Raw genomic sequence first — 57,671 nt, forward strand, 5'->3', positions numbered from 1 at the left:
TCAGTTTCTAAAATAGTGTCTACTTTCGCAGCACCAATACCCACTGACGCTAAAATCTTTTTAAACATATATTTCTCCTTAAGCTGAGCGACTGTATTTTTTGCTCATGCTTAAACTCCTTCGTTAAAGCATCTTAACCATATTTAAAAGCCAATGTCAGTGAAAAAATGTTATTTACATGCTATTTACGATTAAATACGTGTTTAATGTGCATTTTTTATACGTAACTGAGCAAGTAATTGATTAAACGCGCTCATTTTTAGCACTATTTTTATTTTCAATGGTATAAATTTTTCGTTACACTGCAATGCCAAATGAAGTGATATTAAGAATTATGGAACTAATCTATTTTGCCGCCGCATTTGTATGTGGCTTTGCCGTTTATCAGTTAAAACTTCCTCCACTAATTGGCTTTTTACTGGCTGGTTTTGCTTTAAATTTATCAGGCTACAAAAGTACTGAACTACTGGACACAATTGCGGCACTTGGCGTAACACTTCTTCTTTTTAGTATTGGCTTAAAACTTAAAGTACACAGCTTAGTAAAACCCCAGGTATGGGCGCCTGCGACCTTACATATAATTTTTAGTAGCGCATTATTTAGTGGCTTTATGCTATTGCTTGGTGTGTTTGCAGTACCTATGTTTGTTGACTTAAGCTGGCAAAGTGCTTTATTAGTTGGCTTTGCTCTTAGCTTTTCAAGCACTGTTTTTGCAGTAAAAGTGCTTGAAGAGCGCGGAGAAATGGCAAGCTTACACGGTAAAATAGCCATTGGTATTTTAGTAATGCAAGATATTTTCGCGGTTATATTTTTAGCAATAAGCACAGGGAAAGTACCAAATTTATGGGCTATTGCTTTAATAATTGCCTTGCCTTTACTTAGACCCGTAATGTACGGCGTATTAAACCGCTCAAAGCATGGTGAGCTACTACCTTTATTTGGGTTCTTTTTCGCACTCGTTGCTGGCTATCATGCTTTTGAATTTGCAGGCCTAAAAGGCGATTTAGGTGCACTAATAATTGGGATGATGTTTGCCCCGCATAAAAAAGCAGGCGAGTTATCAAAGTCCTTACTCAACTTAAAAGATATATTATTGGTTGGTTTTTTCTTAAGTATTGGCTTAAATGCAGAGCTTACGGGTAATTCTTTAATTGTTGCAATAATACTTATTTTGGTACTACCAATTAAAGCAGGCCTTTATTATGTGTTTACTAATTTATTTAAACTGCGTGCACGCACCTCTTTACTAACTACATTTAGCTTATCTAACTACAGCGAATTTGGCTTAATTGTATGTGCTGTGGCAGCAACTACCGGCATGATCACCTCTGAATGGCTGGCAGTGATGGCAATTGCAGTGTCTATTACGTTTGTTATCGCTTCGCCTTTGAATAAACGCTCAAACGAGTTGTACGTAAAAATAGAGCATTGGCTATTGAAGTTTGAAAGTAAAACACGTTTGGCCGAAGAGCTACCGGTTAACCTAAATAACACTAAAATAGTTATTTTTGGCATGGGCCGTATAGGTACCGGTGCGTATGAAACAATAAATGCTACGCACCCAAATGTTGTTGCAGGTATTGATATAAAGCCAGAAGTGGTAGATAAACACGTTAAAAGAGGAAGAAATGTACTCATTGCCGATGCAACAGACCCTGATTTTTGGCAACGAGTGAATCACTCACACGTTGAAATGGTTATGCTTGCAATGCCCAAGCATATGCAAAATATTTTTGCATTAGAGCAACTTCAGGCTTCTGGCTACAAAGGCCAAGTTACCGCCATTGCAAACTATCCCGACCAGCAAAAAGAACTCGAAGAAATGGGTGTGCATTCTACTTATAACTTTTACCTAGAGGCTGGTAGTGGTTTTGCTGAACACGTTAAACAAGAGCTATTTAACGAATAAATCGTATTTGATAACGCTAACTAATAACAAAGAACGTAGTTCTTTGTTATTAGTTTTAAAATAAAAACCCATTCTATTTACATTCCTTTACAAGCCTACTCACCACTGCAATAAAAAACAGGTAGACTAGCCGTGTTGGTTAAATAAGAACCCATGTTAAAAATAATAACGTAATTAGACTCCAGCTAATTAACGTTTTACAAGGGTTATATTTACCAACATAAATTCTTAAGTTAGAGGGCCTACTCCCTCGCTCAATAGGCTGTTTCTTGCCCGTCACAGCCTATTTTATCTCTCTAAAATCCCTTACACTTAACTACGCATAAATATTTAAGTTATCTATATGGATCCAAAACAACTCAAAATAGCAATCAACACAATAATGCCTTTTGGAAAATATGCAGGTCGTCCTTTATTGTTACTACCCGAGCCCTATTTGGTTTGGTTTAAGCAACAAGGATTCCCCGACACAAAACTCGACAGCCAATTAGCGATGATGTATGAAGTAAAATTAAATGGGCTTGAGCAAATGCTTATGCCATTGCTTGAAAAAAAATAAATTAATTGAGAACTTTTTTGAAGGTAGCCGGTCTATTTAATTGCTACTTGTTGATTTTGGTTTTTAACCACAAAAATGCGCCTCTCGGCGCTTTTTTTATGTCTTGAATTTAAGCGGTAAACACACAATAAATTTAGCACCACCTAAGGCTGAGCTTTCTACTTTACACTCACCTTGGTGCCAATGAATAATTTTAGCAACTATAGCAAGCCCTAAGCCAAAACCACCAGTATCCTTTGCTCTGCTTTTATCTAATCGGGTAAAAGGTTTGAATACGCTTTCTCGCTCAGTGGGAGTAATCCCTTCTCCATCGTCTTCAACGATAAGTAAAATATGATTTTTTTCAGTTAAAAGAGAAATCTTAACCTGTGAATACGTATACTTTAAGGCATTTCCTATTAAGTTTTGTAAAGCTCTCGACATGAAGTGGCTATCGCAGTCGTAATAAAATTTATCAGGAAAGTCCGTAGAAAGATTTATCTGCGTTTCAAAGTTTAGCTTTTCAACAACCGTTTTTATCAAACCCACTAAATCACAATTTACTGGCTTAATGCTTGGTTGCTGTGAGTCTAAGCGTGCGTACTCAAGCATCTCAGAAACTAAAGATTCAAGCTCGCTAATATCGGTTTGCATATTTGCCAGATACTTCTCACCCTTTTCATTAAGTAGCTGCTCTTGCAGCATAACAATGGCAAACTTTAAACGCGCCAATGGCGTTCTAAATTCATGCGATACAGAAGAAGTAAGCTCTTGTTGCGCACTAAGTAAAAACTCAATACGCTGCTGCATTACTTTTAATGTATCGGTAATTGGCAAAAAAAATGATTTTGATGTGTCATTTAAGTCAAAGTCTTGTAAGCCTTCAACAGCTTCACAGGCTTTACTTAGTTTTGTAAAATCGCGCCACAATAAAAAGCTCCAAAGCCCTACCGGTATTCCAACAATAACGAGTAATAATAAATAAGGCCAAACAGATGATGCTTCTGGTGTTAAAACACCTACAGGCCCAACCTGCAGTAATGCATTATTGCCAAGCTCTACATACCATACAATGCGCTGCTGCTTATCGTACAAGTATAAGTAATGATTTTGTTTAAGTTGTGTTTGTTGCTTTTGAGGAAGTATTAAGTCACGTCTGGCAATAACTTTACTTTCAAAGTTATGCTTGAGCTGTTGAAGACCGTTGGGGGTTTGTGAGAGCAACCAGAGCGATTGCCCAAACTCGTCATCTAATAGAACTTGCTGCTGCGACTCTTCATAGGGCCACAGCTGCTCAATAACACCACTTACAACAAATAATGAAACAATGATATATAAGTATAAGCTGGTAAACAGTTTTCCCATGAAAGCCGATTAACCTTAAATAGTGCTAGAGATCCCACGCATCAGAAACAAATAAATAGCCTTGTCCCCATACAGTTTTTATACGATAAGGTTTATCGCTATTATCGCCTAATTTTTTTCGAATTCGTGATACGCGCACATCAACCGTTCTATCAAGACCATCGTATTGACGCCCTATCATATGCTGATGAACATGTTCTCGGCTCAATACTTCGCCTGCATTTGAGGCAAGTAGCCATAATAGCTCAAACTCATGTGATGTTAATACTATTTCAGAATCACTTAGCTTTACAATTCGGCTTGTTTTATCAATCATTAAATCGCCAAACTGAAGTTCTTCACTTGGTTTTACAATCGGTTGCCCACGGCGAAGTAATGCATTAACACGAGCCAAAAGTACACGCGGCTCTGCTGGTTTTATTACATAATCGTCTGCGCCGAGCTCTAGACCAAGTACTTGGTCAAAGTCTTCACCTTTAGCAGTCAGCATTAAAATGGGTAGAGTAAACTTATCTCTTACTTGGCGACAAACGCTAAAGCCATCTTTACCTGGCAGCATTACGTCTAATATCATTAAATCGGGAGTGTTATTTTCTAAGTAGTCAAACACTTCGTCACCACGATCTAATACATCGACTTCTAGGCCATTATGTTCAAGGTAATCTTTTGTTAGCTGCTGTAAACCGAGATCATCTTCAACAAGTAAAATTTTTGGCATTTGTTGCTCCTAAATTAAAAAAAGCTCCACGGAGAGCGAAGCCTACGCCTATTTTTTTTAGCATGGGCGCTTTGTACTTCAATTTGTGTTGTTGCTATTAACACACCCGTATGAGGATTGATTAAGGAGTATATGGTCTCCACCTGAACACGCGCTTTATAATTATATTGCCCAGAACGTTGCTGCTGCCAGCACTGCAGCTGCTCATCTTGTTGATACAGACACACATCACTAGAGGCATGTAATTGCCAGTTGAACTGTAAATCAAGATCGCAAAATTCTTGTTGCTCAGAAACAACACAGACTTTGGGAGAAACGCTAAGGTTAACGGTTTGTGCCATACTAAAACCACTAAATAAAGTAGTAATAAACACAACTAATATTGAATACTTCATATTAAAAAGTACGGTCAAATCCTATAAAAGCAGTCATTGAATAAGTGCGTTCAAAAAGCGGACTGCCATCCATAGCCGAATAGTCATAATATGCTATATGAAAACGAAGAGAGTCAGCCTTACTCAGTGGCCAACGGGCGTCGATTTTAGCATAAGGTTGCCAACTACTACCAACGTCTATTTTACCAAATTGAGTTTCACCGTCTTTAAGTCCATAAAAGTAGTTATTTAGTTCCGAAGATTTGTAATTTATTCCAAGGGTAGGTTTTATTTTAAGCTGCCCAAACAGTGTATGGTACTGCCATTGCAGTGCACCACGGACACCGGAGTACACATCGGTTACATCATGTAGCGCTTGAACAGAAAATACATGTTCTTCATTTACATAATGATATGCCAGTCCAGCATCAAGAGCTAGCTGGCGTTTATGTAGGGTATTTATATTTACGGAGCGCGCTTCACTTTCATCTTCTATAACCTGCTGAGTATTAAACGCACTACTTTGTAATGTAAAAATATTTTTTGGGTGCCAGTCAATAAAAAAGCGAGACTCTGTATTTAATTCAGTCACTAAGTTAAGATGATGTTTTGGAGTTTGTAAAAATGAGTAACCAAGCCGACCGTTATCAAAAAACCATTGCTTTGCATAAAAAGCGACTTGAGGAATTACCACCAGCGGGATGTTATCTCCGCCGTGTAATGGGTTTGTTATTACACCAACTCCCGCACTTAAACTTAAATGCCACTGGTTAATTGATATGCTTTGCTCTGTAAATTCATCAGCGTGATTACTATCTTGTGTAGCACGCACTGAAAAACAGCTAAACAGCAAGCTAAAGCATAAAGCTGTGATTAATGAAAAGGAGTTCCGCATTAGCGTAAATCAAAGTATAAAAATAAGTGAGTCACCCATACTAGCAAGGTCTTTTTAAAGTAGCTCTAGCTGGTTACAATTATTCACAATTTGTATACAACAATGTTAACTTTTATGTTTAAAAAAGGGAGGATTAAATATCGGGTGCTATCTCAATACGGTTTCGCCCGTGAGTTTTAGCTATATATAACGCTCTATCTGCCCGCTCTACTAACACAGCGCTATTTGTAAACGGGCGTAAAATAGCTAATCCAAAACTAGCCGAAATAGCACGTTTAGTTGTTACATCATGCTTTTTACGGATAGCTAGTTTTGCAATATCAATACGAATACGGTCTGCAAACGCTATAATATCGTTAATTGTGTCAAAGTAAGCTGTAATACAAAACTCTTCCCCGCCATACCTATACACTTTGGCAGTATCTATTGTGTTTTCTGTTACTTTTTTAGCTACCAACTTCAATACTTCGTCGCCCTTTTGATGGCCAAAGTCATCGTTAAAGCGTTTAAAGTGATCAATATCAAACATAATAAGTACAGCAAGCGAGCTTTCTTGTTCTTGCTCTGAATATTGACGACAAAAATCTATAATGTCGGTATCAAACTTACCTCTATTATAAAAGCCCGTAAGCGTATCTGTATCTGCAGCTTCTTTTGAAATATTTAACGCTTCTTTTAAATCCTTAATTTCATTGTATGCAACAGCTAACTTAGTTTGAAACTCTCGCGCATAATCTTGCATGGCGATCGATTCATCAGTTAAACGCTCAACACAGCCTAAAATTTCATTATATGAGCTTACATCTGCAAGCATGTTTAATTCATTTTGAGAGTCTACGAGGCTTGTAGTGAAACTTTTAGAATGATCAAGCGTTATGCTTATATCTTGCTGAACTTGTTCCATAGTTGTATGGAATTTTTCTGTCATTTCTTGAAAAAAAGCCAAATCGTCTTGCGTTAGATGCTTATCAAAAATCTCCTTGGCTTTATCTTGAGAACAGGTTTGTTGCTGCTCAATAATTTGATCTAACTCAGCATTAAGAGAAGGGTTATTCCCTTGAATATAACAGTACCAAATTGCGTAGTTAATGGGGGTGACCGGCATACGGTACTTTACCATTAATGGGATTGCCTTTTTGAGGCACTGGGCAGAATGAGCAAGTGATACTGCTTGGTTCATAGATAAACTCTCATGCGGCATTGTTTTTTTATTAGTTTTCAATGTTAAGTAATAGTAAACCGTTAAGCAACCACTATTCATACTATTTACTGAACTAGTTTTTTTCAGGGCATATTAAATAGCTTTTGCGTCCAAAGTTTGGGCTATATTCCATAATGCACTGATAGCAGGGTCGTTTAGTTCTTTTTTTAATACCGCTAAACCTATATCAAACCCCTCAGGCACTTGCATTTTAGGTGTCAAAATCTGTACTTTATCTTGCAGCGGGCTGTTATCTAGCACTATTTTAGGAACCATAGCAACACCTAAGCCTAGGCTTACCATTGACACCATAGCTTCGTGTCCTGCAACTTGTGCATATATTTTTCCGTGAATATTATTTTTACGCCACCACAGCTCTAACCTTTGTCTTGCAAAGCCTTGCTCTGGCACTATAAATTCAAGATCTGACCAATCCGTTATTTCATTATTTTGTATCAATTTTTCACTAAGCGGGCATTGAATTTTTGGGCCTATTAATACAAGTGGAGAGTAACCAATATCTACAAATGCAATTTGCGCAGGTAACTTGCTTGGCTTAGCTGCAATAGCCATTAACTCATGTCCATCAAGCACCCTATTAATAGCTAACGCTGGGTCGCCCGTGTTTAAAGTTATTTCTATATATTGATGTTGCGCTCGCAGCTGCTCCAATATTTGGTGTAAAAAACTATAAGAGGCAGTCACCGAACAAAATATACTTACCTTGCCATAAATGTGTTGGGTAGGATCTTTTACGTTAGCTTTAAAACGTTGCCAGTTTGCAAGCGTTGCTGTTGCGTAATCAATAAACGACTCCCCTTCACGTGTTAACTTTACGCTTCTGTTATCTCGTAAAAATAATGCAACCCCCACTTCTTCTTCTAACTGCTTTATATTGCGACTTAGTGTGGGTGCACTTATATGACAAAGTTCGCTTGCACGAGCAAAGTGCAAAGTTTTAGCTAGGGCTAAAAAATAGTTTAGGTGTTTATGGTCCATATCTCGCTCTACGTTTCATATTATGAAATACTTTAATTCAAATATATCATTTTACGCAAGTAACGTTTTTGCATAAGGTGTTTGTAAGCGCTGCAAATGCCGCGCATCTAACAAACAAATTTATAGGACACTAACAATGGCGAATTATTTCAATACCTTACCTTTACGCGAGCAATTAGCGCAATTAGCGCAATGTGAATTTATGGACGCTGGCGAATTTACCGATGGCGTTGACGCACTTAAAGGTAAAAAATTAGTTATTGTAGGTTGTGGCGCACAAGGTTTAAACCAAGGCCTTAACTTACGTGACTCTGGTTTAGACGTTTCTTACACATTACGTGCATCTGCTATTTCTGAGCGCCGTCAATCGTTTTTAAATGCATCTGAGAATGGCTTTACAGTTGGCACATACGAAGAATTAATCCCTACTGCTGATGTAGTATTAAACCTAACGCCAGATAAACAACATACAGCAGTAGTAAGTGCAATTATGCCGCTTATGAAAAAAGACTCTACTCTTGCATACTCTCACGGCTTTAATATTGTTGAAGAAGGCATGCAAGTACGCGAAGACATCACGGTAATCATGGTTGCGCCAAAATGTCCTGGCTCTGAAGTACGTGAGGAATACAAACGCGGCTTTGGTGTTCCAACACTTATTGCTGTTCACCCAGAAAACGACCCTCAAGGCCATGGCTTAGCACAAGCTAAAGCATACGCAGCAGGTACTGGTGGTCACCGTGCAGGCGTTTTAAAATCGTCATTTATTGCTGAAGTAAAATCAGACTTAATGGGTGAGCAAACTATCCTTTGTGGCATGCTACAAACGGGCTCTATTTTATGTTTTGATAAAATGATTGAAAAAGGAATTGATGCAGGTTACGCATCTAAACTAATTCAATACGGCTGGGAAGTAATCACCGAAGCTCTTAAATACGGTGGTGTTACTAACATGCTTGACCGCTTATCAAACCCAGCAAAAGTAAAAGCGTTTGAGTTAAGTGAAGAGCTTAAAGTTATTATGCGCCCGCTTTATAACAAGCACCAAGATGACATCATCGACGGTACATTCTCACGAGTAATGATGGAAGACTGGAATAACGACGACGCTAACTTACTAAAATGGCGCAGCGAAACAGCTGAAACTAACTTTGAAAAAACACCTGCTGGCGATGTAGAAATCTCAGAGCAAGAGTTTTTTGACAACGGTATTTTAATGGTAGCTATGGTTAAAGCAGGTGTTGAACTTGCTTTTGAAACAATGACCGCAGCGGGCATTATTGAAGAGTCGGCTTACTACGAGTCATTGCACGAAACGCCGTTAATTGCTAATACAATTGCCCGCAAAAAGCTTTTCGAAATGAACCGTACTATTTCTGATACAGCTGAATATGGTTGTTACTTATATAACCATGCATGTTTGCCACTATTAGCTGATTTTATGAAAAACATTGATACTGATGTTATTGGTAAAGGTCTTGGCGAGCAAAGCAACCAAGTTGATAACCAAACGTTGATTCAAATTAATGCAGCTCTACGTGAGCACCCTGTAGAAAAAGTTGGCGCTAAGCTACGTGGTTACATGTCAGCAATGAAAAAGATTGTATAACCCTAGACATTAAGTTTCGCTTGTTAGAAACCAAGTCCATATGTTTTGCGTATGGGCTTTTTTAATGCCTATTAATAAAAACTTAATAAATTCAATGTAAGTTCATTAATTGTGCTTTAGCCAATAGTTAGCTCAAAATAAATAATGTGCTAACATAGCTCTCTACTCAGTTGTAAAAATAATTAATATCATGATGATAAAAAACCTTTCAATCACTCAAAAAATAACGGCTCTTGGAAGCGGTATTGCTATATGCGTAGCTGCACTTATTGGCTTAACTTCGTTATACAGCTCTGAAGATATTATTGAGCAACGTATGATCGAATCAGAATTGCCAAGCAAACTGCAAACAATAAGTAACCATATCGGTGGTGAAATAAACGAGCTATTAGGTGCTGCACAGCAGCTATCATCAAATGAGTTTATATTACAGTGGGCTGAGTCTAATAACCAAGACGACACGCTGTTATTAAAAGAGTTAAACCGAGTCGCCTCACAATTTGATTTAGCCACTGCATCTTGGGCAAATAGAAATACAGCACAATATTGGAACCAACACGGTTTTTTACGTGTGCTACAAAATGATGCCGCAGATGGCTGGTTTTTTGGTTTTACACAATCTAAAAAGCCCTACTCCATAAGTATTTATCAAGAGTCTGCTAATGACGTAAAAATGTTTGTAAATCACCAGCAAGCAAATGGCACTGGTTTAGCGGGTTTAGCTAAAAGCATCACAGATATGCAGAAGCTTTTACAACAGTTTAAAATTGAAAAAACAGGCTTTGTATTTATTGCAGATAAAAACGGCCTAATTCAGCTTCATAAAGATGCCAATAAAGTAGCTAAAGCGAATATTGATGATTTATATACTGCAAATATTCACAACCAATTATTTAACCAAAACGGCTTTGCGCTAGAAGAAATAAGCTTAGATAGTGAACCAACACTAATCGCCGCTACACCTATTAAAAACACTGATTTATACGTTGTTGCACAAGTACCAAAAAGTGAAGTATTTGCAAGTGTTAGTACACTACAGTGGCAAATATTTACCTTCACTTTGATAATTGCAATCATTGCTAGCTTAGTTAGTTATTTACTTGCTCGCTCGCTTTCATCTCCACTTTCTAAAATGGCTGAGCTATTTTCAAGGTTGGGATCGGGTGATGCTAATTTAGCGTACCGACTACCTGAATCGAGCCAACCAGAGCTTAATAATTTAAGTAATGGCTTTAATCAGTTTATCAATAAAATAGAAACAGCGATTACTCAAGTGGCAAGCGAAAGCCATGATATTCGTCAAAGCTCTGATCATGTTTTTGAACAAGCAAAACGAAACTCACAAGCAATAGATAGTCAAAAAGAGCAAACAATTTCTGTGGCAGCTGCAATTAATGAAATGGGCGCGACCGTGCAAGAAATAGCTCAAAGCGCGGCAAACACAGCAAAACTAACTGATAACAGTCGCGAAAATACCGTTCAAAGCCATAAACAAGTATTGCAAAGCCAGGCAACAATTTCAGCCCTAGCTAGCGATATTGACGGCATAACAGAGCAGGTTACTCTGCTCTCTAAAAAAACAGTTGATATTGCAAGCATTGTTGACTCAATTAGAGGCATTTCAGAGCAAACTAACTTACTTGCCCTAAATGCTGCCATTGAGTCTGCTCGTGCAGGTGAACACGGACGCGGTTTTGCTGTAGTAGCAGATGAAGTACGTGCATTGGCTAATCGTACATCTCAATCAACAACTGAGATTCAATCTATGATTGAAGAGCTCACTAAAATCTCTGACGATGTAGTTAATGATATTAGCCAATCAAAAAATAAAGCCCAGCAAAGTGTGGGGGCAATGCAAAGTTCGGTTGAGCTTCTTGATGCAATTAGCGAAACGGCTAATCAAATAAATGATATGGCTACGCTCATAGCAACGGCTACTGAGCAACAAAGCAATGTAGTTGCTGATGTAGGGCGGAACATTGAACAAATCAGTGAAATTAGCGATAAAACAATGAGCGAGCAAATTAATACTGAACAAGCTATTCGCGACTTAGCAAACAGTGCACAAACACTTGATGCATTAGTTGCTACTTTTGAAAAACACCGTTAAGAAAATAAAAGCGATTGAATGACACCTTTGAGCATCACTATAAACATTTAGTGTTGTTTAAAGGTGTTTTATAACCCCCATTAACTCACCATTTATCATACCCACCACATACTCGTTTTAAGTTATCCGTACACCTGGTTGTTAATGTAGCTGATTAGAAGTTACCTTTAAAAGCCTATTGGAGTGCAAGGTGCACATTTAAAATGTTGATATGTCGCTTTAAACTCGATGCACTATTAGTTGATGTATTAATTAACTAGGGCGTGTTGATCTTTGCGGATTGAAATTTGTTCAATCTAGGGGCGATTAAATCGCGGCGCGAGGTTTGTAACCTAGTGGGCTAAGTAAAAACCGAGTAAAGCTTCCGCGTCCTGCTCACGCCCCTTACCTACATCCATGTAGGCAACAAATAGTTTATCGCCCCTAGGCAGAACCCGAAGGGCAACGCATGTTTGGCATTTATGCTGCGTTATCGCCTATTTATGGGGAGTAACCACACTTCATAGGCTCTGCCTTGCCTAAAAACCAAACATACTGCTGCAAATTTAACCATTAAAGATCAACACGCCCTAATCCTAGCTTAATCTTTGCAAGTGTAAGCAAATACATACGCTTCTTTTTTTGCTCTAGTCAGTTTTTTTAATTTATATTCCAGCTTACTCGCTTCACTTTTATTACCTACTTGTTGTTGATGAATCAATAAAAGGGGCCCTTTACCTTTTAGGTTTTTAGCGCCCTTACCTGCTTGATGAGTAGCAAAACGCTTTTCAACGTTCGTAGTGATCCCTGTATACCAATGCCCTAATCGTGTTTCTATTATGTATAAAAACCACATAGGTTCACTTTTTAATGCATTTGTATCAATGTACTGTAAACTTTTTTCATTATCAGTGGTCAAAACATTACCTTAATACCCTTAACAAAAAACAATTGCTTAAAAGGGTTTTACCTTCAGTGACTAATCGGTATCATGCAGATTATAAAAAATAAGGATCACAACTAACAATGCAGTCGTTAAAAACTTTTTCTCTTTGGCTTATCGTCGCTTTAACATTTAGCTCATTAGCGGGCTGTTCTAGCTGGGTATACAGAATTAACATCCCACAGGGTAACTTTTTAGAACAATCGGATGTAGATAAGCTTCGTGTAAACATGACTCGAGAGCAAGTTATTTATGTATTAGGTCGCCCTATTGCTGAAGATGCCTTTGATAAAAGCACATGGCGCTATGTTTATAGCTTCAATAAAGGTCGTAAAAACGAGCAACAAAAAGAGTTGGTGATTAAATTTGAAAACGAGAAATTAGTTGCTGTACTAGGTGATTACGACCAACCTGAAGAGTTTAATACTCCGCTTGAGCAATAAGTACCTATAGAGCAATAAATAACTTAACAATATAAAAAGGTGAGCATTGCTCACCTTTTTTTGTTTTACAGAGGGCGCCCGCCTGTAATTTTGTTTGCGCGGCCTTCTTCTTTAGCTTTTTCTGCACGCTTTCTTCGAGCATCTTTAGGATCTGCTATTAATGGGCGATAAATTTCTATTCTGTCACCCTCTTTTAGCTCATAGTTAGCCTTTACTGTTCGATTCCATACGCCCAATGTTAGCGCAGTTGGGTCTATTTCAGGGCACTTTTCAATAATACCTGACTGAATAACCCCTTGCTCGGCAGTAGTACCTTGTGGCACTTCTATAGATAAGCTTGTCGCCGTAGTAGGCAATGCAAATACAACTTCTATATTAATCATAATCGCGATCCGTAAACTTGCTTAGCTCGTTGAGTAAAAGCACTCACCATATTTTTAGCAACATCATTAAATATTTTGCCAAATGCAAGCTCAACTAACTTGCTCGAAAATTCAAACTCAAGCTCTAAGTTAACTTTACATGCTGTTTTATCTAATGCTTGAAAGTGCCAGCGCCCTTGTAGCATCTTAAATGGCCCATCAACTAAACGCAGTGCAACAGTTTGCTCATCAATAAATGTATTTTCGGTAGTAAACCACTTTTTTATACCCGCCTTAGATATTTCTAAGCTCGCTGTCATGTTATTATCATGCTGTGAAACAATTTTTGAGTCTGAACAGTTAGGTAAAAACTCTGGATAAGCTTCTACATCATTAACTAGATCAAACATCTCTTTGGTGCTGTACATAACCAGCGCACTTTTTTCTATTTGTGGCATACTCACTCCCAACTGTGTGGGCGAATTTTAGCAAGCTTTGCGCGTTTCCCCAAATTTTCATGGCGCTTAAATTAACCTGATTATTTTAAATGCAGAATTAAAAAATCGATGTAAAACATCTCTTAATACGTATATTATAGGGCACTATGGCTAAGAACAAATCATCAAAATCGAATAGTAATACCATCGCGCTAAACAAAAAAGCGCGTCATGAGTATTTTTTACACGACAAGTTTGAAGCAGGTGTTGAACTACAAGGCTGGGAAGTAAAAAGTATCCGAGCAGGTAAGGTAAACATCTCAGAAACTTACATTCACCTTAAAAATGGCGAAGCGTTTTTATTAGGCAGTCAAATTCAGCCTTTAAACAGCGCATCAACCCATGTTATTTGCGATCCTATGCGATACCGCAAACTTTTATTAAGCCGAAGAGAGCTTGATAGATTAGTCGGCGCAACCGAACGCGATGGCTACTCGTTGGTAGCCACAGCCATGTATTGGAAAAAATGCTGGGTGAAACTAGAGTTTCATTTAGCGAAAGGTAAAAAAATGCATGACAAACGCGAAGATGGAAAAAATAAAGATTGGTCTCGCGAAAAAGAACGTTTAATGAAGCACAAAGTATAAGTACAGCGCCTAACTAAGTTAGGCGTTTTTTTATAAAAAAGTTAACTATTATTTGTTTTATTAATATACAACAAGATTACTATTCACACAGAGCATATATGTAAATAATTTATTACACTTTTATTGTGAATTAATTAATTTAATTATTACTCTCATTTAGGCTGTATTTTTTATTTCCAAAATAAAGCATATACGCCTATTTCAACCTTCTTCAGCGCTTAACATCTGTTTTAAAATCATCCAAAAACATACTAAAAGCCATACTAAAATCACATTTGAGTCTAATTGCTAACACTTAAGTTACATGATATTAATGTCGTCGCTTGTTATATCAATCCGCTTAAATATGGGATTTATTTAACAATTTAAAAAGGATTGGTATTGAGCAACTAAATTTATAACATATCAACAAGGACTTAAGGATGAAGCAATCAACTGCATTTACACCTAGCTTAATTGCAGGTGCAACAATCGCACTTTCAGCAGGTTTTACAACAACAACTTACGCTGCTGAAGAAGCTAAAAAAGTAGAGCGCATTGAAGTAACTGGCTCACGAATTAAACGTTCAGATATCGAAGGGCCCTCTCCGGTTCAATCAATCGGAAGAGCTGATATTGAGAACATGGGTTATGACAACCTACAACAACTCCTCGAAAGAATGCCTGTAGCGGGTAGCGGTACCTTCTCTACACGTGGTAACAACCAAGATTCAACTGCAAATGGGTCTGCTGCTGTTAGTTTACGTGGTTTAGGTGCTGATGCTACGCTCGTACTAATCAATGGCCGCCGTGTATCTATTAGTGCATTTGCCGAAGGTATCACAAACTCATTTGTAGATATCAACAGCATACCTGTATCAGCAATTGAGCGTATAGATATTTTAAAAGATGGCGCATCTGCTATTTACGGCTCAGACGCAGTAGCCGGTGTTGTAAACGTTATCTTGAAAAAAGACATTGACGGTGTTGAAGTTAATTTAGGCTACGGTGGTACTGATGGCCCAAGCTATGAAGAAACAACAGCAAGCTTAGTATGGGGTACTACTAGCGAGAAAAGTAGTGCTTCTGTGATCATTGATTACTTTAAAAACACCTCACTATCATCTGATGAAATGGGCAGCTTAGGTACAGCAAATCAGTCACCTTATGGGGGTGAGGATTTTCGCTCATCTCGTGGTTTCCCGGGATATTTTTATGTAGATGGTGTTAAAACAATTGATCCGGCTTGTCCTGCAGAAAACGCAACTTCAAGCGGTAGTTGTTTATTTGATTACGGCCCATACGGTTATATTGCACCAGAGTCTGAGCGCGTAGGTGCTATTTCTCAATTTGAATATAACTTTGACAATGGCATTACAGGCTTTTTAGAAATGGCAGTACAGCACAATACGTCTGTTGCAGCCGGAGCCCCTACTCCACTTGATGAAGATGCAGGCTTAACTGTCCCAGCGAATCACCCTAACAATCCATTTGGTGAAGACATTCAAATTGGTCGTTACCGTACCGTTGATGCTGGCGCACGCCAATGGGATATTGAATCAGATACGCTTCGCTTTGTTGCAGGGCTTAGAGGTGAATTTAACGACTGGAGCTGGGAAACCGCGGTACAAAAAGGCCGTAGTAAATCTCTTCAAACAGGTGATAGAACACAAGGCTGGGTTCGTACTGATTTCTTACAACAAGAAATTGATGCAGGAAACTACAACCCATTTGGTGGCACATACAACGACCCTGCTGTAATTGATCGTATTACAACAAGCTTAGTGCGTCGTGGTGAGTCTCATATGACCTCTTTTGATGCAAACATTACAGGCGAAGCTTTTACTTTTGGCGATGACGTAGTAATGATGGCAGCAGGTATTGAATACCGTGAAGAAGACGTTAATGACATTCCTGATGATCAATTTCAACGTGGTTTAATATTCGGTACTGAGTCTGTATCTGCGTCTGCAGATCGTGAACAATACGCAGCCTATGTTGAGTTTTCTATCCCTCTTGCTGATAATTTAGAGCTACAACTTGCTGGTCGTTACGATGACTACAGTGACTTTGGTACAACAACGAATCCTAAAGTAGCTCTTCGCTGGGCACCTACTGATGAAATCACAGTACGTGGCTCTTGGGCACAAGGTTTTAGAGCGCCTTCTTTGGCACAAGTTGGTTTGGGTCCATCTCAAGAAAGCCAATTCTTTGTAGATACATACCGCTGTGAAGCAACCGGCCTGGATTGTGATGCACTTGATTACAATATTGAATTTGCTGGTAACCCTGATCTTGAAGCTGAAGAATCAGAATCATGGAATGTAGGCTTCATTTGGGCGCCTACAGCTGAATTCGGTTTAAGTATTGATGTGTGGAGCATCACTCAAGATAACAAAATTGATGAGCAAGAGTTTGGTCCAATTTATAACTCTGAGTGTAATAACCAAGATAGCACTGTATGTGTGCGTTTAGCACCTACAGGTGGCGACAGCTTAGGAACAATTCAAAAAATTTACAGCACATTTGAAAACGTTTCTTCGCAAGAAGTATCTGGGATTGATGTTTCAGCTAACTACAATCACTCACTTGATGACCTAGGTTTGCTTAAATTTAACCTAGAATGGGCTTACCAAGATAAATTTGAAAAAGATGGTCGTGATTACACCGGTGAGTATGGCTATCCAGAGCACCGCTGGATTTTCTCTACAAACTGGGAAATTGGCGAGTTTAATACAAACGTAAACATCAGTTATGTAGGTGAGTTTGAAGATACTCCTGATATTGATTTTGACGGTAATTTAGACTTTGATAGCAATACATCACGCATGGTTGATTCGCAAACATTGGTAGACTTACAAACGTCTTACCGTGTTACTGACTCAACTAAAGTATCGTTAGGTGTAAATAACTTATTTGATGAAGAGCCACCATTTGCAATTGGTGATGGTGACGCTGATTTATACGGTTATGCTTCAGGTGTACACAACCCTAGAGGCCGTTACTTCTATACTAAAGTTAGCTTCTCGTTTTAATTAGCTAAAACCCATTTAAAATGGGCTATGCTTAAAACAAAAAAACCGCCATTTGGCGGTTTTTTATTAAAAGCAAAGGGCTAAATTATAGCTCGCCTTCGTTTTCAGATAGGAATTTAGCAACACCTTCAGGGCTTGCGTCCATACCTTTTTTACCTTCAGTCCAACCAGCTGGGCAAACTTCGCCGTTTTCGCTGTGAAATGCTAAAGCGTCAACCATACGGATCATTTCGTCGATGTTACGGCCTAGTGGTAAATCGTTCACTACTTGGTGACGTACGTTACCTTCTTCATCGATTAAGAAAGAACCACGAAATGCAACACCCGCTTCTGGGTGCTCAACGTCGTATGCTTTACAGATTTCGTGTTTAACGTCTGCAACTAGTGCGTATTGAACTTTACCAATACCGCCGTCAGCTACAGGCGTGTTACGCCATGCGTTATGTGAGAATTGTGAATCGATAGAAACACCAATTACTTCTACGCCACGCTTTTTAAATTCTTCAAAACGCTTATCAAATGCGATAAGTTCAGAAGGACATACAAACGTGAAATCTAGTGGGTAAAAGAAGATTACTGCTTTTTTACCTTTAATAGTTTCGTGAAGGTTGTAGCTATCTACAATTTCACCGTTACCTAGAACAGCTGCAGCGGTAAAGTCTGGTGCCTGGCGGCCTACTAATACACCCATTTTATTCTCCAAATATTTTGAGTTTGTTTTAGATTGCTAACGCAATACTGATAGTTATATGGGCACTAAAAATTAAAAACCAATAGCGCAAACATATAATTATTTAGCATTCTAGAGTTATTCGATATAAAAGAACAATCGTATTTAGCGATATGAGCAATCGAAAATACCGAACATAAGTAAATACTGCATTAGAGATACAAAAAAACCTGCAAATGCAGGTTTTTAATATCAATTTAATCCATTATATCGGAAGGCATATCATCACGAATTTTTTGCCAAATTTCGCCAGTTTGATGGCCAAACTTACGCATCATCGAAATAGCTCCGTCATGCTCTCTGTTTTGAGCAAGAACAGTTAAATCCTTGTAGAACTGACGAGCTAACTCGCGAGTACCCGCATCTGAAAAGTAATGACAACCAATCTTAAAGTAAAAACCTCTAAAGCCGTTCAATATAAGTACATAAATACGATTGTTACCTGCAACGGCAAGTTCGTGATGTACTTTATAATCGTAATCAGCGAATGCTTGAGCTGTATCTTCTAACTCATCACTTTCTGATAAAATTTCAATTACACGTTCTGGGTTTAACTTAATAGCGGCACGTGTATAGATAGCACTTATATTCGTTCGCGCAGATAAAAGCTGATCTGTAAGCTCTGGCATTTTGTCTTCATCTAGGCGCGCTAGTGTTTCAAGTATATTTAAGCCCGATGTTTCCCAAAAGTTATTTACTTTAGTTGGTTTGCCATGCTGAATGGTTAACCAGCCATCGCGCGCTAAACGCTGCAAAACTTCACGTAAAGTTGTTCTTGTTACGCCAATTAACTCTGAAAGCTCTCGCTCTGCTGGTAGAATTGAACCTGGAGGGAAATCGCCATTCCAAATAGACTCAACTATATATTCTTCAGCAAAACCTGCTGGGCTTTTCGCTTTAAAAATTCTCATTCAATTCCCACTCGAATTAATCAACACTTATCGTTTTTCACGAATAACTGACTGATTGTACCAGACGAAACACAACTAACAAGTAAAGTAAGTTATATTAGCCAAGCAAATGAGTAGAAATTTCAAATTAGCAAATGTTCAAATTTAACTTTGCATAAAATAGTCATATTTGTATTTTTAGCTTACTAACGTTCATTGTAGGTACATAGTTACTATTAATTAATTTGTTATGCTTAATTTTATATATACATTAGCTTGCCAGTGACTATGTATAGTAAAAATAAAAAGATACACCTTAATAACAGCGCGTTTTACTTGAATATTTAGGCACCTTTGAGAACTGCTCACATAAAATGTAAAGGTAGAGCGATATAATCAAAATATTTATTCGCACTAGTTATTGAGTATCAATTAGCTAAGGTAGGAGTTGTTGTAAGCAACCATTTAGCTCATCTTAAAAAAAGCGACTTCGGTAGCTTTTTTTTCCTTTTTGTTGCTGCTTACTTTATCCTAGTACATAATCTAACGTCTTATTTAAATGCGGAATTTTTATGAACTGGCTCGCACACCTCCCCACTCAACGTACACCATGGTTGTTATTTACTGGCATTGTATTTTTACTAGAAGTCACCGCACTATTTTTTCAATACCAGATGGGCTTAGCGCCGTGCATTATGTGCATCTATCAGCGTACCGCTGTGTTAGGTTTATTAGGCGCAGGTATTATTGGCTCGGCTAAACCTCAAAACAAACTTGTAAGAGCCTTTGCATATTTAGTGTGGGGTGTATCGAGTATTTGGGGTTACCTAATCGCCCGTGAACATATCGATATGCAAACCACTACAGATCCTTTTGCATTTAGCTGTGAGTTTGAACCAAACTTCCCATCGTTTATGCCGCTGCACGAGTGGATCCCAAGTTTTTTTCAAGCAACAGGTGATTGTGGCAATATAGATTGGCAATTTGCGAGCTTAAGTATGCCAGCTTGGATGGAAATCATATTTGCATTATTTACTGTAACGTTATTTATTTTAGTAACTTGCCGTTTATTAATTAAAAAGACGATTTAATATGTTCACCTTTTTTTCTAGCCAAATAGATGAATTAAAACAGCTAAAAATTCGCCAGCGTCAGCAGGTAATTGCTTTGTCTTTAAGCATGCTTTCACCTACTGATAGAGTGTTACTGCGTATTATAAAGCTAGTACTGCTTAGCCCATTGTTTTTAATATTTACTGTGTTCAAAGGGTGGATTTTAATTCCGTTTTTAATTATTGGCGGGCTTTGCTACCCATTACTCACTACACCTATCGAAATTAACTTTGCAAAAAAACATCTAGCTGAAGCATTAAAACAATATAACCAGAGCAGTTAGCGCTCTGGTCATACCTGCTTATCTAAAGCGATATTTTACCTTCTAGTTTTTCTAATAACTTTTTACCAATACCTTTAACATTTGATAAATCACTTAAATTTTCAAAATCACCGTTTTCTTGGCGATAATCAACTATGGCTTGAGCTTTTTTTTCGCCAATCCCCGGTAACTGAGCAAGCACCTTTGTATCAGCGTTATTTATACTCACGGTCTCAAACTGTGGCATTTGCTTTGTTACTTCCGGTAATTGCGCGTTTACAGCAGTAATCGGCAGTAAAAATAGTAACCCCACAACTAGTAAGCTTTTTATAGTTTTCATTTGTTCGTCCTTATTACTCTTTTATGAGTTTTTAAATATTGCTCAGGAAAGTCAATAAACAAGGAACAAAAAGTTCGTCACTTAAAGAGTACCTAAACGCATTATCACCATGATCCGAAATCCTGAAAATGCAGCTGGCACAACAAGTGATTGCTTAACTAAAGTAAAGTTACAGTTTTTTGTCAAATTTAAGACAGCGAAAATCAATACTCTTAGCTTGCAAAATCCTTCGCAAACCATTACTGTACATAAAAACAGTAATATAATGGTTTTTTATAAACCACAGTACCACGCAAGCTTGCAGGAGAAATCATGGCTGTTGTTGTTAAATATGTTGTAGAACGAAACGGAGTTGAGCGCATGACGTTTACTACCAAAAAAGAAGCTGATGCCTATGACAAAATGCTGGATATAGCTGAGTCACTTGAATTGATGTTAGAAAAGGTAGATGTGCCGTTAAGCGAGCAACAAGTCGAATCATTAGCACTTGAAATTGCAAAAAGTAAAGATGACTTTATGGCAGTACTTAAAGGTGGCAAAGAGCCTGCAGCAGCTAAGGCACCTACAAAAAATAAGAAAGCTGATAATATAGCGCCAATTAAAGACGACGAGCAGCAAGCAAGCTAGCCGTATTAAAAAAACACATAAAAAGGGAGTAACTAATGTTACTCCCTTTTTACTTTGAGCCCTGTATTTATATGGGCTAAAGGTTTGGTATTACTTTTCAGCACGACCCATAAATTTGTGTTCTACTGTATTAATACGGATGCGATCGCCTGTAGAAATATGCTCTGGTACAGAAATAGTTAAGCCAGTAGAAAGCTTTGCTGGTTTAGAGCGAGCACTTGCTGAAGCACCTTTAATTGAAGGGTCTGTTTCTTCAACAACAAGTTCAACACTTGAAGGTAAATCAAGGCCTACCGGAGCGCCATCAATAACAATTACGTGTACGCCTTGCGTTTCTTCATTAACGAATTGAATTTCTTCTGCTATTGCATCTTTATTTAAGTTATACGGCGTGTAGTCTTCATTATCCATAAACACATATTCATCGCCATCTACATACGAAAGCATCACTTCACGACGAGTAAGGTCGGCAAGCGTTAACATATCACTGTCTTTAAATGTTTCGTCCACTTTAGCACCGGTTACTACATCGTATAAACGCATACGGTATAAGCTACCACCTGCACGACCCTGCGGCACAGAGCGCACAATATCTTTTACAACTAAAACACGATTATTAAAATCAATAGCCGTACCTTTTTTAACTTCACTCGCCTTTGGCATGTGTGTATTCCTATTATTTTTGTGATTGGCAGAAACATACCACGAACTAGATTTTGTTCAACAATTAAGTTGATCTTATAATATACATTTACTGTATTAGGTTGTATTAGCTTGCAAAATTCTAATTTATACTAAAATACATATAATCAAATGAACAAAAAACTGCTATGGTAGCTTTACCGAGTATGACTTCAAGGAATGGATCATGGACCAGACTAAAGTACATGAGTATTTAATTAAAAAACCACTTGTGCAGGTTACTAAACCATTTGCGCAAGAGGTTGACGTTTATAAAGTGAATCATAAAATGTTTGCTACTCTTGCTGTTGGCAATGATGGTGAAACAAACGATGATGGAGAAGTTATTTGGTGGCTTAATTTAAAGTGTGATCCTGACGAGGCGCTTTCGTTGCGTGACATTTTCCCAGCGGTGATCCCTGGTTATCATATGAACAAACGTTTATGGAACACTGTTATTCTAGACGGCACAATTCCACAAGGTGAAATTGAGCGAATGATTGATAACTCATTCAGTTTAGTAGTAGAAAACATGCCAGAAAAAGACCGACAAGCTATTTTACTTCATTTGTAGGCATTTTTGGGCTAGGCGTTACTAGCCCATTAAAATACCCTAAAGCTTCAGTGTATAAATTAAATCATCATACAGCTTACCACTAATGCTATGGGAGCTTGCAAGCGTTTCTGTATGCGTTAAACCACACTTACTCAGTACCTTTTCAGAATTAATATTCCCACGTGTTACCACAGCTTTATACTGGCTTATTTTGCACTCATTCCATGCCCAATCTATCACAGCCCTTAAAGATTCTGTGGCATAACCATAGCCAAAATACTCTGGCATAAATAAGTACCCAAGCTCTGCTGTATCTCCATCATAAGTAAAACCTGTTACCCCAAGCAAAACATCTGAAACCTTATCTGTTACAACTAAACACAATGGGTCTCGAGAGCTTGTATCCCAATTACCTAGGCGCTGTTCAAATCGATTGCGTACAAAGGCCTCACTAGGCATGTCGTAACAATAACGCAGCACTTGTGGTTCTCTGTGTAATTGCAAAAATAGCGTCCAGTCGCGACTTTGTAATTGGCGCATTGTTAATCTGGGTGTAAATAACTGCATTAATTCCCTTATTTACCTACGTACTAAGTAATTACGCTAACACATAGCATACTAATTCACTTAATTAATCGATTTTGGGAATGGGAAAACGTATTCATAGTAAAGCAAAATAATTAAGTATTATTGCGGATTGGTATTATGTATCTATTAATAGCAGGCATAAAAAAACCGCATATAAATGCGGTTTTTATTAAAGCAGCTGTTAAGAGTCTTGTTTTGGTGACTCTACTACGCTTTCTTCATTTTGCTTATCAGAAGATTCAGCGTGTATTACTTGCTCTTCAATTGTGGCTGAGCTTGGCTCATCAGTGGCTGTTTGCACATTGTAAAATGTAGCGCCTGAGTTTGCCATTGCAACCAACGTATCGCACGGAGCAAAGTTCGCATTGCTGTTAGCTAAAGTAGACATGTCAGAGCTTACTTTACTTGCGCCAAGTTTATCCATGTAGCTAAACGGCCCACCTAAAAACGGTGGGAAGCCAATGCCAAATATAGCGCCAATGTCGCCATCACGTGGGCTTGCAATAATGCCATCATCTAAACAACGTACGGCTTCGTTAAGCATTTGAGATACACAACGCTTAGCAATTTCGCTTTTATTTAAACGCGGTGCAGGTGTTACACCTAATAGCTCATAGACAGACTCGTCAACTTTCTTGCTCTTTTTATCGTACTCATAAAAACCACGACCCGTTTTACGGCCTAGGCGTTTTGAATCAATCATACGAGAAAATGCATCTGGTGCTTTAAATCGTTCGCCTAGTTCTTTTTCAAGAATTGGGGCAATTTTAGATCCTATATCAATCCCTACTTCGTCAAGTAAAGCAAGCGGCCCCACTGGGAAGCCAAACTCTACAAGCGCTGCATCTATTTTTTCAATTGGCTCACCGGCAAGCATTAAATTAGCCGCTTCATTTACATAAGGCGCTAAAATACGATTTACGTAAAAACCAGCCATGTCTTTTACCACAATTGGCGTTTTACCTTGCTTACGAGCAAAGTTAACTACACGCGCAATGGTCTCTTGTGAAGTCCCTTCATGAGGAATAATTTCCACTAGTGGCATTTTTTCAACTGGCGAGAAGTAATGCAGGCCAATCACGTTTTCTGGACGCTGCGCCTGTGCTGCAATTTGTGAAATAGGCAGTGATGACGTGTTACTAGCAAAAATAGTATTGCTTTGACATTGCTGCTCTATATCAGCAACCATCCCCTGCTTTAAGGCTAGGTCTTCAAATACAGCTTCTACTACTAAATCAATGTGTTTAAAGCCGCTGTAGTCAGTTGTACCGGTAATACGGTTCATGGTTAACTGCATATCAGCTTTAGACATAATACGGCGCTTAAGGCGCTTATCTAAAATTTTGTAGGTGTAGTTCATGGCATTACTAATGCCCTGCTCTGCTACATCTTTAATACGCACAGGTACTTTGGCTTTTACTGCGCTTACATGTGCAATACCAGCACCCATTAAGCCACCACCTAAAACGGCTGTTTTACTAATAGCCGGCGCATAATCGTTGCGCCACTCTTTTTTCATTTCAGTGGTTGCAAAGAAAATACTACGAAGCGCTTTAGACTCATTACTCATTACAAGTGTTGCAAAGCTTTCAGCCTCTGTTTTATATGCTTTTAATTTATCAAGCTCTACACTTGCACGCACAGCCTTAATAATTGCAAGCGGTGCTGGGTAATGTCCGCCGGTTTTTTTAAGTACGTTTTCTTTCGCCTTTTTAAAGATAAAGTTACGGCCAAACGGGTTTGACTCTAATAACTTGCTTACTTTATCTAGCCTAGGTTCTTTATCCTGTGGCTTTTTCTTAGCTGCAAATTCTTTAGCGACTTTTAACAATACACTTTGTGGCACAACGTCGTCTAATACGCCCGCTTTTTTAGCTTGCTTAGGACGAATCTGCTTACCTGTTAGCATCCACTCTAGTGCTTTTTGAATGCCTACAATTTTAGTTAAACGCTGCGTACCGCCGCCACCTGGCAATAAACCAAGTTGTACTTCAGGAAGGCCTACTTTAGTAATATCGCTATCTGTGCCTACGCGGTAATCACACGCTAAAGCAAACTCTAAACCACCACCAAGCGCCGCACCATGTATTGCACTTACTGTTGTATAAGGTAGTTTTGTCATATCAAAAAAGGCTTGATGACAAAGCTCACTAATTGCTAAAGCATCTTCACGCTTTTGCACGCTATCAAGCATTTTTACATCAGCGCCCGCGATAAAGTTATCACTTTTACCACTTATAAATACCATACCCTTTACTGACTCTTGCTTAGCCGCTTCAAGTAAAGCTTTTAAGTCATCAGCGAATGAGTCGCGCAGGGTGTTCATTTTCTCACCCGGCACATTAATGGTTACTACGGCAATTTTGTTTTCATCTACCGTTAAATTAAATACTGAATCTGACATTACGCGCTCTCCAATACAAAGGCTGCACCTAAACCACCAGCAGCACACGCTGTTGTTAATGCTAAACCGCCACCACGACGTTTAAGCTCGTGTAAGCTTTGCGTAATTAAGCGAGCACCTGTTGCAGCAAATGGGTGACCATATGCTAAAGAGCCGCCGTTAACGTTAAACTTATCCATGTTAATTTCGCCAATTGCTTTGCTACGACCAAGTTGCTCTTGCGCAAACTTATCTGATGCAAACATTTTCATATTGGCAAGTGTTTGCGATGCAAACGCTTCGTGCATTTCGATTAAATCTAAATCAGCAAGTGTAATACCCGCTCTATCTAGTGCGATAGGCGTTGAGTGCGCTGGACCCATTAGCATGTCTTTTTCTACACCAATAGCCGAAAACGCAAAGCTACGTACATAACCTAAAATTTCGTAGCCTAGTGCTTTTGCTTTGCTTTCGCTCATCATCAGTACCGCTGCTGCACCATCAGTTAAAGGTGTTGCGTTTGCTGCGGTCACTGAGCCATGTTGACGGTCAAATACCGGTTTAAGTTTAGCGTAGCCTTCAACCGTTGAATTTTTACGAATGTTATTATCTTCTTCAATAAAGCTTTTGTATGGCGGTAAGTGCGCCGTCATTACTTCATCTTTTAACTTGCCATCAGCCCATGCTTGGGTTGCAAGTGAGTGCGAGCGATGCGCAAGTGCATCTTGATCTTCACGGCTAATGTTATGTGTTTTAGCCATTTGCTCAGCAGTTTGCCCCATTGAAAGGCCTGTTGAGTACTCAGCAACCGCAGGGGGCACTGGTAATAAATCTTTTAAACGTAGTTTTGAGAATATTTGTAAACGCTGGCCTAATGTACGGGCTTTGTTTAAATCAACTAAGCTGCCTGCCAGTTTTTTACTTACACCAATAGGCAATACTGAAGATGAGTCGGCGCCACCGGCAATACCCACATTTACAGATCCTGCCATAATAGATTCAGCTACATTAGCAATGGCCTGAAAGCTGGTAGCACATGCACGCGATACAGAATACGCGTCTACGCCTACAGGCATACCCGTACCTAAAACAATTTCACGTGCAATATTTGGCGCTTCTGGCATTTGTACTACTTGACCAAATACAAGTTGATCGATTTCTGACTTGTCGAAATTTAATCGTTCAAGCATTTCGTTAACCACCAATTTACCCATATCTAGGGCTGGTACATGGTGAAACGCTGTTGCTTGTTTTGCAAAAGGAGTACGTAAGCCGCTAACTATGGCAATACGGTCGCCCTTTGGTGTTTTTAGTATGTTTTGCTCAGACATTTATGCTCTCCCGCTGACAGGTCTGACCTGTTTGTTTTCCTCGATTCTAAACAACCCGTGTGCTAAAGCCAATAGATAAACACAAATTTATACAAAAGCACTATAAGTACATATATACATAGTACTTAATATTGGCTACCACAATAGGCTTTTTTACGCGTTTTTACAAAGTTTTGTGGTACGCTAAAAACCGTTAAAAAATAACGAACTATTTTGAAAAATTAAGTCTAACTCTTGAGTTACTCAATTATAAACCTTATAACTAGGTCAGAATTTATTACCTAAAACAATTTAGGTACAACCCAAGCTGACGAGGACAGTCTACTTATTATGGCAGCTAACGCATTTTCACAATTAAAAACGTACTTAGATACACAGATTATTGGCCAGCCAGAGCTCACTCAAGCACTACTTATTGCAATTTTAGCCGACGGCCATTTATTAGTAGAAGGCCCTCCAGGGCTTGCAAAAACGCGTGCTGTAAATGCGCTCGCTAAAGGGATTGAAGGCTCGTTTCAACGTGTACAATTTACGCCTGACTTATTACCTGCAGACGTAACAGGCACCGATATATACCGCCAACAAACCAGCGAGTTTGTATTTGAAAAAGGCCCTTTGTTTCATAATCTTATTTTAGCAGATGAAATAAACCGTGCCCCAGCGAAAGTACAATCAGCACTACTAGAAGCCATGGCAGAGCGCCAAGTTACAGTAGGTAAAAACACCTATCCGCTTAGCGATTTGTTTATGGTTATGGCAACCCAAAACCCGCTAGAGCAAGAAGGTACTTACCCGCTGCCAGAAGCACAGCTTGACCGCTTTTTATTACATTTAAGTATTGGTTATCCGGGCGCCGAGCACGAGCTAGACATTTTACGCCTAACTCGAGGTGAAGCATTAAAAGAGCAGCAAGCTGTTTTACAAAAAATTAGCCAAAGCGATTTATTTGCTGCCCGCCAAGCAATTTTAGGTTTGTATTTAGCCGAGCCTCTTGAGCAGTATTTAGTACAGCTTATTATTGCAACACGAGAAGGCGCGCAACTAGATGAGCAACTGGGTCGTTGGATAGAATTTGGCGCAAGCCCACGTGCAACTATTGCACTGGATAAATGTGCCCGAGCTCACGCTTGGTTAAACGGCCGCGATTTTGTAGCTCCCGATGACATTCAAGCCGTTGTGCATAATGTACTGCGCCACCGTATTATTTTAAGCTACGAAGCACAGGCCGATGGCATTACTAAAGATCAGGTAATAAGCCGAATTGTTGAACTTGTAGCCGTACCATAAGTTATGCAAAAACAATTAGACCCTCAGGCATGGCTGAAAGAAAGCCATAGCCACGGTGTAAATTTAGCACTAAAAGAGCTGATGTATTACAAAGCAAAAGCACAGTTACTCGAGCTTGCACCAAAAGTTAAAATTAAAAATAGTTTAACTGGGCAATACCTTGCGCCACATAAAGGCCGAGGAATGGAGTTTGCCGAAGTGCGCCATTACCAGCAAGGCGATGATATTCGCTCTATTGACTGGCGAGTAACAGCGCGCACCGGCGAAACCCATACAAAGCTTTTTCAAGAAGAAAAAGAGCGCCCAGTTTTTGTATTTACTGATTTTTCAAACTCAATGCTATTTGGCTCAAAGCTGCTGCTTAAGTCGGTACAGGCTGCGCACATTAGCGCGCTAGTTGCTTGGTCGGCGTGTCAGCGCGGTGATAGAATTGGCGGCATTGTGTTTAACCAGCACTCGCATTTAGAACTTAAGCCAAGCGCACGCGAAAAAGCCGTTCTTAAACTTTGCCATAACCTATGCGACAACCACCACCAAGCACTTAACAATATAGACAAACAAGCCACTAACAACTTTAGCGATAATTTAAAACGCCTTAACCACTTAGCTAAACCAGGCAGCTTAGTGTATTTAGTCTCTGATTTTAATGCCCTAGATGATGCAAGCTTTAAGCAATTAGAAATTTTAAGCCGCCACTGCGAACTAATAGGCTGTCATATAAGTGACCCGTTTGAGCATCAGCTCCCTGCGTTTAAACAAACGGTTACGGTAAGTGCAAATAACCAAGACTTTGCCCTTCCGCTAATGGATAACAGTTTTAGAGAACGCTTTGCAAAAAATGCCAAACACGCATTTAGCACTCGCCTTAATCGCTTAACTAAATCAGGCCTTAATTTAATATCATTCAATGCAGCCAGCCCGCTTGAACTGCAATTAGTGAGAAAGTAACCATGCAACCCAATCCACTCGACGGCCTGCACGACATAATAGCACCAAGCCAAGTAAGTTGGTGGCCACTCGCCCCTGCTTGGTGGGTTATTATTACCCTGCTATTTATAGCAACCTGTGCAGCTGCTTTTTGGTTTTACAAAAATCACAAATTTAAAAAACCAAAACGTTACGCAATAGACTTAAGTAAAACAGAGCAAAACCCGCTCAAGCTTCATATTATTTTAAAACGCCTTGTTATTGAGTATTACGATAAACGCCTAGCTGCACAATCAACAACTAATTGGTGCAATACGCTTAATGCGTTAACCGGCTTAAGCTTTAGCGAACAAGAAATACTCAGCCTTTATAATACCGAGCAAGCAAACGAAGCACTAAGTGACAAGTTTCGCCAAGGTATTAAACAATTTAAACTAAAGGAGTCAGTACATGTTTGAATTTAGCTGGCCCTGGTTATTTTTATTACTGCCACTGCCTTTATTACTTTTATTATTAAAACCGGCTGCAACTAGCGCACAAACGCGCCTTCGCATTCCTAGCTTTGCTAAACACAACTTAACCACGCATAGCCTTGAGCAAGGTGCACGTAAGTTAAATGTTTTCGAATGGATTTTATGGTTATTACTTGTAACAGCGGCTGCAAACCCAACGTGGTTAGACGAGCCTATTTCATTACCTAATGAAGGGCGCGATATAATGCTCGCGGTTGATTTATCAGGATCTATGACCGAACAAGACATGGCCTACAACGGCCAGTATGTTGACCGCCTCACTATGGTAAAAGCTGTATTGAGCGACTTTATAGAACAGCGCCAAGGCGACAGGCTTGGCTTGATATTATTTGGCGACACCGCATTTTTACAAACACCACTTACGCGCGACGTGAAAACAGTAAGTAAAATGCTCAGCGAATCTCAAATTGGCTTGGTAGGGCGCGCCACGGCTATTGGCGATGCACTAGGTTTATCGGTAAAACGTTTTGCTAATAAAGATAAAAGTAATCGAATTGTGGTGCTTTTAACCGATGGGCAAAACACAGCCGGTAATTTAAAACCAGAAGATGCCCTACTCCTTGCCCGCGAAGAAGGTATTAAAGTATATACCATAGGTGTAGGCTCAGATAACCCACGCGGCTTTAGCCTATTTAATATGGGGGGTTCAAGTGGTGGCAGCTTAGATGAAAGCTTACTAAAACAAGTAGCGGAGCAAACAGGCGGCTTATACTTTAGAGCAAAAGATGTAGCCGGCCTTCAGCAAATATACGCTGAGCTTGATAAATTAGAGCCAATAAGTGCTGATGAACAAACATTTCGCCCACAAAGCTCACTATTTTACTACCCACTACTGATTGCTATTTTACTCATTAGCTTAAAAGTAATGATAAGTACTTTGCGTGCACTTAAGGAGCCTAACTAATGGATTTCGAATTTATTCGCCCAGCTGTTTTGTGGCTTTTAATACCTGCTGTAGCGCTATTTTTTGTCGCGTTTATTAAACATAAAAAAACGACAGCAGATAACTTAATCGCTCCTCATTTGGCGTCGTTTATTATGAGCGAATCAAACACTAAAACTAGCCAACCGCTTTGGCTTATTGCTGTATTTTACTGTTTAGGTATTTTATTTAGTGCAGGCCCTAGCTTTGAAGAAAAACAAGTGCCCGTATTTCAAAGTAAAAGCGCTCGCGTAATCGTTATGGATATGTCGTATTCAATGTACAGTACCGACATTTTACCAAACCGTTTAACGCAATCGCGCTTTAAAGCACTCGATATGATTGAGCTATTTAAAGAAGGCGATACAGCCTTAGTTGCCTACGCAGGTAGCGCATTTACTATTTCTCCTTTAACTAACGACGCCACTACACTTGCCAATTTAATACCAAGTTTGAGCCCCGACATAATGCCTGACAAAGGCTCTAATGTTTTAGCCGGGCTTGATATGGCAAAAGAGCTTTTAACTCAAGCAGGTTATATTGATGGCGACATAATTTTAGTTACCGATGGCATAGATCAAACTGAGCAAAGCGATGTAAGTGACTTTACTAACAACAGCCAATACCGCTTAAATATTTACGGTGTAGGTACTGCCCAAGGTGCGCCAATAAAATTACCTGAAGGCGGCTTTTTAAAAGACCGCTATGGGCAAATTGTAGTGCCTACTCTTAACTCATCGCAATTAAAAGGCCTTGCCAGCAACAGCGGTGGCAAATATGCAAGTTACCAGCCTAGCAGTAGCGACATTGCAGCGTTTGCACCAAATGCAAATAGCGAGCTGTTAAAAGATGAAAAGCAAAGCCATGCACTTTGGCGAATAGATGCAGGTATTTATGGCTTACTTATTTTATTGCCTTTAGGTTTATATTTATTTAGAAACGCAGCTTTTGTAGGTGCTTTTTTAGTATTGAGTTTTTTACCACAGCAACAGGCCTACGCCGTAGAGCTACCCGCGTTTTTAAAAAATACCGATCAGCAAGCGCTAGATGCATATCAAAATAAAGATTTTGAAAGCGCAGCCAATGCCGATTCAAGTAAATTAAAAGGTGCGGCTTTATACCAGCAAGGCAACTTTGAAGAGGCGCTTAATGCGTTTAGCAAAGATAAGTCGGCCTCTGGTTTATACAATTATGGTAATGCACTTGCAAAAGCGGGCCAGCTTGAGCAGGCTATTGACGCTTATAAACAAGCACAAAACCTACAAAGCGATTTTAGTGAAGCCGCCGACAACCAAGCACTTGTTGAACAGCTTTTAAATCAGCAAAAGCAACAAGACCAGCAAGATCAAAACGGTGACTCTCAAAACGAGCAAAACAAAGATGAGCAAAACCAACAGCAAAATGATCAATCAAAGCAAGATCAGCAGCAAAGCGATGGTGAAAAAAGCGAATCTCAAGAAGGTGAAAACCAGGGCGAACAATCACAAGATCAGCAAGGTAAACCCGACGAGTCTGATAAAGATAAAAATGAGCAATCAGACTCAGAGCAAAATGAACCTGACATGCAAGCAGAGCAACAAACTGAGCAAGCACAAAAAGAGTCTGAACAAGAACCGCAAAACGCACAGCCACAAGGTGCTACTGAACAAGCGTTAACGGATGAGCAAAAGCAAAATGCACAGCAACAAGCTGCTCAAGCACAGGCACGTGAGCTTACCAACGAAGAGAAAGAAAAAGCGCAGCAGCTTAATCAGTTATTAAGAAAAGTACCGGACGACCCGGCAATTTTATTACGGAATAAAATGCAATTAGAAGCCCAAAAAAGACAATATCAACGTCGCCCTACAGGAGTAGAAAAATCATGGTAATGCGATTATTTTGCTGTTTATTGCTATTAAGTGCGATGCCAACATGGGCCGCCACCAAGTTAGAAGCTAGCGTAGATAAAAACCCTGTACTTGCAGGTGAATTTTTTATGCTCAACATAACAGTAGACGATACAGTTAAAGGCCAGCAACCTGACACATCAGCACTACTTAAAGATTTTGTTGTTGGACCTACAAGCTTAAGTTCACGAACAAATATTATTAATGGCAGCATTAATAAACAAACTACGTGGTCAGTAAAGTTAATGACCCGCGCCGAGGGTGAATACACGATTCCACCTTTTAGTGTTGCCGGGCTTACATCCCAGCCTATTAATTTAAAAGTAGCCAAGCGCTCAGCGGATGCAGATAAAAATAATGATATATTTTTAAAAACAGAGCTCTCTAGTAACTCTATTTTTGTGCAAGAAGCCGGGGTTTACACTATAAAACTTTATCTCGCTAAAGAGCTACTTGATGGCAGCTTAAGCACGCCTAATATGGAGGATGCGCAATTAACGCAGTTAGGTAAACAAACTGAGAGTTACGAGCTTGTAGATGGTAAACGCTACCTCGTTCTTACCCGCGAATACTTAATTCAACCTCAAAAAAGTGGCCTTTACACTATTGCTGGGCCGGCTTTTCAGGGGCGCGTTCAGCAAAACTACCGACAACTAGAGGTGTCTGCACTTGGCGATGATCAGCAAATAGAAATAAAGCCTATACCAAGTAATTATAAAGGTGCATGGTTACCAAGCGAACTTGTTAATTTAGATGAGCAGTGGCAACCAGAAGAAAACACCGTAGAAGTAGGCACCCCCATTACACGTACAATTACCCTAACGGCGCTTGGAGTAACAAAAGAGCAATTACCCGAAATCACAATGCCAACAATAGACGGCATTCGCAGCTACCCAGATGAAAAGGAAAATAACAACGCTGTACGTGATGGGCGAGTCGTGTCGCAGCAAACCGCATCGTATGCGCTGCTACCTCAAAAGCCAGGTACTTACACACTGCCTGAAATAAAATTACCTTGGTATAACACTAAAATTAACCGTATTAGTTATGCAACGCTGCCTAAGCGCACTATAACCGTGACAAGTAACGCAAATACACCCTCGCCCGATGTAACCACTGCAATAGCTTCAAATGAACAAAGCAGCAAAATAAATCCATCGAGTAACTTAGCGCAGCAATCTACACTCGAACCGGTTATTCAAAGCGTTACACCGCTTTGGTTAATTATTGTTGCAGTGCTTGGTTATATTTTATGGATTATTACTGCAATTTTATTTTGGTTAAACCGTTCTACTAATAATGAACTAAAAATTGATAGCTTAAAAAGCAACAACAAAGCGCCGCTTTCACTAAATAGATTAAAAAATGCCGCCAAAGTTAATAACTCAAGCGCATTTTATAGCGAGCTAAATAATGTTGCTAGAGAGCTTACAGGTAAAAACGTTGCCGCTATTGATGCACTAACAAACCTTATTAATAACAGCGAATTAACGGCGCTAATAAACCAACTACAAGCTACGCTATATGCTAATAACAGCACAAAGAGCGATCTTAATGCTATTATTAAAATAATTGAGCAGTACCAAGCTCAAAGCAATACGTCGCAACAAGCTGTATTAAAAGACCTTTATTAACTAGTTTGATAAATTTAGGTCTTTTCATGCATTAAATAATAATTTTTAAATAAAAAAGTACTTATGCTTGGAAAGAAAAAATTAAATAATCAGGTCTTAGTTGATATGGCAGAGAAACAAAAGCGTTATGAAGCCTTAGTGCATGTATACAATAAGGAGCTTTATCGCTTTGCTTATTGGTTGTGCCGTGATCCACACATAGCAGATGACTTAGTACAAGAAACGTTTTTACGTGCTTGGCGCTCGCTTGATTCATTACTGGATCAAAAAGCGGCTAAGCCTTGGCTACTGACTATTTTACGCAGAGAAAACGCACGTCGTTTTGAACGTAAACAGTTTGATTACAGCGACGTAGAAAACGATACCCTTGTTGATGAAACGAGCCATTCACTTGATGATGAAATGGAACAAACAGTTATACAACGCCAAATTGCGCTGCTATCTGATGAATACAGAGAACCATTACTACTTCAAGTTGTAATGGGCTGCTCTGGTGAGGAGATTGCAGAAATACTCGATTTAAATAAAAACACGGTAATGACTCGTTTATACCGTGCCAGAAACCAACTTAAAGAGGCTTTAAGCCGTGATGATGAACAACTTAAAGGAGCATCAAAATAATGGATGATCTTGAGTTTCGTCGCCGCACTATTGCGCAGCCAAACGATTTAGAAAAAGAGCTTTTGGAGTTTGCTAAAGAAAGCTCTCAGAGACAAAGCTTTATTAACGATATGAAAGATTTTGATAAACAAATTCAAGACGCGCTAGATATACCAGTGCCAGATAACCTTGCTGAGCGAATTCTTTTAAATACTTCTTTAAAAGAAAAAGCACTGCAAGAAGAACAAGCATCTGGTAAAAATGTGGTAGATGCCCGCTCGCGTTTTAAGTTTGACCGTGTGCATTTAGCACTTGCTGCGTCTTTTTTTGTAGCAATGGGCGCGTTCTTTTTTAGTTCTGAACAGCACATTGCCCATGAAGCGGGTGAACATGCCTTAACACATGTTTACCACGAAATTAGTGCACTAGGTAAAACAGATGCGATTAGCTTACAAAGCGTAAACGATAAGCTGGCTATGCTTGGTGGACACATTGAAGAGCTTCCGGGCAAAATTACCTATGCTATGTTTTGTGATTTTAAAGGTCAGGAAGGATTACACTTAATATTTGAGTCAGACTTTGGCCCAATGACGGTATTTATTGTACCTTCTGACAACCAGTCGTTTGGTTTTGGTGATGACGACTTTAGCGATGAGCGTTTTGAAGGCCATATTAACCGAGGTACACAAGCAGATACCATTTTAGTGGCTAATGCTGGCGCACCTATTAATGTGTATAACGAACGCGTTACGGGTGCTATTCGCTGGTTATAGTCACTCGTTAGTTATTTTGAAAAGCCGTACAGTGTTTACTGTGCGGCTTTTTTGTATATAAACCCATAGTTGCTTAATTTACGCTCAACCATATTGATTTTTAACGTAATTTATTAAATTTTGCTGAAAAGTTAATTATACTCGCCGCTCAGTCTTATTTAGGGAATTACATGAAGAACATCATTGTTATATTTTCATTACTTGCATTACTTTGTACGGCAAGTTTTGATGCACACGCACGCAAAAAATTTGGCAGTAGTAAACGTGGTAAAACACCAACCACACAGCAAACAACACAAAACAAACAATCTGACATTCCAGCCTCTACAGCTCCAAAAGCTAAATCGAATAAAAAAGGGGTTATGGCCGGTGTATTTGGCGGGCTTTTAGCCGGTGGCTTAATTGCTGCTATGTTAGGCGATGACTTTGAAGGCTTCCAACTTTTAGAGATAATTTTACTAGCTGGGGGACTTTTTATTTTATTTAAACTGATCACCGGTTTTATGCGCGCAAAACATTCTCCTCAACTTGCCAATGCAAGCATATCGCAAAATGCGTTTAAGCAAGCGCCTATAGAGCAACCTACAAACACAGGCTTTACAAATAGTGTCCCACAAAGTGAAAACGTACCTTTTAATTTGCCGCCTAATTTTGACGTTAATGGTTTTTTACAAGGTGCTCGCAATCATTACCGCACACTGCAAAGTGCTTGGAATAATGCAGATTACGCCACGATGGCAGAATATTTAAGCCCAGAGCTTGTGGCAGAGTTTAAAGCTGAACGCGAAGCAATACAAAGCGTAGAAACAGAAGTAATGTTTATTGATGCTGAGCTAGTGCGCGCAGATGTTACAGCTACTGAATGGCAAGTAAGTGTTCGCTTTAAAGGTAAGTACCGCGACTTAGGTGATAAAAAAGAGGAGCCAATATTAGAAATTTGGCACTTAGAGCGCGCTATTTCAGACGGTGCTCCTTGGCTTATTGTTGGTGTCGAAGATTTAATCGACGCTTAGTAAGATAGTTCACCGCGCTTTAATTACTATTACTAGCGCGGTGTTTTATTGTATTAGTAAACCGCTAAACAGCGTTTAAGTTATTAAAAAACAATTGATTTACCACGTCCTGAGCTTTCAGAAGCTGCGTCTAATTTACCCTCTTTACTAATAATGACATGTAAATCACCAAAGTGTCGCTCATCAAGGGTGTAACCCATTTTTATAAGCTCTGCTTTAACGTTATCAGTTAAACCGCTATGTGTTCTAATTACGTTTTTAGGCCAAAGTTGATGATGAAAACGCGTGCTGTTTACAACATCAACCGCACTCATATCAAACTCTACGGCATTTAAAATAGACTCATAAACAGAGCTTATAATCGTTGTGCCACCCGGTGAACCTGTTACCATTTTCACTTTGTTATGTTTTAACAGTATGGTAGGTGTCATAGAGCTAAGCATACGCTTGTTAGGTTGTATCTCGTTTGCTTTACCACCAATGGCGCCAAATACATTCATAACGCCTGGCTTGGCGCTAAAGTCGTCCATTTCATCATTTAAAATAAACCCTGCGCCTTCAACGACAACCCCACCTCCAAAACCTAGATTTATGGTTGTCGTATTTGCGACTGCATTACCCATGTTATCAACAATTGAAAAATGCGTAGTTTGCTCACTTTCTTTTAAACCAGGTTTAATGTTTTCGGTTGTAGAAATAGCCGTTAACGAAATATCGTCGCTACGCTTTTTAAGGTAATTAATGTCTGTAAGTGCATTAACTGGTACATCAAAAAAATCAGGATCGCCTAAATACTCAGCTCTATCAGCAAATACGCGTTTACCTATTTCAGAAAGTAAATGCACATACTGCGTGGAGTTATGTACTAAACCCATATCTGGTTTTTTTAGCTCAAACATTTTGAGCCATTGTAAAATAGCGATACCGCCAGAGCTTGGTGGCGGTGATGTTAATACTTCATAGCCGTTCCAACTTGCTTTTATAGGTGTTCGCGATTTAGCCGTGTAATTTTTTAAATCATCTTGATTAATAATACCGCCATGTTGAAGCATAAATTTGGCAATAATTTTTGCAGTTTCGCCTTTATAAAACCCATCTTGACCATTATCGCGAATGCGTTTTAATGTAGCTGCAAGCTCAGGTTGCTTAAATACTTTATTCGCTTTTACATCAGCAAAATATTTTTCAAAATTCACTTCTATTTGTTTTGCTTTTAAATGCGCAATATAACGACTTACTCCCTGAGCTAATTTAGGAGGTACTACAAAGCCTTGCTCAGCCAATGTAACAGCAGGCTGTACTAATGCTTCCCATTTTAACGTGCCGTGTTTTTGATGAGCTAGCCACATACCTGCCACACTGCCCGGTACACCACTTGCGTGAATGCCATATATTGATTTATTAGCAACAACGTTACCTTGCTCATCTAAATACATATCTCGATGAGCTGCCGTTGGTGCTGTTTCACGATAATCTATAAAGTCGCCTTGGCCGTCTTTTTGAATAAGCATAAAGCCACCGCCGCCAATATTTCCGGCCTCGGGTAATGTAACTGCAAGTACAAACTGCGCTGTAATGGCAGCATCTACAGCATTACCTCCTTGTTCTAATATGCTTTTAGCGGCGTCGGCACTAAATGAGTCAGGCATCGCAACCGCACTTTGAGTAACTTGCTCAGCTGCTGCGCCAAATACACACAGCTGTAAAATAAACACACTTTTTACTATTAATTTATTTGGTGAAAACAACCCCATACAACATCCTTAATTTATTATTTTTTAAGTTACCCAACCACATTTATGCATATCAATTATGCTCAGGTCAATGTTTGCACAGGTAAATTTTAGTCTTAGTTTAAAGTGTTTTAGCGTATAAAACTGCGGGCAAGTCACCGTGTTCATCTGTGTGTGTATAACTTTTTATAAAGGTGAGCCCTAATTTTTTCATAATATTAATAGACCCTAGGTTATCTGTAATTGCAGTTGCACTGATTTTTTTAACATCTGCTTGTTTTGCTAATTCGTCGCACAATGCCTTTGCAGCTTCGGTTGCATAACCATTTCCCCAACTTTGCTGCTTAAAACGCCAGCCTATTTCAATATCACTAAAGTTAGGCTTATCACTAAAAAAGTGCATTGGTCTTATTAAAACCCAACCTATAAAAGTATTACTAGGCTTAATGCTTATAGCCCAAAGCCCCCACCCTTTTAGCTCATTTTTATATTCAAGCATACGAGGTATACCTTCGTTTTTAATTTTATCTAAGGATGTGGGTATCCCTCGCGTTAAAAACTGCATTACAGCCGGGTTCTGATCAAGCTCAAATAACAGCGGCCAATCGTGCTCATCCATTAATTTAAAATTTAATCGCTTTGTTACAGGTGTGTTCATTTTCATTGTTCTATAGTTAGTGTGAATTAATTACTTGTCTCCAAGGAGAGATCGCACATGAACAAATTAGCAGGTTTAGCTTTATTAGGCACTTTAATTACTTTAACGGGTTGTGAAGACGCTCAAGAAGTAAAAGAAGATGCAAAAGATAAAAGCGCGCAAATGCAAGAAAAGCTTGGTGATGCATGGGAAGATGTTAAAGATAAAACAAACGAGCTTAAAAACGACGAATCGTTAAACGAGCTGATGCAAGAAAGTAAAGCAATGGGCTTAGACATGTACGACGACGGTAAAGAAATTGCTGTTGATGCATGGGTTAAAAGCAAAGAAGCCGCAGGTGAGCTTACTGAAAAAACTAAACAAAAAGCACATGAACTTGCACAAGAAATTGAGCAGGCACGTCAAGAGCACGAAGAAGGTTAATATAACCCTTCGCTCAATAAAAAAGGAAAGCTGAGGCTTTCCTTTTTTGTTTTTAGCAACTGGCCGTGCGGTTATTGCACCTTAGGGCTTGCTTAAAATTAGCCTTTATATTTACTCATAACTAAAGTAGCGTTAGTGCCACCAAAGCCAAAGCTATTAGACATAACTGTATTTAGCTCAACATCGCGACGTTCGGTTACAATGTTTAAACCTTCTGCCTGCTCGTCCAACTCATCAATATTAATAGAAGGCGCGACAAAGCTGTGCTCTAACATTAATAATGAGAAAATAGCTTCATGAACACCTGCAGCACCTAAAGCATGACCGGTCATAGCTTTCGTTGCGCTGATCATTGGTGAATTACCACCAAACACTTCTTGAATTGCGCCTAATTCTTTTACGTCACCTACTGGAGTAGATGTGCCATGCGTATTTAAGTAATCAATGCTGTCTACATCTTGCATTGCTTGGCGCATACAACGTACAGCGCCCTCGCCCGATGGAGCAACCATGTCGTATCCATCAGATGTTGCGCCATAACCAACTATTTCTGCGTAAATGTGCGCGCCACGTGCAAGTGCATGCTCAAGCTCTTCAACTACAACAATACCGCCACCACCAGAGATAACAAAACCATCGCGGTTAGCATCATATGTACGTGAAGCTTTTTCTGGGCTTTCGTTGTACTTAGTAGAAAGAGCGCCCATTGCGTCAAATTCCATTGCCAATGTCCAGTGAAGTTCTTCACCGCCACCAGCAAAAATTACATCTTGCTTACCAAGTTGAATTTGCTCTACAGCGTGGCCAATACAGTGCGCAGATGTTGCACAAGCAGAGCTAATTGAGTAGTTAACACCTTTAATTTTAAAAGGAGTCGCTAAACATGCTGATGTAGTGCTCGCCATAGTACGTGGAACCATGTAAGGACCAACACGTTTTACGCCTTTTTCACGTAAAATGTCAGCAACTTCTACTTGCCACTTAGATGAACCACCACCTGAGCCAACCAATAAACCAGTACGTTCGTTAGATACTTGATCATCCGATAAGCCTGCATCTTCAATTGCTTGCTGCATTGAAATGTAAGAATAAGCAGCTGCGTCGCCCATAAAGCGCATAGCTTTGCGGTCTACGTGCTCTTTAACGTCAATGTCAATTTTACCAGATACGTTACTGCGTAACTTATAATCGGCAAATTCTTGGTTAAAAGCGATGCCGCTTCTGCCAGATTTTAACGACTCTAATACTTCTTCTTTGTTGTTACCGATGCTTGATACAACACCGATACCCGTAATTACGGCTCTTCTCATGGGTAATTCCCTTAGCTTAATACTAAATTGTGTTCTATTTTACGCTGATTTTAATCGCTAAGTGGTCAGCTTTCTAGCGTACACTTGTACTCTGAAGTTATAGCTTATAAATAACGCCAGACTATTTCAAAGAAAACCCGTAAAATAATCAAAAAATACACTCTATAAATGTAATAAGTCATGATAAAAAACGCCAAAATACACTTTAATAATTTGGGCACACCCGTAGCCGACAACTTTGACGATGTTTATTTTTCTAATGACGATGGCCTTGCCGAATCCCATTATGTGTTTTATCAACAAAACAATATAGAGTCACGGTTACAAAATCATGACCAATCGCATTTTGTTATTGCCGAAACCGGTTTTGGCACAGGCTTAAATTTTTTAAATACATGGCAATGCTTTAATGACCACTTAGAACGTATGCAAGTTCAAAATGAATGTGATAAAAGTGTAAAACGTCTGCATTTTATTTCATTTGAAAAATTTCCGCTTACAGTAAATGACTTAAAACAAGCACTCACCGCTTGGCCTACTTTAAGTCATTTGAGCGATCAGCTAACGATAAATTACCCTATTAATTTACAAGGCTGCCACCGTATAGAATTTAATAACGGGCAAGTTACACTCGATTTATACTTTGGCGATGTACTTGATTCAATAAACGCGATGAGCTATCCGCAAGCAGGAGTAGTAGATGCGTGGTATTTAGATGGCTTTGCACCAAGTAAAAACCCTGATATGTGGCAACAAAGTGTGTTTAATGCAATGGTTGATATTTCGCGCGAGTCTGCAACGCTTGCAACATTTACCGCCGCAGGGTTTGTGCGCAGAGGGCTTATTGAAGCAGGCTTTACAATGCAAAAAGCTAAAGGCTTTGCTCGTAAACGCGAAATGCTAACGGGCTTTCTAGCAACGCCAAATAGTCAGCAATCATCCCCTGCATATTTTAACCAAGACACCAGCGAACTTAAAAATGTGGCAATAATAGGCGGAGGTATAGCCAGCAGCTGCATTTTATATAGCTTAGCTAAGCGCGGTATTTCAAGCACACTGTTTTGCCAAGATGAAAAACCTGCTATGGGCGCATCACACAATGTACAAGGTGCTGTGTATCCTCATTTACAAGCTAAAAACTCACCACATAGTGAGTTATTTGCTCATAGCTTTTTGTATGGCAAACGTTTTTATAATCAATTATGTACAGATGGGTTTAGTTTTGATCACGATTGGTGCGGTGTATTACAGCATGCAGTAAAAAAGCCCTTAGCCGAGAAACACGAAAATTTAGAGCAAAAACAACTTTGGCCCGAGCAGCTAATGCGCAGTGTCACTGCCGAACAAGGCGATAAAATAGCAGGTGTAGAAGCTGGTTACTCTGGCGTATTTTTTGAAAACGGTGGCTGGGTTAACCCTGTGCAACTCGTTGATGTAATGTTAAAAGCCGCAAATAACCTAACGCCATTTAATAGCATGTTTAACTGTAATATTGAGCAAATAAATAAATCAGATGAGGGTTGGTATTTAATCAGTAACAATCAGAAATTTGGCCCATTTAGCGATGTAATTATTTGCGCTGGAGAGCACAGCGATGCATTTGAGCAAACCAAAGCACTTCCCATTGTAGGCGTTAGAGGCCAAGTATCGCACATACAAGCGAGTAAGCAGTCAAGCAAGCTTAAAACGGTTCTGTGCCATAAAGGTTACTTTACCCCTGCATATTTAGATAGCCATTGTATGGGAGCAACATTTGAAAAAAACACTAAAAGCAGAGCGGTTACAGAGCAAGACAACCAACTAAATCATAAGCAGCTGCTTAGCTTTTATCAGCAATGCGATTTTGCAACCACGCTAGGAAAAATAACATCAGCTAAAGCGGCTGTGCGCTGCACATTTATCGACCACCTTCCTATGGCTGGTCAGTGGTGCGAGCCAAGCGATTACACAACCGCATTTGCAAACTTACGCTTAGGTAAACGCTATCAATATCACGCACTAAATAAGCCACAACAAGGCCTGCATATTTTTACAGGGTTTGGCGCTCGTGCATTATGTAGCGCACCACTGTTGAGTGAGCACTTTATTAGTTGTTTAAACAACGAACCTCGCCCTTTAAGTGAGCGCGTAAGCCAAGCGATTCACCCTGCACGATTTATTGTTCGTGATTTAATACGTAATAAAATTTAAATGACATCACCGTAATTTTACGTAAAATAGTGCCTGTAAAAGGAATTTACTCACTTAAAAGGACTCCCATGAAAATATTCACCTTTGTAATATCGCTAATGTGTATTTTACCATTTAGCGCAATGAGCCAAGACGTTACACAAATCCCCCTGCCAGATGAGTTTGTTACAACTTTGGATGTTACAAACGAATACCCCATGGTGCGCACTGGCTATTTAGCATCATCAATCGAGGCTATATCACAGTTTTATTTGCAGGCATTAGGTGAGCCAATAAAAAGTAAAGGTAATAATACCTACAAAACCCTTTATTATAACTACCAAGAACGCAGTGTACGAATTAGCTTATACCACCATAATTATGTGACCGAAGTTAGTATAATGATCGAATAAAAAGTTCTAAAAAACGCCTTAAAAATAGCTAATTTTAATACCCAGTTAAGTAATAACTTTTAATTATCATGTTTTTTAAAATTAGCTCATTTAAACCTCATTTTACCCTTTAAAAATAATCCCCTACCCCAAGGTCTATTTGTACAAACAACTTTTACACTATATTGAGAAGGAGTTAATTATGAGTAAGACTTTAATTATTGGCGCAAGTGGTCAAATTGGTAAAATGGCTACCGAGCTACTTTTAAAAAACGAGCAAAATGTTGTTGCACTTGTAAGAGACAAAAGCAAACTGAGTGATTTAGATAGCCCATTTTTAAGTATTGTTGAACAAGACTTAGAAGGTGACTTTTCAAATGCAGTTAATGGCTGTGACCAGGTTATTTTTGCTGCAGGTTCTGGTGGAAGTACAGGTACAGATAAAACCGTACTTATTGATTTGTGGGCAGCTACTAAAGCGGCAACTTATTCTAAAGAGCACGGTGTAAAACACTTTATTATGGTCAGCTCTATTGGAGCAGACGATCCTGATGCAATAAAAAGCGACTTGAAACCCTATTTAGTTGCAAAACATATGGCTGATGAACATTTAATTCACAGCGGTTTAAATTATACAATTGTCCGCCCGGGAACGTTAACCGACGAAAGTGCCTCATTGGAAGTAACAACAGAGCGCCCTAACGATCGTTCAAAAGCTAAAATTAGTCGCGAAAATGTAGCCAATGCATTGCTACACATAGCTACAAACTCATTTAATAGTAACCGTATTTTTGAGCTATTTGATGGCGACAAACCTATTAAAGCAGCGGTTAAATAAACGTTTAAATTGCAATTGCTTCGCTACTTTTAGCGAAGCAATTGCTAATTCACTTCCCTACCCAATTATCTGCTAATTAACTTCCTGCTAATTAACCGTAAAGCACACCCATTAACTTCACTAATCCAAAAATGAAACGGTACTAAAATATTCCAATCATCGGCCTTAATCTAGCCATGTGCTATGTTGCGAGGTTTTTGCACTTTTTTTGCACATTTAACAAATATTATACAATCAATTTCATTACCGGATATATTTAATGAGCAAATTCAACACGCATGTCTTAAAGCTAGTTACATTACTTTTAACTTTTCTAAGCTTGGCAGCTTGTAATGGCGGTAGTACCGACAGCACAACACTTAGTGATACAACAACTACAGACGATACCACCACTGAAGCCTCAACTGATCTTATTGTAGAGGTTGATCCATTTAACTTTGAAAGTGATGCGCTTATCTCATCAATAAGCACTCAAACATGCACACTGAGTAATGGCGACGAGGCTTCTTGCTATAAGATTGATATTGCTGGCGCTCCCTCTAATTATGAAATTGGCGTATTTTGCCCCAAAAATATAACCTCTACAGCAGACGAGGCTGGGATCTGGTTTGATGGCGGCGGTGAGGTTTACGATATTACTGGCGACTTTATTTTAAACCTACCTACTTTGTATAACGATAGCCATTGGCAGCTTTATGACGAAGGAACTGGGCTTGTAAATGTAACCGACACGCAAGAGTCATGTGACGGTGCAGCAAGACCTGACGTAGAAGAACAATATCAAAACCACTGCGTAGAGTGCTCTATTGACTATGTTGATGGCGGTATTTCTGAATCTTTTTTAATACCAATCACGCCCGTTGCTTCAACTCAAAATAACAGTATTGGCAATACAAATGTAGGTGTTGCACTAAACGGTGTAGTGCTCGCAGCCCCTGCTCCTGTAGATGCTATTTTAGGTGCTTATACAATTGCCGCCTTTGATGATTGCGCAGGCCACATTAACTTAGTGGCTGGTTATCACTATCATGGTGAGGCGGGGTGTAGCCAAACACAAATTCAATCTGATGGTCACGCAGCTATGATGGGCTACGCTCTCGATGGTTTTGGCATATTTGGAATGCTTAACGAAGACAACACAGAGCCAACAGATTTAGATGAATGTCGAGGCCACTCTGACGACACCCGCGGTTACCACTACCATGCAGCAGGCGTAGCTGAAAATATGTTTATTGGCTGCTTTAAAGGGGCCATCGCCCGCTAACCTGTTACCAAGGAATTAAGTGAGATAACTATGAAAATATTTAAAAATTTATCAGCGTGCTTTTTATTAATCACGTCATGCTCAGTAATAAGCCACGCAGGTCATGGCTCAAGTGCGCCTTGGCAAGCATGTGAAGAAAAAGCTGTAAATCAAGAATGCAGCTATACAACACACAATAAAAAAGCATCAGGCACATGCCAAGCAATGAATAACATACTCATGTGTGTAAGAAACAAACCACTAGAGACATTATTAGATAAAGCAACACAGCCAACACAGCCAACACAGCCAACACAAAGCAAACCCACCAACACTATAAAACAATCAGTAACCCCACTAACTAATCTATAAATAGATAACTGGCATTAAAAACCTTAACGCTGCCAGTAAATTTTTTAAGTAAAAATCATGAGTATGGACGTAGTAAGGGTTATGTTTATCTGTTAAATTAAGCGGGTGTATAAAAATAAAAAAAACACTCCAACAAGGAGTTACACTAGGAAACTAACGTGAGCGCTACATTTAAAATTATTTTTAATGGCCAGTTACATCAAGATGCTGATATTACTTCTGTTCAAGAACAGCTTAGCCAGTTTTTAAAGATCCCTCATGACATCGTCATTCAGTTATTTGATGGTAAGTCTTATGCTTTAAAAAAAGACTTAACAAGTATTGATGCTGTTAAAACGGAGTCATCATTAAAAAAGCTCGGCTTAATAACTAAAGTAGAGCCAGAGCGTACAGCTCCTGTTATTCAATCACAAAACAGTCAACTAGTTTGCCCCAAGCACATTCAAAACAACGATAAAAAAGTTCCTGTAAAAACTAACGATGAAAATAGCGCAGTACAAAGTAAAAAAGCACAACTAAACACTGTTTTTGAGCAAACAAATGTTAAAACAAGGCTACTTAGTAACACGCTAAAAAGCGCATTATATTTGTGCTATTTAGCGCTTTTTATTGTTACTTTATTTGGCTTAAGCACTAGTTACACCGTTATTAAAAGTACATTTACTTCTGATGAGTCAGTGCAAAGTAAATTAAGTTATCAACAATACAAGCTATTTTTAAATGAGCAAAATAGCACTAAGCATCAACCCCAAATAGCTATCGCTGAGCAAGGTACTAAAACAGATTCAACAGAAAATAATGAATACTTTAGTAAGTTTTCTGCACATATAAATAGCTATGCAAAAACTCTAGGCCAAGCAAATGTAAACGCCATGGGCGGAGATAAGTTACAGCAACACCTTCAAGAAATAGACGATTTAGGGCCAAAAAATGAATTCTGGAAACAGCTCATTCTACTTGCAAAAAATCTAGATAACGACTCACATAAAATGAGCGCTCTTCAGAGCGACGACTCTGCTAAAATACACTGGATTAACGCCGTAGATTGGATAAGCCAAAGTTATATTAGGCAACACCAGAGTACCGATAAGCCAAATACCAAAAGCGAACCACCAGCAAAAGGCAACCCAATATTAAGTTTAACGCTGTTAATAAGCTTACTTTCTCTATTGAGCATTTTTGTGATAGCTATAAAAATGAAACTACGCGCTATAAAAAACAGTTAAAAATTATAATGCACTGCTTTGGTATCAAATCTCACATATTAAAATAGCAACTAAAAACTAAATTTGTACAGTAAGCAATCAGTTTCAGTAAAACTATATTCATAAAAAAACCCGCAACCTGATTGCTCAAGTTGCGGGTTTTTATGGTTTTTAAACTAACGAATTTAAAAACCGTTATTGGTGGAGCTGGGGGGATTTGAACCCCCGTCCGAAAAGCCTCGACCGTCGGTACTACATGTTTAGTATTGTCATTTAATTAACCTTTAAGTCCCGGACAAACACGGTAAGTAAAGGCGAGGCCGCTTAGTTTTAACGCTTCAACCCCGGCCAGGGTTTCCGTCGCGATCAGGTGTTAGGGTGACACTCCAAAATCTAGTCCACAAGAATACATAGAAGGAGCGCTAGCCAGCCTAAGCTGCTAGAGAGTAGTTATCGTCGTTTGCGATTACTTTAGATTGCGGCTTTTTTACGAGGCAAACCGCACCTCGACATGCACCTTGGGCTTCTTGAATTCCGTCGAATCCTAATCAGCCCCTGAATTAGTAAACTCATTCAGAGCGTGCAAGCAGTATAACTGAGTAAAGTACTGATACTCAAGGGCTAGCGTTGCTTTATTTTATTTATGTGTGTCGACTGCGCATTAAACACCCAACCTGATAGTTTTCAATAAACTTGCTATAAACATTTGCTTAACAAAACGTTTAACTTGTGCTCAAATAGGAAGTTAGGTTTTTTGCGTAAGCTAAAACTTTAGTTGTAATAAATAAAAAATAATAACAGGCATAATTTGTAGGGAATTAATAAATGTCGGTTTTTTCATTAGATAAAAATACTGGGTGTGTATCTTTACTAAAACACCCTATTGATAGTGGCTTTCCTGTTACAAGTACTCAACTAGTTGAGATGTTGGAGCAATCTGAATTTAGTGAATACGAAACAATTTCAGCTAATATAGGTAAACTTTTTGCGCCTACTAAAAACTATCAAGAAGTATCTCTTATTGTTGCTAAAGCAGTTGATGCATCAATTATTATTAATGTTGATGAAAAAAATATGGTTGCAGAGGCAACAATTACAACGGCAAAGGGAGGTGCATTATTTTCTATGGAGGGTGCACAAAAAGCACTTGCTAAAGCAGGTGTAAAAAAAGGTATTAGCCCTCGTGCGCTTGATACCTTTTTAGGCCAACAATTTGAGCAGCCTTCAGGCACTTCATATAGCGCTATTATTGCCCACGGCCGTAACCCTAAAGAAGGGAGCGATGCCAAGTTTGTGCGTTTATGCTCTACCGCTCAAGATAGAGTACTAAGCCCACAAGCGAAAGAAGGCGGCAAGGTTGATATGAAGAACCTTGGTGCAATTATCACAGTAAAACCTGGTACGCCATTAATGCAGCGCGTTGCCGCTACCCCTGGTGAAGATGGCTATACGGTTTTTGGTGACATAATTGCTGCAAAACCAGGTAAAGAGCATCAGTTACAGCCTTTTGAAGGCACTAAAATTGACCCAAAAAATCCAAATATGCTCATTGCAGATTGCAAAGGTGTACCCGTTGCTTTGCCCCGTGGTATGCGTGTTGATGATGTTTTATGCTTTGATAACGTAGATGTAAGCACCGGCCATGTTGATTTTGACGGCAGTGTGATTATAAGCGGTGATATTAAAGATGGTATGCATGTAAAAGCCAATGGCGATATTACTGTACTTGGCTTTGTTGAGTCGGGCACAGTTCAGAGCAATAGTGCCGTTACAATAATGCTGGGAGCTATTGGCCGTAAACGTGAAAACGATGACGATTTCACCTGCAGTATAACGGCAACTCGTACTATTTCGATTGGCTACGCCCAATACTGCCATATAAAAACAGAACAAGATTTATTTATTGAACGCCAAGCACTTCACTGTAATTTAAGTGCAAGGCGATTAATACGCGTAGGTAAAGCTGGCAACCCTCGTGGGAAAATAATCGGTGGCAGTATTTTAGATGCCATGCGAATTGAAACAGGAGAGCTTGGGGCACCTGCGGGCACTAAAACACGTGTTTTTTTGGCGCAAAACTGGTTTGAATTACGTGAAAAGCAGTCGCAAATTACTGACTTTGAAAAGTTGCTTGCAACTAAAATAACAGCTTTGCAAAAGGCGCGAGAGAAAGCGAGTAAAATGCCAGCGGCAGATCAACGCCAGCTTTTTTTAGACAAAATAATCGTTAATGAACAGCAAATAAAAACGCGTTCTGCTCATGTTCAGCGCCAAAAATTATTGGTTAAAAGAAAAATAACACAATTGTTGGCAGCAAGTCGTTTAAAAGTAAATGAAATAATGCATCCAGGTGTGGAGCTCAAAATAGCAAAAGATTCAAAACAGTTTTCGCGTATTTACCCGCCCCATTTGGTTAAACTCACTGAGGGTAAAATTACTCAGTCGTTTTAGCTTCTTCACCATCTGAAGTGCTATCTTGTGCGTCACTTTCTGGAAGTGGCGCAAGCGGCCAGCCACCTAATTGCTGCCACCTATTAACGATTAAACAATAAAGCTCTGCGGTGCGCTCTGTATCGTAAAGTGCTGAATGCGCTTGGCTATTATCAAATTCAATTCCTGCGGCCCTACAAGCTTTAGCAAGAACTGTTTGCCCAAGCGCTAAGCCTGCTAGTGAGGTTGTATCAAAGCTTACAAATGGGTGAAACGGCGTACGTTTAATATTATTACGCTCAATGGCTGCATTTAAAAAGCCATGATCGAATGCAGCATTATGTGCTACAACAACCGAGCGCTGGCACCCGGCAGCTTTTTGAGCTTTGCGAACCACTTTACAAATTTCTTTAATTGCTTCTTCTTCTGGTACTGCGCCTCGCAGCGGGCTAAAAGGGTCAATTCCGTTAAAGTCGATGGCGGCTTGCTCTATATTCGCGCCTTCAAAAGGCTGCACATGAAAATGCACGGTATGATCTATGCTGAGCAACCCTTCGTCATCCATTTTTAATACAGACACTGCTATTTCTAACAGGGCATCTGTTTGCTTGTTAAAACCTGCGGTTTCAACATCAATTACAACAGGAAAAAATCCACGAAAGCGTTTTGCGAAAAGTGTTTGCTCAGTATTTGCCATAGTCTTCTTGGTTTATGGGTGTAAGCTGACTATTATGTCAAAATTGATGCCCTCTAGGCTAGGGGGTTCAAGGATTTATTGCTTTATAATTGTAGGCACATAACTTGCTTTACCTAAGCTGTTAAGTTTGTTTGCTAAAAACTCACCTTTTAAGCAGTTAATTTGCCAAACTTTTGGCATACCAGAGTTGGAGAACGTCCATGAAGTGTAAGTTGTTATTTATTAGCCTTAGCGTAAGTGCTTTAGTGAGTGCTGCTCATTCGCACGCAGCTATGCGCCAATATACTGCAACCCAAGATAACTCCAATTGGGAAGTTGTAAAAACAACACGCTTGCAATGCCAGCTAAATCATGAGGTTCCTTATTACGGTGAAGCTATATTTAAAGCCTCTGCAAGCAAAAACAAAAACCTAACCTTTAATTTAGATATGGTTGTACGCCCTGAAAACTATTCAATTGCAGGGCTAAAAGCAGTGCCGCCAACATGGCGAGCAGGTATGCCCGCTCGTGATATAGCGAACATGAAACTACTAAAAAAGTTTGACGGTGAACTAGGCAATAAAACAGCTTGGGAGATGTTAACTGAGCTTGAGAAAGGCTACTACCCCACCTTTTATTATCAGGACTGGCAAAATTCTGCCGATAAAATTGCCGTTGGTATGTCGAGCGTAAATTTTAAACAAGCTTATTGGGCGTTTTTGCAATGCCGCGATGAGTTACTTCCTTACAGTTTTGAAGACATTTCGTTTACGGTGATGAACTATCAATCTAACAGCAGTAAATTAACTAAATCATCTCAACAACGTTTAGATAAAATAGCTGAATACCTAAAAAATGATGTGAGTATTGAATCTATAAGTATCGACTCGTATACAGATAGCTACGGTGGTCGCTGGAATAACTTAGACCTTTCTCGCAAACGCGCTAAAACAATAAAAGATTACATGGTAAGCCTAGGCGTTGACGAAGCAAAAGTACAAACAACGGGTTTAGGTGAAAAACGCTTTGTTGATACCAATGACAATATTTTAGGGCGCGACAAAAACCGTCGTTTAATAATTCAAATAGAAAAAATGTAGTTAAAACTTTTTAGCTCGCTTAAGATATTTATCGCCAAATTGAAAAAAGCCTAGGCTAATTAAAATAATAACAGCCCCTATAATTAACTCTTGGCTAAGTGGCTCATTGTTAAGCCATGCCCCTAGTGTTAGCGCAAAACTAGGGGTTATAAGCGTTGTAAGTGCAACGGTGCTAGCATTTAAATTTTGTAATACATGAAAATACGCAAGTGCCCCCACTAAAGAACCAAATATTCCTAAATAACCAATTGCCCATAATGATTTTGCACTCCAGTTTTGTACATGCAGCTCACCATCTAATAGCCACCACGCAATAAAAAAGAGTGGAGTTACAAAGACCAACGCACCAAATGTGGTTGCCATTGGATGAATAGCTATCTGCACTCGCTTGATCATCACGCCGCTTAAACTAAAAAAGCACACAGCCATAAATACATATAGCAGTCCTAAGCCTTGTGTTTGTGAGTTTTGTACTTGGTTATAACTTACAAAATACAAACCTATTAATGCGCATGCTAAAGCAACAAGCTTTATAGGGCTAAACTTGGGTTCGTTAAGTAATTGCTGCGCAAGTAATCCAGACAATATAGGCGCTAAGCCAAACATAAGCGAAATAATGCCCGAAGGCACGGTTTTAGCAGCCATATAGCTCAGTAACATACCGCCAAAAATACCAATACTTGAATAAAAGTAGAGTAAGCAGGCTTTTTTACTCCATGGCACTCTTATATTAGTAATCGCGACAATTAAGCCACCTAAAAGCAGCCCCACCAACATACGCATTAAAACAGCAAGCGTTGGTGACACACTTTCGCTACTCCAAACAATACCAAGTGGTGTAGTAGACCAAATCAGAACCATAAAAAAATACGATACTTTTACCGGCACGTGCCAATCCTTAGCGTTTAATAACGCAATACAACGTACATAAAATTATACCCTCACCACCCTATTTTAATACTTTTAAATGCATACAAGTGCTTAATAAATACAGTTGTAAATTGAGAGTTACATTTAAATACAGCCCTTTTATTACAAAACTATTTGAGATTTAAGTAACTAGTTATATGGTGCATAAATATTAATAATAATTAAGGTAATTAAGTGCTTAAAAATAAAACAATAGGCAGCATGTTAATTGTTGCGGGCACCACTATTGGCGCAGGAATGCTTGCCCTACCAATCGCATCAGCAGGGCTTGGCTTTAGTACTGCGCTTGCATTAATTGTAGGTAGTTGGTTATTAATGACCTACACAGCATTACTTATGCTAGAACTACATCAATATGCACCCCGTGATGCCACATTAAATACTCTTGCTAAATTGTGGTTAGGTAAACGAGGGCAATACGTCGCTAACTTCTCAATGATATTTTTATTTTATGCTTTGTGTGCAGCGTATATAGCAGGTGGAGGTGCGCAGCTTCAAGCACGAATAAATATAGGCTTTGATGTAGATATTGCTCCGCAGCTAGGCTCTGTGATCCTTGCCGTAATTATTGCAAGTGTTGTTACCCTGGGCACAAGTAAAGTTGATAAATTGAACCAAGTTTTATTTGCAATTAAAATTGTTGTATTGGCTAGCTTGTTTTATATGCTCACTCCTTATGTTCAAAGTAAACATTTATTAGAAATGCCTGTAGAGCAAGGCCTAATACTTTCTGCTATTCCGGTTATTTTTACATCTTTTGGCTTTCATGGATCTATTCCCTCTATTGTTAAATATGTAGGGCTTGAAATAAACTCCCTTAAAAAAGTAATGATTGCAGGCGCAGCTTTGCCTCTGGTTATTTATATTTTTTGGCAGTTATTGAGCCAAGGTATTATGAGCCAAAGCGATTTACTTAATAGTGAAGGCTTAAATGGTTTTGTAAGTAGCGTAGCTAATATTGCGCATAATCCAAGTGTTTCAACTGCGGTTAAACTATTTGCGGATCTTGCACTTGCCACATCGTTTTTAGGCGTTAGCTTAGGCTTATTCGACTTTTTTGCAGACACGTTTAAAAAAGGTGATAACAAAACAGACCGCATCAAAACAGCCTTAATAACATTTATACCTCCTTTAGGTTTTGCGCTATTTTATCCGCAAGGCTTTATTATGGCATTAGGCTACGCAGCTATTGCATTGGTCGTGTTAGCTATATTTTTACCTGTTGCTATGGTTTACAAGCAGCGGAAAACCTCAAGTAAACAGGGTTATAAAGTAAGTACTGGTAACACTGGGCTATTAATTGCTGGGTTATGTGGTGTGCTAATAATTACTGCGCAATTTATGCAAATGGCTGGGGTTATACCTGCTATTGGTTAATGCGTACTTCTGTAAACTTAAATTTAGTTAATAAAAAACCGCACACCATTATTAATGGAGTGCGGTTTTTTATGTTAACTACGTTTATTTACAAACGTCAGCTACTGCATTTGCAAAGTATTCAATATTCGAATCGCTAATACCCGCTACGTTTACACGGCTAGAACCAACAATGTAGATACCGTACTCTTTTTGCAGGCGAGCAATTTGCTCTTTATTAATGCCCAAGAAAGAAAACATGCCATGTTGGCGCTCAATAAATGAGAAGTCTTGAGCAATATCTTTTGCTGCTAAGCTTTCTTTAATTAGGCTACGTAAACCATTAATACGCGTACGCATTTCATCAAGCTCTGAGTGCCACATTTGCGTAAGTTCGGTGCTGCTTAAAATAGTATTTACTATATCTGCACCATGCGCTGGCGGCATTGAATATATACTACGTACTACACTTAACATTACAGAGTTAGATATATCTGCTGTTGCGCTATCTTTAGCAATTAGTGAACATGCACCAATACGCTCACGGTAAAGACCAAAGTTTTTAGAGCAAGAAGAACAAATAATGAGCTCTTCTACTGCATCAGCTAAAATACGTAATCCACGAGCATCCTCTTCAAGAGAAGATCCAAAACCTTGATACGCAATATCTACAAGTGGTGTAAAGCCAACTTCTTTAGCAAGCTCAGCGACTGTATTCCACTGAGTTTCGTTTAAATCCATACCACTTGGGTTATGACAACATGCATGAACTAAAACTACATCACCTTTAGGCACTTTTTTAAGCGTGTCGATCATCTCATCAAATAATAAATCTTTGTTTTCGTAATCGTAGTATGGGTACTCTTTAACAGTAAGACCTGCCGCTTCAAATAAGCTGATGTGGTTTGCCCAAGTAGGATTAGTTACCCAAACAGTTGCATCAGCGTTACAACGCTTAATAAATTCAGCTGCTACACGAAGTGCGCCTGTACCGCCAGGTGCTTGTGCTGTACGTACACGATTAGCAAGTAAAGCTTGGTGCTCGCCTAATAATAACTGTTCCATTTTTTGACAGTAATCTAGGTTACCCGCTAAACCAATGTAAGATTTGCTCGTTTCGTTGTCTAAACGAAACGCTTCAGCTTTTTTCACCGCTTTAAGTACCGGTGTGTTGCCTTGCTCATCTTTGTAGACACCTACGCCTAAATCAATTTTATTAGGGTTTGTATCTTGTTTATAGGCCGCCATAAGGCCAAGAATAGGATCTGTTGGTAATGGTTTTAATACTGAGAACATTGGCTATCTCTTATCGTTATTTAGGGGTTAGCTGTTAGGCTTAGCTTAACATAAAAGCACATCACGTTGACCAGTGTTATTTACACTAGAAAGTGAGGAATTTTAATACAACATGCAATTAAAATGGCAAGTGTCTTTTCATCAAAAAAATCATTGCTAAAGGCTTCTGCATCCACAATACCTACACATTCATTTTGAGAGTTAAAAAGTGGTAGGCAGGTTTCAGATTTAACTTTAGGATCGCATGTATAGTACTCACCACCTTGAGATAAGTAGTTTTCAACATTGTTAATAATGCGACCTTTTCGAGAAAGCGCAACTTGTACATTGTTGCTACCTGCTGCAAAAGCTTCTGTAAGCGGAAATAAAGGACGACTTGGCGCACCATGATAAGCAAGCTTAAGTAGTTGCTTACCTTCATTGGTAATTGTTGCCTGATAAATGCCGTACCAGTCTACTTTAGTTTGTTGCTCTATATAATTAACAATAGCTTGTAACTGAGCTAGCTTTTGTTCGGTCTGTGAATTGTTTTCAATATAGTCAGTAAGTTTGAATGGCTCGTCTTGTAAATAACCAAATAAGCTACATGCACCGCCCTCGCCTAACTCAGGAATTTGATATTCCCAACAAACCTTAGTGTTAGGGCTACTAGCAAGGTATAGCTCAAGCTTTTCAAGCTCAGCTGAAATTAAGTTTTGATCAACACTTAGCTGTGCTTGTGTTAAGTAAGAAGAAATCATTTGGCCATCCATACATCTAAAGTTTCGAAGATAATAGCATGGATATTTTTACAGAGCTAGCTCAACTTGTAGCACATTTCAACTTGATTTCCACTGGCGTTGTAAGTAACTTTTTCGGCAATTTCTTCTAATAATGAAAGGCCTCGGCCAAACTCATTATTCACTAAGGTAGGTTCACTAGCTCCTGGTTTATTACTAAACCCTCGCCCTGAGTCACAAATAATAAAATATAAACACAGCGTATCGGGGCAATAACGCATATCAATAATAATCATTGCACCTGTAAGGTTAGCTAAGGCAGCTTCTCTTAATTCGTAATACCGAAAAAAGCCATCTTCTTGTTTTTTAATCTCTGAATCGAGACCTAATACACCATGATCTAACGCATTGTTGTAAGCCTCAGAAAGCAGCAAAAATATATTGGAACGATGGGCTTTTAGTCCTTCAACGCTACTTAAAATATTGACAACATCGTATACAGGATCTGTTTTTTTTATTTGCTGTGAGTTTAAGCTCAAGGATAAGTTAAATGCTAAAGTAGAAAACGCTTCGCGTTCTTGCTCCTGTGGTATTAAAGGAAGGCAGTTAAGTAATACAATACTTAAATCATCTTGTTGCTCGCTACCGTTCGCAAACTTACTTACACTTTGTATTATGTCTTCACTGCTTATCATTGGCTTAGCTTTTAAGGTCTGTAAAAAGCGCTCTTCACCAAAAAAGGTATCACTATGATTTGCTGTTTCAATAATACCGTCAGTTGCTAACACTAAGCGCGTTGATGGGTCCGCCTCAAAGTGTATAACTTCATATTCAAATTCTTGCTCATCTAATATGCCTAGTGCCATATGTTGAGACTCAAGTGTTTGCTTAACGTTTCCGTTATTATCTATTAAGTAAGCATCAGGTAGGCCGCCAAGCCAAGCTGACACACTTTTACCCGATGCACTTAGCTCAATAATATTAGCTGCGCAAAACATATGACCTGGGAGTAAGTTATATAGTAATAGGTTTAATTCACACGCAATGTCGTTAACCGCCATACCTTTTTGCACCATAGTGTAAAACACGCGTGAAACAGGTAATGCGCCTATAGCGGCAGCCAAGCCATGCCCAGTAAAATCACCCAGCATGCAGTACAAATTCCCTATTGGGCTTTGTGCAACCAAAAATACGTCGCCATTAAACATGGATGCTGGTGATAAATTAAAATCGAGGTATTCTTTAAACTTCCCTTGGTTTTCCAAGGAGTTACTAAAAATATGTTCAATAATCTCATGTTCACGTTCAATTTGATTGTGATGATATTCTAGTAATTTTTTTTGCTGATTGGCTTTTTTACTTAGCTCTCTGGTGCGGCTATGGGCCTTAATTTTTGCGTGTAAGATAACTTTTTCAAATGGTTTATGAATAAAGTCATCGCCGCCTACGGCTAAACAGCGCTCAAAACTGGCCTGATCTTCTAAAGAGGTAATAAAAATAATAGGTAGGTAAACTTCGCTGTTTAGCTGCTTTATTTTTTCAGCAGCCTCAAAGCCATCCATTACAGGCATTAAAACATCAAGTAAAACAATGTCTATCTCTTCTCGTTTAAGTACATTAAGCGCATCGAGGCCATTATAAGCAAACGATATTTTGTAACCTTCTTGCTCAAGCATTTTACTTAATAAAATACGGTTGAGCGCTTGGTCATCTACAATCAGCACATGCATCATTAGCTAATATCAAACTTTTTATCAAAACGAGAGATTTGTAGTATTTTTCTTAGTTGTGGTTGGCAGTTGCTAATTTCGATTGTTTTTACTTGTCCCTCAATGGTTTTTTTCATATTGAGCAACATTCCAAGTGCAGAGCTGTCCATATAGTCGGTTTCTCGTAAATCGATAATAACTTTAACCGTTTTATCGCTCATTTGTGCATAGGCTTGGCGAAAAGATTGCACTAAATTAAAATCAAACTTGCCCTTAATTTGTATTGTTAAAGTAGTGCCATCGACCGATTCGTTCTTTGTTAAACTCATAATAAACTCCAATAATATTTCCTTTGAACTAAATATAACCTGTTAAAAGTATTTAGCAAAAAGAAAAACACACAACAGCAAATTTGCTATCATTTATGCCAATATTTATTTCATTTTATCTATTAAAGGTAAGTTATGAGTGATAGTCACTTAGTATATTCAACA

General features: G+C 39.0%; 57 protein-coding genes and 1 other RNA gene (2 of these 58 running past the window's edge). 31 read left to right on the forward strand and 27 right to left on the reverse strand.

Translation table 11 applies throughout. The features are described 5' to 3' along the window. Nucleotides 1-68, reverse strand: the 5' portion of a protein-coding gene (locus ALFOR1_RS11490) for a sporulation protein (protein WP_104643056.1). It extends 676 nt beyond the left edge of the window; 68 of the gene's 744 nt are visible here — the first part of the coding sequence; its start codon is at nt 66-68; its stop codon lies off the left edge, out of view. A 266-nt stretch (nt 69-334) separates the two neighbouring features. Between ALFOR1_RS11490 and ALFOR1_RS11495 the strand changes: the two genes are divergently transcribed. Together ALFOR1_RS11495 and ALFOR1_RS11500 are read left to right on the forward strand one after the other, a co-directional pair. Then, on the forward strand, nt 335-1,909 hold the full coding sequence (locus ALFOR1_RS11495) for a cation:proton antiporter family protein (RefSeq protein WP_058548722.1): 1,575 nt from the start codon (nt 335-337) through the stop codon (nt 1,907-1,909). Between the two features lie 343 nt (nt 1,910-2,252). Continuing rightward, nucleotides 2,253-2,468 (forward strand): putative quorum-sensing-regulated virulence factor, encoded by a 216-nt coding sequence (locus ALFOR1_RS11500; protein WP_104643057.1) that lies wholly within the window; start codon nt 2,253-2,255, stop codon nt 2,466-2,468. Between the two features lie 96 nt (nt 2,469-2,564). Here ALFOR1_RS11500 and ALFOR1_RS11505 read toward each other — a convergent pair whose 3' ends face one another. From ALFOR1_RS11505 to ilvY, 6 genes are all read right to left on the reverse strand, one after another. After that, nucleotides 2,565-3,812 carry an ATP-binding protein gene (locus ALFOR1_RS11505; protein ID WP_104643058.1) on the reverse strand — a complete coding sequence of 416 codons (1,248 nt, stop codon included), beginning with the start codon at nt 3,810-3,812 and terminating at the stop codon, nt 2,565-2,567. A 25-nt stretch (nt 3,813-3,837) separates the two neighbouring features. After that, nucleotides 3,838-4,530 carry a response regulator gene (locus tag ALFOR1_RS11510; protein WP_058548451.1) on the reverse strand — a complete coding sequence of 231 codons (693 nt, stop codon included), beginning with the start codon at nt 4,528-4,530 and terminating at the stop codon, nt 3,838-3,840. 14 nt (nt 4,531-4,544) lie between these two features. Then, nucleotides 4,545-4,925 (reverse strand): DUF3019 domain-containing protein, encoded by a 381-nt coding sequence (locus ALFOR1_RS11515; RefSeq protein WP_173827052.1) that lies wholly within the window; start codon nt 4,923-4,925, stop codon nt 4,545-4,547. 1 nt (nt 4,926) lies between these two features. Then, nucleotides 4,927-5,736 (reverse strand): MipA/OmpV family protein, encoded by an 810-nt coding sequence (locus ALFOR1_RS11520; protein WP_104643059.1) that lies wholly within the window; start codon nt 5,734-5,736, stop codon nt 4,927-4,929. A 196-nt stretch (nt 5,737-5,932) separates the two neighbouring features. After that, complete coding sequence (locus ALFOR1_RS11525) at nt 5,933-6,979, reverse strand: GGDEF domain-containing protein (RefSeq protein WP_173827054.1); 1,047 nt, start codon at nt 6,977-6,979, stop codon at nt 5,933-5,935. Nucleotides 6,980-7,093: 114 nt separating this feature from the next. Then, nucleotides 7,094-7,999, reverse strand: a complete 906-nt coding sequence (gene ilvY / locus ALFOR1_RS11530; RefSeq protein ID WP_058548453.1) for an HTH-type transcriptional activator IlvY — start codon at nt 7,997-7,999, stop codon at nt 7,094-7,096. Between the two features lie 136 nt (nt 8,000-8,135). On the opposite strand from ilvY, the gene ilvC reads away from it, so the two are divergent. Then, a complete protein-coding gene (gene ilvC / locus ALFOR1_RS11535; protein WP_058548454.1) occupies nt 8,136-9,608 on the forward strand; it encodes a ketol-acid reductoisomerase in 1,473 nt (490 codons plus the stop codon). A 190-nt stretch (nt 9,609-9,798) separates the two neighbouring features. Beyond that, on the forward strand, nt 9,799-11,718 hold the full coding sequence (locus ALFOR1_RS11540; RefSeq protein WP_104643060.1) for a methyl-accepting chemotaxis protein: 1,920 nt from the start codon (nt 9,799-9,801) through the stop codon (nt 11,716-11,718). A gap of 580 nt (nt 11,719-12,298) precedes the next feature. On the opposite strand, the gene ALFOR1_RS11545 is transcribed toward ALFOR1_RS11540, so the two are convergent. Continuing rightward, nucleotides 12,299-12,616, reverse strand: a complete 318-nt coding sequence (locus tag ALFOR1_RS11545; protein ID WP_104643061.1) for a GIY-YIG nuclease family protein — start codon at nt 12,614-12,616, stop codon at nt 12,299-12,301. Between the two features lie 107 nt (nt 12,617-12,723). Between ALFOR1_RS11545 and ALFOR1_RS11550 the strand changes: the two genes are divergently transcribed. Continuing rightward, entirely contained in the window at nt 12,724-13,083 is a 360-nt protein-coding gene (locus ALFOR1_RS11550) for an outer membrane protein assembly factor BamE (RefSeq protein ID WP_104643062.1), read from the forward strand. 65 nt (nt 13,084-13,148) lie between these two features. Here the strand turns inward: ALFOR1_RS11550 and ALFOR1_RS11555 are convergent, their stop codons facing one another. Beyond that, entirely contained in the window at nt 13,149-13,466 is a 318-nt protein-coding gene (locus tag ALFOR1_RS11555) for an RnfH family protein (protein WP_058548458.1), read from the reverse strand. Next, entirely contained in the window at nt 13,463-13,903 is a 441-nt protein-coding gene (locus ALFOR1_RS11560; protein ID WP_058548459.1) for a type II toxin-antitoxin system RatA family toxin, read from the reverse strand. The genes ALFOR1_RS11555 and ALFOR1_RS11560 overlap by 4 nt, the downstream gene beginning before the upstream one ends. Before the next feature lie 146 nt (nt 13,904-14,049). Between ALFOR1_RS11560 and smpB the strand changes: the two genes are divergently transcribed. Beyond that, the gene (gene smpB, locus ALFOR1_RS11565; RefSeq protein WP_058548460.1) at nt 14,050-14,529 is read left to right on the forward strand and encodes an SsrA-binding protein SmpB; all 480 of its coding nucleotides are present in this window, start codon (nt 14,050-14,052) and stop codon (nt 14,527-14,529) included. 422 nt (nt 14,530-14,951) lie between these two features. Beyond that, nucleotides 14,952-17,543 carry a TonB-dependent receptor gene (locus ALFOR1_RS11570; RefSeq protein WP_104643063.1) on the forward strand — a complete coding sequence of 864 codons (2,592 nt, stop codon included), beginning with the start codon at nt 14,952-14,954 and terminating at the stop codon, nt 17,541-17,543. Between the two features lie 85 nt (nt 17,544-17,628). Here the strand turns inward: ALFOR1_RS11570 and ALFOR1_RS11575 are convergent, their stop codons facing one another. Together ALFOR1_RS11575 and fadR are read right to left on the reverse strand one after the other, a co-directional pair. Beyond that, nucleotides 17,629-18,234, reverse strand: a complete 606-nt coding sequence (locus tag ALFOR1_RS11575) for a peroxiredoxin (protein ID WP_006793938.1) — start codon at nt 18,232-18,234, stop codon at nt 17,629-17,631. Nucleotides 18,235-18,470: 236 nt separating this feature from the next. Further along, nucleotides 18,471-19,184 carry a fatty acid metabolism transcriptional regulator FadR gene (fadR, locus tag ALFOR1_RS11580; protein WP_058548462.1) on the reverse strand — a complete coding sequence of 238 codons (714 nt, stop codon included), beginning with the start codon at nt 19,182-19,184 and terminating at the stop codon, nt 18,471-18,473. Between the two features lie 551 nt (nt 19,185-19,735). Between fadR and dsbB the strand changes: the two genes are divergently transcribed. Next, a complete protein-coding gene (gene dsbB, locus ALFOR1_RS11585; RefSeq protein WP_104643064.1) occupies nt 19,736-20,254 on the forward strand; it encodes a disulfide bond formation protein DsbB in 519 nt (172 codons plus the stop codon). 1 nt (nt 20,255) lies between these two features. Next, nucleotides 20,256-20,558, forward strand: coding sequence for a DUF6170 family protein (locus tag ALFOR1_RS11590; RefSeq protein WP_058548464.1), 303 nt, complete (start codon nt 20,256-20,258; stop codon nt 20,556-20,558). 22 nt (nt 20,559-20,580) lie between these two features. Here the strand turns inward: ALFOR1_RS11590 and ALFOR1_RS11595 are convergent, their stop codons facing one another. Beyond that, a complete protein-coding gene (locus tag ALFOR1_RS11595) occupies nt 20,581-20,877 on the reverse strand; it encodes a ComEA family DNA-binding protein (protein ID WP_058548465.1) in 297 nt (98 codons plus the stop codon). A 312-nt stretch (nt 20,878-21,189) separates the two neighbouring features. On the opposite strand from ALFOR1_RS11595, the gene ALFOR1_RS11600 reads away from it, so the two are divergent. Then, nucleotides 21,190-21,504 (forward strand): YebG family protein, encoded by a 315-nt coding sequence (locus ALFOR1_RS11600; RefSeq protein ID WP_058548467.1) that lies wholly within the window; start codon nt 21,190-21,192, stop codon nt 21,502-21,504. A 90-nt stretch (nt 21,505-21,594) separates the two neighbouring features. Here the strand turns inward: ALFOR1_RS11600 and efpL are convergent, their stop codons facing one another. Continuing rightward, complete coding sequence (gene efpL, locus ALFOR1_RS11605; RefSeq protein ID WP_058548468.1) at nt 21,595-22,167, reverse strand: elongation factor P-like protein EfpL; 573 nt, start codon at nt 22,165-22,167, stop codon at nt 21,595-21,597. A 205-nt stretch (nt 22,168-22,372) separates the two neighbouring features. Between efpL and ALFOR1_RS11610 the strand changes: the two genes are divergently transcribed. After that, on the forward strand, nt 22,373-22,759 hold the full coding sequence (locus ALFOR1_RS11610) for an MmcQ/YjbR family DNA-binding protein (RefSeq protein ID WP_058548469.1): 387 nt from the start codon (nt 22,373-22,375) through the stop codon (nt 22,757-22,759). Between the two features lie 39 nt (nt 22,760-22,798). On the opposite strand, the gene ALFOR1_RS11615 is transcribed toward ALFOR1_RS11610, so the two are convergent. The 3 genes from ALFOR1_RS11615 to fadI form a co-directional block, all read right to left on the reverse strand. Further along, the gene (locus ALFOR1_RS11615; protein WP_058548470.1) at nt 22,799-23,308 is read right to left on the reverse strand and encodes a GNAT family N-acetyltransferase; all 510 of its coding nucleotides are present in this window, start codon (nt 23,306-23,308) and stop codon (nt 22,799-22,801) included. A gap of 202 nt (nt 23,309-23,510) precedes the next feature. After that, nucleotides 23,511-25,733, reverse strand: a complete 2,223-nt coding sequence (fadJ, locus tag ALFOR1_RS11620; protein ID WP_104643065.1) for a fatty acid oxidation complex subunit alpha FadJ — start codon at nt 25,731-25,733, stop codon at nt 23,511-23,513. Next, nucleotides 25,733-27,043, reverse strand: a complete 1,311-nt coding sequence (gene fadI, locus ALFOR1_RS11625) for an acetyl-CoA C-acyltransferase FadI (RefSeq protein ID WP_024031879.1) — start codon at nt 27,041-27,043, stop codon at nt 25,733-25,735. Before fadI ends, fadJ begins: the two co-directional genes overlap by 1 nt. A 330-nt stretch (nt 27,044-27,373) precedes the next feature. Here fadI and ALFOR1_RS11630 point away from each other — a divergent pair, with 330 nt between their 5' ends. From ALFOR1_RS11630 to ALFOR1_RS11670, 9 genes are all read left to right on the forward strand, one after another. Further along, a complete protein-coding gene (locus ALFOR1_RS11630; RefSeq protein ID WP_104643066.1) occupies nt 27,374-28,330 on the forward strand; it encodes an AAA family ATPase in 957 nt (318 codons plus the stop codon). Between the two features lie 3 nt (nt 28,331-28,333). Next, a complete protein-coding gene (locus ALFOR1_RS11635) occupies nt 28,334-29,278 on the forward strand; it encodes a DUF58 domain-containing protein (protein ID WP_058548473.1) in 945 nt (314 codons plus the stop codon). Nucleotides 29,279-29,280: 2 nt separating this feature from the next. Next, a complete protein-coding gene (locus ALFOR1_RS11640; protein ID WP_104643067.1) occupies nt 29,281-29,715 on the forward strand; it encodes a DUF4381 domain-containing protein in 435 nt (144 codons plus the stop codon). Then, entirely contained in the window at nt 29,708-30,694 is a 987-nt protein-coding gene (locus ALFOR1_RS11645; RefSeq protein WP_104643068.1) for a vWA domain-containing protein, read from the forward strand. Before ALFOR1_RS11640 ends, ALFOR1_RS11645 begins: the two co-directional genes overlap by 8 nt. After that, nucleotides 30,694-32,580, forward strand: coding sequence for a VWA domain-containing protein (locus tag ALFOR1_RS11650; RefSeq protein ID WP_104643069.1), 1,887 nt, complete (start codon nt 30,694-30,696; stop codon nt 32,578-32,580). Before ALFOR1_RS11645 ends, ALFOR1_RS11650 begins: the two co-directional genes overlap by 1 nt. After that, entirely contained in the window at nt 32,574-34,232 is a 1,659-nt protein-coding gene (locus ALFOR1_RS11655; RefSeq protein ID WP_104643070.1) for a BatD family protein, read from the forward strand. Before ALFOR1_RS11650 ends, ALFOR1_RS11655 begins: the two co-directional genes overlap by 7 nt. Nucleotides 34,233-34,295: 63 nt before the next feature. Then, nucleotides 34,296-34,853, forward strand: coding sequence for a sigma-70 family RNA polymerase sigma factor (locus ALFOR1_RS11660; RefSeq protein ID WP_104643071.1), 558 nt, complete (start codon nt 34,296-34,298; stop codon nt 34,851-34,853). After that, entirely contained in the window at nt 34,853-35,605 is a 753-nt protein-coding gene (locus ALFOR1_RS11665) for a DUF3379 family protein (RefSeq protein ID WP_104643072.1), read from the forward strand. Before ALFOR1_RS11660 ends, ALFOR1_RS11665 begins: the two co-directional genes overlap by 1 nt. Before the next feature lie 170 nt (nt 35,606-35,775). Continuing rightward, entirely contained in the window at nt 35,776-36,618 is an 843-nt protein-coding gene (locus tag ALFOR1_RS11670; RefSeq protein WP_104643073.1) for a Tim44 domain-containing protein, read from the forward strand. Nucleotides 36,619-36,701: 83 nt separating this feature from the next. On the opposite strand, the gene ggt is transcribed toward ALFOR1_RS11670, so the two are convergent. Then, nucleotides 36,702-38,372, reverse strand: a complete 1,671-nt coding sequence (gene ggt / locus ALFOR1_RS11675) for a gamma-glutamyltransferase (protein ID WP_104643074.1) — start codon at nt 38,370-38,372, stop codon at nt 36,702-36,704. Between the two features lie 100 nt (nt 38,373-38,472). Further along, on the reverse strand, nt 38,473-39,015 hold the full coding sequence (locus ALFOR1_RS11680) for a GNAT family N-acetyltransferase (protein ID WP_058548482.1): 543 nt from the start codon (nt 39,013-39,015) through the stop codon (nt 38,473-38,475). Between the two features lie 51 nt (nt 39,016-39,066). Between ALFOR1_RS11680 and ALFOR1_RS11685 the strand changes: the two genes are divergently transcribed. Further along, complete coding sequence (locus tag ALFOR1_RS11685; RefSeq protein ID WP_058548483.1) at nt 39,067-39,432, forward strand: hypothetical protein; 366 nt, start codon at nt 39,067-39,069, stop codon at nt 39,430-39,432. Nucleotides 39,433-39,530: 98 nt separating this feature from the next. On the opposite strand, the gene fabB is transcribed toward ALFOR1_RS11685, so the two are convergent. Beyond that, nucleotides 39,531-40,742: a beta-ketoacyl-ACP synthase I gene (gene fabB / locus ALFOR1_RS11690; protein WP_104643075.1), complete on the reverse strand. Its 1,212-nt coding sequence runs from the start codon at nt 40,740-40,742 to the stop codon at nt 39,531-39,533. Between the two features lie 180 nt (nt 40,743-40,922). Between fabB and mnmC the strand changes: the two genes are divergently transcribed. The 6 genes from mnmC to ALFOR1_RS11720 all read left to right on the forward strand — a co-directional run bounded on the left by mnmC (nt 40,923) and on the right by ALFOR1_RS11720 (nt 46,982). Continuing rightward, on the forward strand, nt 40,923-42,932 hold the full coding sequence (gene mnmC / locus ALFOR1_RS11695; protein ID WP_104643076.1) for a bifunctional tRNA (5-methylaminomethyl-2-thiouridine)(34)-methyltransferase MnmD/FAD-dependent 5-carboxymethylaminomethyl-2-thiouridine(34) oxidoreductase MnmC: 2,010 nt from the start codon (nt 40,923-40,925) through the stop codon (nt 42,930-42,932). A gap of 68 nt (nt 42,933-43,000) precedes the next feature. Then, nucleotides 43,001-43,324, forward strand: coding sequence for a hypothetical protein (locus tag ALFOR1_RS11700; protein ID WP_104643077.1), 324 nt, complete (start codon nt 43,001-43,003; stop codon nt 43,322-43,324). 181 nt (nt 43,325-43,505) lie between these two features. Beyond that, nucleotides 43,506-44,141 (forward strand): NAD(P)-binding oxidoreductase, encoded by a 636-nt coding sequence (locus ALFOR1_RS11705; protein WP_104643078.1) that lies wholly within the window; start codon nt 43,506-43,508, stop codon nt 44,139-44,141. Nucleotides 44,142-44,400: 259 nt separating this feature from the next. Further along, nucleotides 44,401-45,405 carry a YHYH protein gene (locus ALFOR1_RS11710; protein WP_104643079.1) on the forward strand — a complete coding sequence of 335 codons (1,005 nt, stop codon included), beginning with the start codon at nt 44,401-44,403 and terminating at the stop codon, nt 45,403-45,405. A gap of 30 nt (nt 45,406-45,435) precedes the next feature. After that, nucleotides 45,436-45,756 carry a hypothetical protein gene (locus tag ALFOR1_RS11715; RefSeq protein WP_227006946.1) on the forward strand — a complete coding sequence of 107 codons (321 nt, stop codon included), beginning with the start codon at nt 45,436-45,438 and terminating at the stop codon, nt 45,754-45,756. Between the two features lie 158 nt (nt 45,757-45,914). Continuing rightward, on the forward strand, nt 45,915-46,982 hold the full coding sequence (locus tag ALFOR1_RS11720; RefSeq protein WP_104643080.1) for a hypothetical protein: 1,068 nt from the start codon (nt 45,915-45,917) through the stop codon (nt 46,980-46,982). 178 nt (nt 46,983-47,160) lie between these two features. Here the strand turns inward: ALFOR1_RS11720 and ssrA are convergent. Beyond that, nucleotides 47,161-47,517, reverse strand: a transfer-messenger RNA (tmRNA) gene (gene ssrA / locus ALFOR1_RS11725). Between the two features lie 269 nt (nt 47,518-47,786). On the opposite strand from ssrA, the gene ALFOR1_RS11730 reads away from it, so the two are divergent. Next, complete coding sequence (locus tag ALFOR1_RS11730) at nt 47,787-49,412, forward strand: DUF342 domain-containing protein (protein ID WP_058548491.1); 1,626 nt, start codon at nt 47,787-47,789, stop codon at nt 49,410-49,412. Here ALFOR1_RS11730 and rnt read toward each other — a convergent pair. Then, entirely contained in the window at nt 49,396-50,088 is a 693-nt protein-coding gene (gene rnt / locus ALFOR1_RS11735; RefSeq protein WP_058548492.1) for a ribonuclease T, read from the reverse strand. The two genes, ALFOR1_RS11730 and rnt, sit on opposite strands and share 17 nt — an antisense overlap. A 200-nt stretch (nt 50,089-50,288) precedes the next feature. Between rnt and ALFOR1_RS11740 the strand changes: the two genes are divergently transcribed. Continuing rightward, nucleotides 50,289-51,167 carry a flagellar protein MotY gene (locus ALFOR1_RS11740; RefSeq protein ID WP_104643081.1) on the forward strand — a complete coding sequence of 293 codons (879 nt, stop codon included), beginning with the start codon at nt 50,289-50,291 and terminating at the stop codon, nt 51,165-51,167. Here the strand turns inward: ALFOR1_RS11740 and ALFOR1_RS11745 are convergent, their stop codons facing one another. Beyond that, on the reverse strand, nt 51,168-52,055 hold the full coding sequence (locus tag ALFOR1_RS11745) for a DMT family transporter (protein WP_104643082.1): 888 nt from the start codon (nt 52,053-52,055) through the stop codon (nt 51,168-51,170). It lies immediately after the preceding gene. A gap of 216 nt (nt 52,056-52,271) precedes the next feature. Here ALFOR1_RS11745 and ALFOR1_RS11750 point away from each other — a divergent pair, with 216 nt between their 5' ends. Next, nucleotides 52,272-53,474 carry an aromatic amino acid transport family protein gene (locus ALFOR1_RS11750; RefSeq protein ID WP_104643083.1) on the forward strand — a complete coding sequence of 401 codons (1,203 nt, stop codon included), beginning with the start codon at nt 52,272-52,274 and terminating at the stop codon, nt 53,472-53,474. An 84-nt stretch (nt 53,475-53,558) separates the two neighbouring features. On the opposite strand, the gene ALFOR1_RS11755 is transcribed toward ALFOR1_RS11750, so the two are convergent. The 4 genes from ALFOR1_RS11755 to ALFOR1_RS11770 form a co-directional block, all read right to left on the reverse strand. Continuing rightward, nucleotides 53,559-54,749: an amino acid aminotransferase gene (locus tag ALFOR1_RS11755; RefSeq protein ID WP_058548495.1), complete on the reverse strand. Its 1,191-nt coding sequence runs from the start codon at nt 54,747-54,749 to the stop codon at nt 53,559-53,561. An 80-nt stretch (nt 54,750-54,829) separates the two neighbouring features. After that, nucleotides 54,830-55,489, reverse strand: a complete 660-nt coding sequence (locus tag ALFOR1_RS11760; RefSeq protein ID WP_104643084.1) for a GAF domain-containing protein — start codon at nt 55,487-55,489, stop codon at nt 54,830-54,832. 56 nt (nt 55,490-55,545) lie between these two features. Beyond that, nucleotides 55,546-57,201, reverse strand: coding sequence for a fused response regulator/phosphatase (locus ALFOR1_RS11765; RefSeq protein ID WP_104643085.1), 1,656 nt, complete (start codon nt 57,199-57,201; stop codon nt 55,546-55,548). Beyond that, nucleotides 57,201-57,506, reverse strand: a complete 306-nt coding sequence (locus ALFOR1_RS11770; RefSeq protein WP_058548726.1) for an STAS domain-containing protein — start codon at nt 57,504-57,506, stop codon at nt 57,201-57,203. The genes ALFOR1_RS11765 and ALFOR1_RS11770 overlap by 1 nt, the downstream gene beginning before the upstream one ends. Nucleotides 57,507-57,641: 135 nt before the next feature. Between ALFOR1_RS11770 and ALFOR1_RS11775 the strand changes: the two genes are divergently transcribed. Further along, a protein-coding gene (locus ALFOR1_RS11775) for an SUI1 family translation initiation factor (protein WP_058548498.1) crosses the window boundary here: on the forward strand, nt 57,642-57,671 show its start. The gene runs 300 nt beyond the window's last position; only the first 30 of its 330 coding nucleotides appear in the window; it begins with the start codon at nt 57,642-57,644; its stop codon lies beyond the right edge, outside the window.

Source organism: Pseudoalteromonas carrageenovora IAM 12662, from assembly GCF_900239935.1.
GTDB lineage: Bacteria > Pseudomonadota > Gammaproteobacteria > Enterobacterales > Alteromonadaceae > Pseudoalteromonas > Pseudoalteromonas carrageenovora.

Bases quoted from the DNA above. Each gene is read 5' to 3' on its own strand.
- ALFOR1_RS11495 (WP_058548722.1), top strand. From the start codon at position 335: ATGGAACTAATCTATTTTGCCGCCGCATTTGTATGTGGCTTTGCCGTT.
- ALFOR1_RS11500 (WP_104643057.1), top strand. From the start codon at position 2,253: ATGGATCCAAAACAACTCAAAATAGCAATCAACACAATAATGCCTTTT.
- ALFOR1_RS11505 (WP_104643058.1), bottom strand. From the start codon at position 3,812: ATGGGAAAACTGTTTACCAGCTTATACTTATATATCATTGTTTCATTA.
- ALFOR1_RS11510 (WP_058548451.1), bottom strand. From the start codon at position 4,530: ATGCCAAAAATTTTACTTGTTGAAGATGATCTCGGTTTACAGCAGCTA.
- ALFOR1_RS11515 (WP_173827052.1), bottom strand. From the start codon at position 4,925: ATGAAGTATTCAATATTAGTTGTGTTTATTACTACTTTATTTAGTGGT.
- ALFOR1_RS11525 (WP_173827054.1), bottom strand. From the start codon at position 6,979: ATGAACCAAGCAGTATCACTTGCTCATTCTGCCCAGTGCCTCAAAAAG.
- ilvY (WP_058548453.1), bottom strand. From the start codon at position 7,999: ATGGACCATAAACACCTAAACTATTTTTTAGCCCTAGCTAAAACTTTG.
- ilvC (WP_058548454.1), top strand. From the start codon at position 8,136: ATGGCGAATTATTTCAATACCTTACCTTTACGCGAGCAATTAGCGCAA.
- ALFOR1_RS11540 (WP_104643060.1), top strand. From the start codon at position 9,799: ATGATGATAAAAAACCTTTCAATCACTCAAAAAATAACGGCTCTTGGA.
- ALFOR1_RS11550 (WP_104643062.1), top strand. From the start codon at position 12,724: ATGCAGTCGTTAAAAACTTTTTCTCTTTGGCTTATCGTCGCTTTAACA.
- ALFOR1_RS11555 (WP_058548458.1), bottom strand. From the start codon at position 13,466: ATGATTAATATAGAAGTTGTATTTGCATTGCCTACTACGGCGACAAGC.
- ALFOR1_RS11560 (WP_058548459.1), bottom strand. From the start codon at position 13,903: ATGCCACAAATAGAAAAAAGTGCGCTGGTTATGTACAGCACCAAAGAG.
- smpB (WP_058548460.1), top strand. From the start codon at position 14,050: ATGGCTAAGAACAAATCATCAAAATCGAATAGTAATACCATCGCGCTA.
- ALFOR1_RS11570 (WP_104643063.1), top strand. From the start codon at position 14,952: ATGAAGCAATCAACTGCATTTACACCTAGCTTAATTGCAGGTGCAACA.
- ALFOR1_RS11575 (WP_006793938.1), bottom strand. From the start codon at position 18,234: ATGGGTGTATTAGTAGGCCGCCAGGCACCAGACTTTACCGCTGCAGCT.
- fadR (WP_058548462.1), bottom strand. From the start codon at position 19,184: ATGAGAATTTTTAAAGCGAAAAGCCCAGCAGGTTTTGCTGAAGAATAT.
- dsbB (WP_104643064.1), top strand. From the start codon at position 19,736: ATGAACTGGCTCGCACACCTCCCCACTCAACGTACACCATGGTTGTTA.
- ALFOR1_RS11590 (WP_058548464.1), top strand. From the start codon at position 20,256: ATGTTCACCTTTTTTTCTAGCCAAATAGATGAATTAAAACAGCTAAAA.
- ALFOR1_RS11595 (WP_058548465.1), bottom strand. From the start codon at position 20,877: ATGAAAACTATAAAAAGCTTACTAGTTGTGGGGTTACTATTTTTACTG.
- ALFOR1_RS11600 (WP_058548467.1), top strand. From the start codon at position 21,190: ATGGCTGTTGTTGTTAAATATGTTGTAGAACGAAACGGAGTTGAGCGC.
- efpL (WP_058548468.1), bottom strand. From the start codon at position 22,167: ATGCCAAAGGCGAGTGAAGTTAAAAAAGGTACGGCTATTGATTTTAAT.
- ALFOR1_RS11610 (WP_058548469.1), top strand. From the start codon at position 22,373: ATGGACCAGACTAAAGTACATGAGTATTTAATTAAAAAACCACTTGTG.
- ALFOR1_RS11615 (WP_058548470.1), bottom strand. From the start codon at position 23,308: ATGCAGTTATTTACACCCAGATTAACAATGCGCCAATTACAAAGTCGC.
- fadJ (WP_104643065.1), bottom strand. From the start codon at position 25,733: ATGTCAGATTCAGTATTTAATTTAACGGTAGATGAAAACAAAATTGCC.
- fadI (WP_024031879.1), bottom strand. From the start codon at position 27,043: ATGTCTGAGCAAAACATACTAAAAACACCAAAGGGCGACCGTATTGCC.
- ALFOR1_RS11630 (WP_104643066.1), top strand. From the start codon at position 27,374: ATGGCAGCTAACGCATTTTCACAATTAAAAACGTACTTAGATACACAG.
- ALFOR1_RS11635 (WP_058548473.1), top strand. From the start codon at position 28,334: ATGCAAAAACAATTAGACCCTCAGGCATGGCTGAAAGAAAGCCATAGC.
- ALFOR1_RS11640 (WP_104643067.1), top strand. From the start codon at position 29,281: ATGCAACCCAATCCACTCGACGGCCTGCACGACATAATAGCACCAAGC.
- ALFOR1_RS11645 (WP_104643068.1), top strand. From the start codon at position 29,708: ATGTTTGAATTTAGCTGGCCCTGGTTATTTTTATTACTGCCACTGCCT.
- ALFOR1_RS11650 (WP_104643069.1), top strand. From the start codon at position 30,694: ATGGATTTCGAATTTATTCGCCCAGCTGTTTTGTGGCTTTTAATACCT.
- ALFOR1_RS11655 (WP_104643070.1), top strand. From the start codon at position 32,574: ATGGTAATGCGATTATTTTGCTGTTTATTGCTATTAAGTGCGATGCCA.
- ALFOR1_RS11660 (WP_104643071.1), top strand. From the start codon at position 34,296: ATGCTTGGAAAGAAAAAATTAAATAATCAGGTCTTAGTTGATATGGCA.
- ALFOR1_RS11665 (WP_104643072.1), top strand. From the start codon at position 34,853: ATGGATGATCTTGAGTTTCGTCGCCGCACTATTGCGCAGCCAAACGAT.
- ALFOR1_RS11670 (WP_104643073.1), top strand. From the start codon at position 35,776: ATGAAGAACATCATTGTTATATTTTCATTACTTGCATTACTTTGTACG.
- ggt (WP_104643074.1), bottom strand. From the start codon at position 38,372: ATGGGGTTGTTTTCACCAAATAAATTAATAGTAAAAAGTGTGTTTATT.
- ALFOR1_RS11680 (WP_058548482.1), bottom strand. From the start codon at position 39,015: ATGAAAATGAACACACCTGTAACAAAGCGATTAAATTTTAAATTAATG.
- ALFOR1_RS11685 (WP_058548483.1), top strand. From the start codon at position 39,067: ATGAACAAATTAGCAGGTTTAGCTTTATTAGGCACTTTAATTACTTTA.
- fabB (WP_104643075.1), bottom strand. From the start codon at position 40,742: ATGAGAAGAGCCGTAATTACGGGTATCGGTGTTGTATCAAGCATCGGT.
- mnmC (WP_104643076.1), top strand. From the start codon at position 40,923: ATGATAAAAAACGCCAAAATACACTTTAATAATTTGGGCACACCCGTA.
- ALFOR1_RS11700 (WP_104643077.1), top strand. From the start codon at position 43,001: ATGAAAATATTCACCTTTGTAATATCGCTAATGTGTATTTTACCATTT.
- ALFOR1_RS11705 (WP_104643078.1), top strand. From the start codon at position 43,506: ATGAGTAAGACTTTAATTATTGGCGCAAGTGGTCAAATTGGTAAAATG.
- ALFOR1_RS11710 (WP_104643079.1), top strand. From the start codon at position 44,401: ATGAGCAAATTCAACACGCATGTCTTAAAGCTAGTTACATTACTTTTA.
- ALFOR1_RS11715 (WP_227006946.1), top strand. From the start codon at position 45,436: ATGAAAATATTTAAAAATTTATCAGCGTGCTTTTTATTAATCACGTCA.
- ALFOR1_RS11730 (WP_058548491.1), top strand. From the start codon at position 47,787: ATGTCGGTTTTTTCATTAGATAAAAATACTGGGTGTGTATCTTTACTA.
- rnt (WP_058548492.1), bottom strand. From the start codon at position 50,088: ATGGCAAATACTGAGCAAACACTTTTCGCAAAACGCTTTCGTGGATTT.
- ALFOR1_RS11740 (WP_104643081.1), top strand. From the start codon at position 50,289: ATGAAGTGTAAGTTGTTATTTATTAGCCTTAGCGTAAGTGCTTTAGTG.
- ALFOR1_RS11755 (WP_058548495.1), bottom strand. From the start codon at position 54,749: ATGTTCTCAGTATTAAAACCATTACCAACAGATCCTATTCTTGGCCTT.
- ALFOR1_RS11760 (WP_104643084.1), bottom strand. From the start codon at position 55,489: ATGATTTCTTCTTACTTAACACAAGCACAGCTAAGTGTTGATCAAAAC.
- ALFOR1_RS11765 (WP_104643085.1), bottom strand. From the start codon at position 57,201: ATGATGCATGTGCTGATTGTAGATGACCAAGCGCTCAACCGTATTTTA.
- ALFOR1_RS11770 (WP_058548726.1), bottom strand. From the start codon at position 57,506: ATGAGTTTAACAAAGAACGAATCGGTCGATGGCACTACTTTAACAATA.